General features: G+C 58.3%; 49 protein-coding genes (1 of these 49 running past the window's edge). 16 read left to right on the top strand and 33 right to left on the bottom strand.

The features are described from left to right. Nucleotides 1-172, top strand: partial view of a tryptophan--tRNA ligase gene (gene trpS / locus DXC90_RS08505; RefSeq protein ID WP_117735599.1) — the final stretch only. The gene continues 878 nt to the left of window position 1, outside the view; the window shows 172 of its 1,050 coding nt (coding positions 879-1,050); the start codon falls outside the window, past its left edge; its stop codon occupies nt 170-172. A 346-nt stretch (nt 173-518) separates the two neighbouring features. Here the strand turns inward: trpS and DXC90_RS08500 are convergent, their stop codons facing one another. The 6 genes from DXC90_RS08500 to DXC90_RS08475 all read right to left on the bottom strand — a co-directional run bounded on the left by DXC90_RS08500 (nt 519) and on the right by DXC90_RS08475 (nt 6,984). Then, nucleotides 519-839, bottom strand: coding sequence for an MGMT family protein (locus tag DXC90_RS08500; RefSeq protein ID WP_117735598.1), 321 nt, complete (start codon nt 837-839; stop codon nt 519-521). Between the two features lie 80 nt (nt 840-919). Beyond that, on the bottom strand, nt 920-1,774 hold the full coding sequence (locus DXC90_RS08495; protein ID WP_117735597.1) for a DegV family protein: 855 nt from the start codon (nt 1,772-1,774) through the stop codon (nt 920-922). A gap of 119 nt (nt 1,775-1,893) precedes the next feature. Next, complete coding sequence (locus tag DXC90_RS08490) at nt 1,894-2,343, bottom strand: MarR family winged helix-turn-helix transcriptional regulator (protein WP_117735596.1); 450 nt, start codon at nt 2,341-2,343, stop codon at nt 1,894-1,896. Between the two features lie 173 nt (nt 2,344-2,516). Then, complete coding sequence (locus tag DXC90_RS08485; RefSeq protein WP_117735595.1) at nt 2,517-3,236, bottom strand: B3/4 domain-containing protein; 720 nt, start codon at nt 3,234-3,236, stop codon at nt 2,517-2,519. A gap of 227 nt (nt 3,237-3,463) precedes the next feature. After that, entirely contained in the window at nt 3,464-5,134 is a 1,671-nt protein-coding gene (gene pckA / locus DXC90_RS08480) for a phosphoenolpyruvate carboxykinase (ATP) (RefSeq protein WP_199406661.1), read from the bottom strand. Between the two features lie 278 nt (nt 5,135-5,412). Beyond that, nucleotides 5,413-6,984 carry an L-lactate permease gene (locus DXC90_RS08475; protein ID WP_117735594.1) on the bottom strand — a complete coding sequence of 524 codons (1,572 nt, stop codon included), beginning with the start codon at nt 6,982-6,984 and terminating at the stop codon, nt 5,413-5,415. 177 nt (nt 6,985-7,161) lie between these two features. Between DXC90_RS08475 and DXC90_RS08470 the strand changes: the two genes are divergently transcribed. Next, entirely contained in the window at nt 7,162-8,736 is a 1,575-nt protein-coding gene (locus DXC90_RS08470) for a lipopolysaccharide biosynthesis protein (protein ID WP_233502263.1), read from the top strand. A gap of 277 nt (nt 8,737-9,013) precedes the next feature. Here DXC90_RS08470 and DXC90_RS08465 read toward each other — a convergent pair whose 3' ends face one another. Next, entirely contained in the window at nt 9,014-9,853 is an 840-nt protein-coding gene (locus DXC90_RS08465) for a metallophosphoesterase (RefSeq protein ID WP_117735593.1), read from the bottom strand. Between the two features lie 290 nt (nt 9,854-10,143). Between DXC90_RS08465 and DXC90_RS09625 the strand changes: the two genes are divergently transcribed. Continuing rightward, nucleotides 10,144-11,091, top strand: a complete 948-nt coding sequence (locus DXC90_RS09625) for a potassium/proton antiporter (RefSeq protein WP_199406660.1) — start codon at nt 10,144-10,146, stop codon at nt 11,089-11,091. Between the two features lie 50 nt (nt 11,092-11,141). Beyond that, nucleotides 11,142-11,705 carry a TrkA C-terminal domain-containing protein gene (locus DXC90_RS09620; protein ID WP_199406659.1) on the top strand — a complete coding sequence of 188 codons (564 nt, stop codon included), beginning with the start codon at nt 11,142-11,144 and terminating at the stop codon, nt 11,703-11,705. 115 nt (nt 11,706-11,820) lie between these two features. Here DXC90_RS09620 and DXC90_RS08455 read toward each other — a convergent pair whose 3' ends face one another. The 11 genes from DXC90_RS08455 to DXC90_RS08405 all read right to left on the bottom strand — a co-directional run bounded on the left by DXC90_RS08455 (nt 11,821) and on the right by DXC90_RS08405 (nt 29,009). Beyond that, nucleotides 11,821-12,045 (bottom strand): hypothetical protein, encoded by a 225-nt coding sequence (locus DXC90_RS08455; RefSeq protein ID WP_117735592.1) that lies wholly within the window; start codon nt 12,043-12,045, stop codon nt 11,821-11,823. Between the two features lie 27 nt (nt 12,046-12,072). Beyond that, nucleotides 12,073-14,694: a BREX-1 system phosphatase PglZ type A gene (gene pglZ / locus DXC90_RS08450; protein ID WP_117735591.1), complete on the bottom strand. Its 2,622-nt coding sequence runs from the start codon at nt 14,692-14,694 to the stop codon at nt 12,073-12,075. Nucleotides 14,695-14,709: 15 nt separating this feature from the next. Beyond that, entirely contained in the window at nt 14,710-16,455 is a 1,746-nt protein-coding gene (locus DXC90_RS08445; RefSeq protein ID WP_158550251.1) for a DEAD/DEAH box helicase, read from the bottom strand. 135 nt (nt 16,456-16,590) lie between these two features. Then, complete coding sequence (locus DXC90_RS08440) at nt 16,591-17,814, bottom strand: hypothetical protein (protein ID WP_117735589.1); 1,224 nt, start codon at nt 17,812-17,814, stop codon at nt 16,591-16,593. Nucleotides 17,815-17,818: 4 nt separating this feature from the next. Next, nucleotides 17,819-19,774: a winged helix-turn-helix domain-containing protein gene (locus tag DXC90_RS08435; protein ID WP_117735588.1), complete on the bottom strand. Its 1,956-nt coding sequence runs from the start codon at nt 19,772-19,774 to the stop codon at nt 17,819-17,821. Between the two features lie 32 nt (nt 19,775-19,806). After that, nucleotides 19,807-20,775 carry a hypothetical protein gene (locus DXC90_RS08430; protein WP_117735587.1) on the bottom strand — a complete coding sequence of 323 codons (969 nt, stop codon included), beginning with the start codon at nt 20,773-20,775 and terminating at the stop codon, nt 19,807-19,809. Between the two features lie 149 nt (nt 20,776-20,924). Beyond that, on the bottom strand, nt 20,925-21,578 hold the full coding sequence (locus DXC90_RS08425) for a hypothetical protein (protein ID WP_147326623.1): 654 nt from the start codon (nt 21,576-21,578) through the stop codon (nt 20,925-20,927). A 9-nt stretch (nt 21,579-21,587) separates the two neighbouring features. Next, nucleotides 21,588-24,137: a BREX-1 system adenine-specific DNA-methyltransferase PglX gene (pglX, locus tag DXC90_RS08420; protein WP_117735585.1), complete on the bottom strand. Its 2,550-nt coding sequence runs from the start codon at nt 24,135-24,137 to the stop codon at nt 21,588-21,590. A gap of 9 nt (nt 24,138-24,146) precedes the next feature. Next, nucleotides 24,147-27,737 (bottom strand): BREX system P-loop protein BrxC, encoded by a 3,591-nt coding sequence (gene brxC, locus DXC90_RS08415; protein WP_117735584.1) that lies wholly within the window; start codon nt 27,735-27,737, stop codon nt 24,147-24,149. Between the two features lie 30 nt (nt 27,738-27,767). Beyond that, the gene (locus DXC90_RS08410) at nt 27,768-28,382 is read right to left on the bottom strand and encodes a DUF1788 domain-containing protein (RefSeq protein WP_117735583.1); all 615 of its coding nucleotides are present in this window, start codon (nt 28,380-28,382) and stop codon (nt 27,768-27,770) included. A 9-nt stretch (nt 28,383-28,391) separates the two neighbouring features. Beyond that, on the bottom strand, nt 28,392-29,009 hold the full coding sequence (locus DXC90_RS08405) for a DUF1819 family protein (RefSeq protein WP_233502262.1): 618 nt from the start codon (nt 29,007-29,009) through the stop codon (nt 28,392-28,394). Between the two features lie 400 nt (nt 29,010-29,409). Here DXC90_RS08405 and serC point away from each other — a divergent pair, with 400 nt between their 5' ends. Together serC and DXC90_RS08395 are read left to right on the top strand one after the other, a co-directional pair. Beyond that, nucleotides 29,410-30,534, top strand: coding sequence for a 3-phosphoserine/phosphohydroxythreonine transaminase (gene serC, locus DXC90_RS08400; RefSeq protein ID WP_117735581.1), 1,125 nt, complete (start codon nt 29,410-29,412; stop codon nt 30,532-30,534). 69 nt (nt 30,535-30,603) lie between these two features. Beyond that, complete coding sequence (locus DXC90_RS08395) at nt 30,604-31,767, top strand: phosphoglycerate dehydrogenase (protein ID WP_117735580.1); 1,164 nt, start codon at nt 30,604-30,606, stop codon at nt 31,765-31,767. A gap of 348 nt (nt 31,768-32,115) precedes the next feature. Here the strand turns inward: DXC90_RS08395 and DXC90_RS08390 are convergent, their stop codons facing one another. Further along, a complete protein-coding gene (locus DXC90_RS08390; RefSeq protein WP_147326622.1) occupies nt 32,116-33,165 on the bottom strand; it encodes a hypothetical protein in 1,050 nt (349 codons plus the stop codon). Between the two features lie 152 nt (nt 33,166-33,317). Between DXC90_RS08390 and DXC90_RS08385 the strand changes: the two genes are divergently transcribed. Together DXC90_RS08385 and DXC90_RS08380 are read left to right on the top strand one after the other, a co-directional pair. Next, a complete protein-coding gene (locus tag DXC90_RS08385) occupies nt 33,318-34,538 on the top strand; it encodes a M20 family metallopeptidase (protein WP_117735578.1) in 1,221 nt (406 codons plus the stop codon). A 39-nt stretch (nt 34,539-34,577) separates the two neighbouring features. Continuing rightward, a complete protein-coding gene (locus tag DXC90_RS08380) occupies nt 34,578-35,276 on the top strand; it encodes a DUF1015 family protein (protein ID WP_117735577.1) in 699 nt (232 codons plus the stop codon). 132 nt (nt 35,277-35,408) lie between these two features. On the opposite strand, the gene DXC90_RS08375 is transcribed toward DXC90_RS08380, so the two are convergent. From DXC90_RS08375 to DXC90_RS08365, 3 genes are all read right to left on the bottom strand, one after another. After that, nucleotides 35,409-36,044, bottom strand: a complete 636-nt coding sequence (locus DXC90_RS08375) for a histidine phosphatase family protein (RefSeq protein WP_117735576.1) — start codon at nt 36,042-36,044, stop codon at nt 35,409-35,411. Nucleotides 36,045-36,062: 18 nt separating this feature from the next. Continuing rightward, nucleotides 36,063-36,605, bottom strand: a complete 543-nt coding sequence (locus tag DXC90_RS08370; protein ID WP_117735575.1) for a histidine phosphatase family protein — start codon at nt 36,603-36,605, stop codon at nt 36,063-36,065. A gap of 80 nt (nt 36,606-36,685) precedes the next feature. Next, nucleotides 36,686-37,357 (bottom strand): nitroreductase family protein, encoded by a 672-nt coding sequence (locus tag DXC90_RS08365; RefSeq protein WP_117735574.1) that lies wholly within the window; start codon nt 37,355-37,357, stop codon nt 36,686-36,688. Nucleotides 37,358-37,590: 233 nt separating this feature from the next. Between DXC90_RS08365 and DXC90_RS08360 the strand changes: the two genes are divergently transcribed. Together DXC90_RS08360 and DXC90_RS08355 are read left to right on the top strand one after the other, a co-directional pair. Further along, nucleotides 37,591-38,193: an HdeD family acid-resistance protein gene (locus DXC90_RS08360; protein ID WP_117735573.1), complete on the top strand. Its 603-nt coding sequence runs from the start codon at nt 37,591-37,593 to the stop codon at nt 38,191-38,193. Beyond that, nucleotides 38,194-38,676, top strand: coding sequence for a DUF188 domain-containing protein (locus tag DXC90_RS08355; RefSeq protein ID WP_117735572.1), 483 nt, complete (start codon nt 38,194-38,196; stop codon nt 38,674-38,676). It begins immediately after the preceding gene. A gap of 19 nt (nt 38,677-38,695) precedes the next feature. Here the strand turns inward: DXC90_RS08355 and DXC90_RS08350 are convergent, their stop codons facing one another. After that, nucleotides 38,696-39,784, bottom strand: coding sequence for a putative manganese transporter (locus tag DXC90_RS08350; RefSeq protein WP_117735571.1), 1,089 nt, complete (start codon nt 39,782-39,784; stop codon nt 38,696-38,698). Between the two features lie 171 nt (nt 39,785-39,955). Between DXC90_RS08350 and DXC90_RS08345 the strand changes: the two genes are divergently transcribed. The 5 genes from DXC90_RS08345 (at nt 39,956) to DXC90_RS08325 (ending at nt 45,776) form a co-directional block, all read left to right on the top strand. Continuing rightward, a complete protein-coding gene (locus DXC90_RS08345; protein WP_117735570.1) occupies nt 39,956-40,924 on the top strand; it encodes a 3'-5' exonuclease in 969 nt (322 codons plus the stop codon). Nucleotides 40,925-41,564: 640 nt separating this feature from the next. Then, nucleotides 41,565-42,686 (top strand): hypothetical protein, encoded by a 1,122-nt coding sequence (locus DXC90_RS08340; RefSeq protein ID WP_147326621.1) that lies wholly within the window; start codon nt 41,565-41,567, stop codon nt 42,684-42,686. 389 nt (nt 42,687-43,075) lie between these two features. Continuing rightward, complete coding sequence (locus DXC90_RS08335; protein ID WP_055285819.1) at nt 43,076-43,441, top strand: helix-turn-helix transcriptional regulator; 366 nt, start codon at nt 43,076-43,078, stop codon at nt 43,439-43,441. A gap of 63 nt (nt 43,442-43,504) precedes the next feature. Then, on the top strand, nt 43,505-43,723 hold the full coding sequence (locus DXC90_RS08330) for a cation transporter (protein WP_117735568.1): 219 nt from the start codon (nt 43,505-43,507) through the stop codon (nt 43,721-43,723). Nucleotides 43,724-43,823: 100 nt separating this feature from the next. After that, entirely contained in the window at nt 43,824-45,776 is a 1,953-nt protein-coding gene (locus DXC90_RS08325; protein WP_199406658.1) for a heavy metal translocating P-type ATPase, read from the top strand. A gap of 417 nt (nt 45,777-46,193) precedes the next feature. Here DXC90_RS08325 and DXC90_RS08320 read toward each other — a convergent pair whose 3' ends face one another. From DXC90_RS08320 to DXC90_RS08280, 9 genes are all read right to left on the bottom strand, one after another. After that, nucleotides 46,194-46,583 carry a metal-dependent transcriptional regulator gene (locus DXC90_RS08320; RefSeq protein ID WP_117735567.1) on the bottom strand — a complete coding sequence of 130 codons (390 nt, stop codon included), beginning with the start codon at nt 46,581-46,583 and terminating at the stop codon, nt 46,194-46,196. 206 nt (nt 46,584-46,789) lie between these two features. Then, nucleotides 46,790-47,560, bottom strand: a complete 771-nt coding sequence (locus tag DXC90_RS08315) for a Cof-type HAD-IIB family hydrolase (RefSeq protein ID WP_117735566.1) — start codon at nt 47,558-47,560, stop codon at nt 46,790-46,792. 6 nt (nt 47,561-47,566) lie between these two features. Next, the gene (locus tag DXC90_RS08310) at nt 47,567-49,426 is read right to left on the bottom strand and encodes an ABC-F family ATP-binding cassette domain-containing protein (protein ID WP_117735565.1); all 1,860 of its coding nucleotides are present in this window, start codon (nt 49,424-49,426) and stop codon (nt 47,567-47,569) included. A 255-nt stretch (nt 49,427-49,681) separates the two neighbouring features. Then, a complete protein-coding gene (pstB, locus tag DXC90_RS08305) occupies nt 49,682-50,554 on the bottom strand; it encodes a phosphate ABC transporter ATP-binding protein PstB (protein WP_117735564.1) in 873 nt (290 codons plus the stop codon). Beyond that, entirely contained in the window at nt 50,551-51,477 is a 927-nt protein-coding gene (gene pstA, locus DXC90_RS08300) for a phosphate ABC transporter permease PstA (RefSeq protein WP_199406657.1), read from the bottom strand. Before pstA ends, pstB begins: the two co-directional genes overlap by 4 nt. Then, on the bottom strand, nt 51,470-52,378 hold the full coding sequence (gene pstC / locus DXC90_RS08295; RefSeq protein ID WP_117735562.1) for a phosphate ABC transporter permease subunit PstC: 909 nt from the start codon (nt 52,376-52,378) through the stop codon (nt 51,470-51,472). Before pstC ends, pstA begins: the two co-directional genes overlap by 8 nt. A gap of 25 nt (nt 52,379-52,403) precedes the next feature. Continuing rightward, on the bottom strand, nt 52,404-53,336 hold the full coding sequence (locus DXC90_RS08290) for a phosphate ABC transporter substrate-binding protein (RefSeq protein WP_117735561.1): 933 nt from the start codon (nt 53,334-53,336) through the stop codon (nt 52,404-52,406). A gap of 451 nt (nt 53,337-53,787) precedes the next feature. Continuing rightward, nucleotides 53,788-55,224: a M20 family metallopeptidase gene (locus tag DXC90_RS08285; protein WP_117735560.1), complete on the bottom strand. Its 1,437-nt coding sequence runs from the start codon at nt 55,222-55,224 to the stop codon at nt 53,788-53,790. Nucleotides 55,225-55,278: 54 nt separating this feature from the next. Continuing rightward, the gene (locus DXC90_RS08280; protein ID WP_233502261.1) at nt 55,279-55,941 is read right to left on the bottom strand and encodes an HAD hydrolase-like protein; all 663 of its coding nucleotides are present in this window, start codon (nt 55,939-55,941) and stop codon (nt 55,279-55,281) included. A 157-nt stretch (nt 55,942-56,098) separates the two neighbouring features. Between DXC90_RS08280 and DXC90_RS08275 the strand changes: the two genes are divergently transcribed. Continuing rightward, nucleotides 56,099-56,959 carry a DegV family protein gene (locus DXC90_RS08275; protein WP_158550250.1) on the top strand — a complete coding sequence of 287 codons (861 nt, stop codon included), beginning with the start codon at nt 56,099-56,101 and terminating at the stop codon, nt 56,957-56,959. A 505-nt stretch (nt 56,960-57,464) separates the two neighbouring features. Here the strand turns inward: DXC90_RS08275 and DXC90_RS09775 are convergent. Next, nucleotides 57,465-57,671 (bottom strand): hypothetical protein (locus tag DXC90_RS09775; RefSeq protein ID WP_233502260.1); only part of this gene is annotated, 207 nt, incomplete at its 5' end.

Genomic DNA, 57,671 nt, shown 5'->3' with positions numbered 1-57,671 from the left:
CGTGACCGAGGCGGTCAACGAGTACTTCGCGCCGATCCGCGAGCGTCGCCAGCGCTATGAGAACGACCTGGAATATGTGAAGGACGTGCTGCACGAGGGCAACCGTCGTGCCAACGAGATTGCCGAGCAGACCCTGGCCGAGGTTCAGGACGCCATGGGTATGGTGTACTAGAGACAAGCTCTGCGGCGCTGCCGCCGGGATTTGGACACATACAGACGGTGAGGCTAAATCCTCCCCTAACAGGAACGGGCCCGCTGGCAGTCAGTTGCCAGCGGGCCCGTTCCCGAAGTACACCGTTGAATCGCACAGAGGGGAGGAATGCGAATCAAACTCAACAGGGCAGGCTTTTTCATCGCCTATGGCCTGCTCCGTTGCTGAATACAATATAGTTCACCATGGTTTACTTTGTAGTGTCAATATGCTCCGCCACGCCTTCTCCATAAGTTAGCTCAGGTAAACTAAAACCACCACAAAGGGGACAGGCACCTTTGTGGTGGTTTTAGCCACGGCAGAACCGTTAGAGTCCGGCAGGCCAGCGACAGGCGCCCAGATCGACGTGCATGTCGTCCTTAAACGCCACACCCTCCCCTAGCAAAAGCTCACGTTGAGCATCGGGACCGCCAAAAGCAAAACCCTCGCAAATGTGCCCGTCGGCAAACACCACACGGTGACAGGGAATCTCGCCGGGGCGCGGATTGCTGTGCAGCGCATAGCCCACAAAACGCGCGCTCCGCGGACGACCGGCGAGCAGCGCCACCTGACCGTACGTGGCGACCATCCCTTCGGGGATCTGCTCGACCACCTCGTACACCCGTTCAAAAAAGCCCTCAGACGCCATTGCTCACTCCTTTCCATCCGGAAAAGCATAAACCACCACAAAGGTGCCTGTCCCCTTTGTGGTGGTTTATGGCAGGTCGGTTAGTTGGTAGGCTGGAAGAAGGCTATGGCTACGGCGCCGGGACCTACGTGGGTGCCGATGGTGGCGCCGATGGTATGGACGGGCAGCTCGCCCTCGATGTGGCCAGCCCACAGCGCCACGCTGTCCTCAATATACTTCTTGAGCACCGCATCCGAAAGTCCCGTATAGCCGAGCGCCAACGGCATGGAAAAGTCGACGCCGCCCGCCTTTTCGACTTTCTGGTTGAGCAGGTTACGGCCGTTCTTAGAACCGCGTGCCTTGCCCAGCTGCACGATCAGGCCATCCTCCACAGCCACCACGGGCTTTACGTTGAGCAGCGTACCCACGGCGCCCGCAGCAACAGACAGTCGACCGCCGCGCACCAGATACTCCAGTGTCTCGAGCAGGCCGATAACCACAACTCGGTCGCACACGGCCTCGACAGCCGCCACAATCTGCGCCGCACTGCGGCCCTCGTCCACCAGGCGCAGGGCATACTCAACCAGCACGCGCTCGCCCAAGGTCACGTTATTGCTGTCCACGATAAACACGTCGCCGCCCGGAGCCTCGGCAAGTGCGGTACGGGCGCTCTGATTGGTGCCCGAAAGCTTAGCGCCCACGGTAATAATCACAGCCTCGTCGCCGGCCTCACGTGCTTCGGCAATCGCCTGCGAAAAGGCATACGGGTTGACCTGGCCGGTCATGGGCAGCTCATCGCGCTCCACGAGCATCTCGTAAAAACGCTGGTGGTCGATGTCGACGCCATCCATGTACACATCGGTGCCAAAGGTGACGGACAGCGGCAAAACGGCCAGCGCCGGATGCTCGGCCGGCGACATATCGCTTGCGGAATCGGTAATAATGCGGACAGACATAGTTGATCCTTTCTTGCGCGGGCCTCGCGCAGAGAATTTTGACAGCAATGCCCCGGCACGGCGAACGCGCTCAAACGGGACTCTGCAGTTGTTTATCGGAAGCAAATGCCCCAGCGGCTCTACAGCTCGCGCAGGGTGTTGAGAATCGTGCGCAACGACGCGTACATCTGCTCGCGCTGCTCCACGCCCATGGTCTTGCCGGTGGTGTCGAGCACTTCGCGAATAATGCGATCGGCCTCGTTCATGCTCTCGCCGCCCAACGTGGTCAGGCGAACCGGGGCACGGTATTTAACGGCAGCATCGCCCGAATCTTCGACCTCGACGTAGCCGCCCTCCTCCAGATGCGCCAGCGTGCGCGAGACAGCGGCACGGGTCACGCCTGCCATGCGGGCGAGGTCGGCCCCAGTCAAGCCGTCCTTGCTGCGCTCCAGATAGTACAGGCACATAACATCGGAGCCCTTGAGGCCCAGCCTTGCGCCCTCAGATGCCTTAATGCGCTGGATCTCCTTGTAGAGACCGCTGATCAGTCCGACAAAGTCCTCGAAACGTGTCTCGTCGCTCTGCTGCATGGGAGACAACCGCCTTTCGCTTGCATAATGCTAACGAGTAAACATCTTAGCCGTACTCAGCGACCGGCAGCCCCACGCGCCCCATTTGTTAACCCATCAACATAAAAACCACCACAAAGGGGACAGGCACCTTTGTGGTGGTTGTGACCGTCGAGTTTGATCCGCAGGCGTCGCTACAGTTCCACGCAAGGATTGTCGCGAGTCACAAGCGTCTTGACGACAACCGTCGCTCCCAGATAGCGCTCAAGCAACTCAGCGAGGCGATCAACGGCAGCCTGGCAATCCCCCATCCGCTCGGGCTCCACGCACTCAATCGCCAGGAATGCATCGGCAGAATCGTCGGACAGCGCCGTGCGAACGCCGTCGCGCCAGTTCCAGCAGCGGCACACGGCGCCCGCATCGTCAATATAGGCGAGCTCGCCGGAAAGCGTCGGATCATCTGTCTCCTCGCCAAGCGGCAGGAACGCATCGCCGCCATCGGTCACCGCCAAGCGCAGATTGCCCTCAATCGCGTGCACATCCTCACCGCCAACAGGCAGCGCATAGGTCAGCGACACCGTGTTGTAGATATCCACCGCCGGCGTAATATGACCGACCGGTTTGCCTTTGAGCACGCGCTTAAGCAGGTTCTCAATCGAACAACGCGCGCCCTTCTTAGTCTTGAACAGACGATACGCCTCGCGCCATGCCTTGACCGGCGCATTCTCGCTGATGGTATCGCTCGTCAGGTGACGCTCCGCATCGATATTGGCGCGGTCAAGCAGCGCGGCAATCGCATCCACGTCCTCCTGGGAAATCTGCGCCGCGGGCTTCATGCCCTTTACGACCACAACGCCGATAGCCGCCTGCGGAAACAGTTCCCAAAACGAATCCTCGGCAACGAAACTCTTCATGTACTCTCCCTTCATAGCATGCGCCCGAGCCCGGGTGCCTAAACAAAAAGCGCCCTTACGACGGCCACCTTCAAAGTCCTACGGTGCCGCCACAAGAGCGCTTACGCTGCCCCCATCCGGAGAAGGGGGCGATATGTCAGGCGTATTGTAACCCGAGTCTTCCGCCCGAGCAAAACCACCACAAAGGTGCCTGTCCCCTTTGTGGTGGTTTTGAACTCGCGGCGATGCTAGAGACGAAGTCCCAGCAGGCCGCGGCCGCGATGACGGGCCTCAGCGGGCACCTGGGCGTGCGGGCCGGCGGCCTTGACGGACTCGGGCAGGTGTGAGTACTTCTTCTCGAAGTTCTCCTCGAACATCACCGCCAGGTTGTGCGCGGCCTCGTCGTAGCGCGCGGTGCTCTGCCAGTACTGGCGCGGCACCAGGATGCCGTCGGGCACACCGTGGCACGTGGTGGGAATGTCGACGTTAAAGATATCGTCGTGCACGAACTCGCTGTCCTCGATAGTACCGTCGAGGGCGCGGGCCACCAGGGCGCGCGTGTAGGCGAGCTCGATACGATGGCCAACGCCGTAGCCGCCACCGATCCAGCCGGTATTGACCAGGTACACGCGCGTGCGGCCGTCGGCAATGCGCTCGCCGAGCATCTTGGCGTAGACCATAGGGTCGAGCGGCATAAACGGCTCGCCAAACAGCGAGGAGAACGTGGGCGTGGGCTCGGTGACGCCGACCTCGGTGCCGGGGATCTTGGCCGTAAAGCCTGTCACAAAGTGATACATGGCGGCATCGGCCGTCAGGCGCGAGATGGGCGGCAGCACGCCAAAGGCATCGCAGGTCAAAAACAGCACGACGCTCGGGATGGTGCCCATGCCCTTGGTCCACGCGTTGGGGATATGCTCAACGGGATAGGCCACGCGCGTATTGTGCGTGATCGAGACATCGTTGTAGTTGGGCTTGCGATTCTCATCAAGCACCACGTTTTCGCAGATGGCGCCAAAGCGCACAGCGTTGAAAATCTCGGGCTCGTGGAACGCGTCCAGGCCCTCGCACTTGGCGTAGCAGCCGCCCTCGACGTTAAAGATGCCCATGTCGGACCAGCCGTGCTCGTCATCGCCGATCAGTAGGCGCGTGGGGTTGGCCGAAAGCGTGGTCTTGCCGGTGCCCGAGAGGCCAAAGAACACGGCGGTCTCATGCGTGACGGGATCCATGCTGGCCGAGCAGTGCATGGGCAGCACATCGTCCTCGACGGGCAGCAGATAGTTCATAACGCTGAAGATGGACTTTTTGATCTCACCGGAGTAGCCGGTACCCGCGACCAAAATCACGCGCTCCTGGAAGTTGATGAGCACGGCAGCGCTGGAGTTGAGGCCCTTGATGGCAGGGTCGCACTGGTACCCGGGTGCCGCGAGCACGCAAAAGTCCGGCTCACCGGTGCGCGCAATTTCGCGAGCGAGCGGACGGGCGAGCATTTGCTTAATGAAGAGCGCCTGGCTGGCACGCTCGCAGGCGACGAGCAGGCGACGCGTGTGGTTGCGGTCGGCGCCCGCCATGCCGCGCGTGACGAACACGTCGCGCTCGTTGAGGTAGTCGACGATACCGGCCTTGATGGTCTCGTAGCTCTCAATCGAAAGCGGTCGGTTGACGGCGCCCCAGGCGATCTTGTCGTGCACGTCGGGCGTGTCGACGATAAAGCGATCGTTGGGCGAACGACCGGTGCGCTCCCCCGTCTCGATCACGAGTGCGCCATTGGACGCCATACGGCCCTCTTCGCGGCGGATGGCGTGCTCGACGAGCTCCGCCGCGGGCAAATCGACCAGCAGACGGGGCTGATTCTCGGCGGGATCTTCGACCAGCGTAATGCCAAAGTTGGACAGAACTTCTGCAGGGGTAACACCAGACATGGGGCCTCCTTTAAAAACGCGGCACGTGGACGCGGCGCGCACTTTACTCACATAAAGCCCGTTGTACCCGATATGCAAAAACGTTTTTGCGGCAACCGCGAAGCACCCGCCCAACGGTCAAAAATCGCACGCAAGCGGCCTAGTCATTGGGAACGTTCTTAAACGACTAGCCATTCGGGACATTCTTGAACAGGCAACAAACAAGGAGTGTCCCCAGATGCCGGCACTTAGGGACGTTCCCAAAGTGCCGGCACAAAAGGAACGTCCCCAAGTGCCAACTACAGCGGCAGGTTTTGGCCGAGCATGGCTATGGCGCTCATCAGGACCAGCATGCCGGCAGCGTAGGGCAGCACCGCGCCCAGGAGTTCGGCGTCCTTACCGCGTACATGCACGGCGGCAAGACCGATCGCGAGCGTCTGCGGCGAAATCATCTTACCGGCAGCAACGCCAAGCGCATTCAGCGCGACCATCCAGTAGTCGCTCACACCCAGCGCCATAGCGGCCTGGCTCTGGATGGGGCCAAACAGCATGCCTGAGGACGTGCCCGAACCGGTCACGAACGCACCGACGGCGCCGATCCACGGAGCCAGAATCGGGTACAGGCCGCCGGCGACCGCAATGCAAAACGCGCTGATCGAAGAGATCATGCCCGCATAGCCCATCACCTTGGCGCAACCCAGCACTGAAAGCATGGTAATGACCGTCGGCATCATCTGCTTGACGGTCGCGGCCAGTACCTCGCCCATCAAGCGCGGCGAAGCGCCCTGAATGGCACCGCCGACAAACGCAGCCAGGAAGATCCAAACACCCGGCGTGTTGATCCACGAAAACGTAAGCGTGCCGGGGTTCTCGCCGCAATACACCTGCACGTGACTCGCAAACGGCGCGAGCGCGGCATGCACGACGGGCACCAGGTTGGAGGTACCCAACAGCAGCACAAAAATCAGGATGAAGCACGACCAGGCAGAAAGCGCCGACTTAGCGGTGAGCTGTTCGCCGGCCTCGATATTCATGTGAAAGCGTGCATCCAGATGCCCCGACTTCTCGGCATGCATGGCAAGCGCGGCGGTCAGCGCAAGCGATACGATGGAGCCCACGACCACGGCAAGCTCGGGACCCACGAACATGGCAACGACCAGGGCCGCGCCGACAAAGGACACACCGGAAAGCAGCGCCACGCCGGCAACGCCGTGCAGACGCTCGCTTACGCTCGCAACGTTGCCTTGATCATCGGCGACACGGCCCGCGACCAATACAATGAGCAGCGGCATCACCACAAAGAACGGTGCGAGCTGCACCAGCTGAACGGTCGCCAAATGCAGCGGGTCCAGGCCCACCAGGTCGGCAACGGACACCGTGGGGATGCCGATGGAGCCGTAGGGCGTGGGCACGCCGTTAGCCAGTAGACAGATCAGCACGGCAGGCACGGCCTCAAAACCAAGGCCCGCGAGCATGCCGGCGGGAATGGCAACGGCGGTACCAAAGCCGGCCATGCCCTCCATAAAGCCGCCGAAGCACCACGCCACGAGCAGCGCCAGCAGACGACGGTCGCTGCTGATGGAGGTGATCATGCTGCCGATCACGTCCATGGCACCCGTGCGCACGCACAGGTTATACGTAAAGACGGCGGCGATAATCACGAGCACGATGGGCCACAGGGCCATCAAAAAGCCCTCGAGCGAGGCCGTGGCTATCTGCGCCGCCGGCAAATGCCACCACGCAAGGGCAAGCACGCACGAAAGGACAAACGATCCGATAGCGGCTTTCCAAGCTGGCCATTTAAAGCACAGCAGCATCACGACAAGCCAAATGATCGGCACAAGAGCCAGCAGGAATGCGGCGACGTCCATGGTTCATAGCTCCTTGCTACCGCGCGGGCGGCATAGGGGTGTCACAAAACTTCATCAGGATACCGCACGTTTGCCGACAAATTACAGCCGCCCGCCGAAATTATTGAACAACCGGTTCAAAACACGAGCGGACGCCGTCGCGTCTATACTAGAGCGCAGTAATAGAAAGGACTCGCCTTGAGCATCACGCCCCTCGACAGCATTCGCCGCGCCATCGCCCGCCGTAACGGCGTCACCGACCCCACCGTATCGGGCGGGGCGCACGGGCAGGGCGGACGCATCGAGAACGGTCTATTCCCCGCGTCTCACACCGCCGAGGAGCTCGCACGCATCCAAGAGCTAAGCCAGCGGAACGCCGGCGGTCCCGACAACGGCCAGGCCACACGCCGTCGCCGCGAGCGCGATCGCCAGCCCGGCCCCATCCACCGCATGGTCAATGCCTGGTGGAACCGCCTGCTCGGAGCCGTCTACGGCGGCGGCTTCTCCGCACAAGAAGCCGAGTACGAAGATCACGCCACCCATCGCGACTACCTTTGGAACACCATCGGCACCGCCGTGTGGGGCATGACGTTTCCCCTGCTCACCATCGTGTCTACGCAGCTCGTGGGCGCCGAAGAAGCAGGCAAGTTCTCCATCGCCTTTGTCACCGGCACGCTCATCATGATCGCGTGCAACTACGGCGTGCGCAACTTCCAGGTCTCGGACATCGACGAAAAGACGTCCTTCGCCTCCTACCAGCTCAATCGTTGGATCTGCGGGGCCCTAGCCTTGGGCTGCGGCCTGCTCTATAGCAGCGTCCGCGGCTATGACGCGCATATGGCGACGATCGGCCTGGGCGTCTACCTCTATAAGGTAATCGACGGCGTGGCGGACGCGTACGAAGGCCGCCTGCAGCAGGCCGACAAGCTCTACTTGGCTGGCATGAGTCAAACGCTGCGTTCCGCCGGCGTCATCGCGGTCTTTAGCGTGGCACTGTTCCTCACGCGCAGCATGCCCATCGCCGCCATGGCCATGGGCATCGCCGCGATTGCCTCGCTCGTACTGGTCACCGCGCCGCTCGCCCTGCTCGAGACCGAAAAATCACGCCGCATGAGTCTGCGCGAGGTCGGTCACCTGTTTGTCCAGTGCGCCCCGCTTTTTGGCGCGCTGTTCCTGTTCAACCTTATCGAAAGCATGCCCAAGTTTGTGATGGAAGGCACGCTGGCCTACAAGTATCAGCTGTACTTTAATGCGCTGTTTTTTCCGGCGCAGGCCATTTTGTTGAGCATTGGATTTATCTATAAACCGCAGCTCCTGCGTCTATCGAGCATTTGGGCGAATCCGCGCAAGCGTCGCCGCTTTGACCTGATTATTGTTGCCGTTATGACGCTGATCGTAGTCATCACCGGAGCGTGCGCCGCATTTATGGCAGGCCCCGGCATCCCCATCATGAGCTTTATGTACGGCCTTAACTTTGAGCGCTACCGCACGCTGGCACTGCTGATGGTCGTCGCCGGCGGCGTCACCGCGGCAATCGACTTTATCTACGCCATCATCACGGTGCTGCGCCACGCCGGCGACGTCACCAAGATCTACCTGATCTGCTTCGCCGTGAGCGTGGTGCTGCCGGTGATCCTGATTGAGCTGCTGGGTCTGATGGGCGCTGTGGTGAGCTACCTGGCGGTCATGGCCCTACTGCTGGTGTTGTTGATAATCGAGTACGCCCACATCCGTCAGCGCATCGAGCGAGACCGGAACCCGTACGGAGCCTAATTAGCTGCCCCCGGAACCGGAATTTGCGATGGAATCACCCCGGCTGGGGTCCGGTTGCGGACAATATGCATCACGCAAAACTAAGTGAGTAGACTTTTACCGAATCCCCGACCACACCGACATAATACAAGTCTGTGATCTGCGGTTTTATTGAGGCAAATATGTTGGGTGCTCGGCATTTCCAAAAAAGCCTACTCACTTAGCCAGCGGGCAGCCAAATGATTATTTAATCCCCGTCCCAGAAAAATCATTTCCAAATTAGCTACCCCTTGCGCCATCATTCTCCAGGATTGATATTCGCGTAGAACTCAGCCCCATCATCGAGCCGCAGGATACCTACGCGGCCAAACTCCGACCCAGTGGCGGCGGCGCAGTCGATGTCGATGCGATCGGGCACGCCGGCGGTATCCTCGCCGCCCAGGCGCACGATCTGCCCGCGGCCCGACTCCTCATCGAGCCCCGCCAGGCCGCCGACCTCGCAATAACGCCCGAGCGACACCGTGGGCGTGTGGCCGCTCACCACGACCGGGCCCTTGCCCTCGACAGAAAGCAGCCCCGTCGGCGCATCCCAATAGCCATGGCGAATCCACAGCAGGTCATCGGACGACTGCACCGCAAGCATCTGCTGCAGCAACTCGGCATCGGCATCGACCGCTCCCCTGCCGTTGCCACAATCGACACCGTGCTCAAGCAAAAACGCGCGAGCAGCCTCGGTCTGGATGCCGGCATGCACCAGCAAATACGGGCGCTCGGCAGTCTGGGCCACTGCATAGAGCGGCAGGGCGGCAGCCCAGCGGATCAGCTCCTCGTACGCCTCAAATTCCATGTCGTTGAGCTGCTGACGGGTAGTCCAACCGCCGTTGATATCCCAGGTCTCGGCATCGAGCGGATCCTGGCCAATGATGGCGTCGAGCATGATCTGCTCGTGATTGCCCTTGAGCACGCGAGCGTTGGGCAGCGAGCGCACAAGCTTAATAACGCCGACCGGATCGGGCCCGCGATCGATCATGTCGCCCAGCACATACAGCGTATCGTCGGACGCCAGCGAAATCTTGGACAGGGCCTCGTCAAGCGCACGCACGTGCCCGTGAGCATCGGATGTCACATAGATCGCCATGGAACGCCTTTCCCTGCATTGCGGCCGAAGCCCGATGCCACGACTAAAACTTCAAGTTGAACTTAAACGTTATCCATTGTACTCCGTTGCAATAAAGCTGGAAAGGGTTTCCGAGCAGAGGCAAAGACGGCAGCCGTCTATGACGATATCGCGCACGCCCGCAATCCAGTCCCATAAACCCACCATCTTTGGGTGCAAATACCGCAGACAATTGACCGTGCCACGCCAACCACCCAGGAGCGGACACCGTCCATGAACCAGATCCTTCTCTTTATCTCCTCGTCATCATTTTGTGCCTGACCATCAAACCCGTCGGCAAAAAGCTCCCCTTCCCCACCCTGCTCATCTTTATCGCGCTGGGTATGCTGCTGGGCGTCAACGGGCCGGCGCACATCGACTTTAGCGACTACGCGCTTACCGAGACCGTCTGCAGCACAGCGCTGCTGTTCATCATGTTCTACGGCGGTTTTAACACCAACATCGACCGCGCCAAACCCGTCGCCGCGCCTGCAGTGCTGCTGAGCACACTCGGCGTGGTCATCACCGCCGGCATCACCGGCGTGTTTGCGCACCTGGTTCTGGGCTTCGACTGGATCGGCGGCCTGTTGCTGGGCTCGGTTGTGGCGTCCACCGACGCGGCCAGCGTCTTTAGCGTTCTGCGCGAGCACAACCTGTCGCTAAAGGGCGGCACCGACTCGCTGCTCGAGGTCGAATCGGGCTCCAACGACCCCGTCGCCTACATGCTCACCGCGGTGCTCGCGACCCTCGCGGCCGGCGGCAATATCGACATCCCCATGCTGCTGGCCAAGCAGATTATCCTAGGCGTGGGGCTGGGCCTTGCCATCGGCTGGGCATCCAGCCGCCTGATTGAGCGCGCGCATGCAACAGCCGAGGGCGCGCAGATCATCTTTTTGTTTGCCGTGGCCATCGTGGCCTACGCACTGCCGAGCTACCTGGGTGGCAACGGCTTTTTGGCCGTGTACCTTGCCGGCATTGTGCTGGGGGCCAGCGACATCACCGGCAAGGTCGAGATGGCGCACTTCTTTGATACCCTCACCGAGATGGCCGAGATGACGATCTTCTTCTTGCTCGGCCTGCTCGTGACGCCCGCCCGCCTGCCGCAAATGCTGCTGCCGGGCCTGGCGCTCATGGCGTTTATGCTCTTCGTGAGCCGCCCCATCGCCGTCAGCGTGCTCCTAGCGTCCTTTAAGACGAACCCCGCCAGGTCGCACTCGTAAGCTGGGCGGGCCTGCGCGGAGCAGCTTCGGTCGTCTTTAGTCTCTTTGCCGTGGTTGCCGGCGTTCCCGGTGGGCACGACCTATTTGACCTGGTCTTTGTGATTGCCGTGTCGAGCATTGTGGTACAGGGTTCGCTGCTGCCGGCGGTGGCGAAAAAGCTCAATATGATCGATGCGGCAGGCGATGTGCGCCGCACCTTTAACGATTACCGCGATGAGAACGGCATGTCGTTCGTCAAGCTCAAGGTAGGCGCGGGGCATCCGTTTGCCGGGCGCTCGCTCGCGGATATTGGCAGCGCGACGGACATGCTCGTGGTCCTGGTGCTGCGCGACGGGGCGCACCCGGTGCTGCCCAATGGCAATACCGTGATTGAGGAAGGCGACCTGCTGGTGATGGCCGCGCCGACGTTTGAAGAGCGTGCCGAGGTTACACTGCGCGAGGTCACCGTAACGCCCCACGGTCGGCTGGCCGGTCAGCGCCTGCGTGACGTGCCGCAGGGCAAGCACCCATTTATCGTGGTGATGCTCAAACGCGAAGGCCAAACGATCATCCCCGACGGCAACACCCTTATATACGCCGGCGACGAAGCCGTCATCGCCACGCTGGCGTCGTAGCCATCCACACCCATAAGTTGCGGTGAAATAGGGATTGAATAGGCCTTCTACCGGCCCAAACGGTCCCTATTTCACCGCAACTTATTTAGGGGATGGGGTTGAAGTTCAATCGCGGCTACCAGCCTTCGTCCGCACCGTAGTCATCGTCCGCGTCATCGTCGACGGCAAAGTCGCGGAGGTCGAGGCCTTCGCGTTCGGCTCGGGCTAGGAGCTCTTGAGGTGACTCGTCCTCGATATCCATCACGTCGAGCATGGCGGCCGGAAAGACCACGCCCGCCGCGCTCCCAGCGCAGTCGAGCAGGCTCTCGCGCAGCTGATCTACGTCGACTTCGATCTTCATGGTGCAACCTCCCCATTCAGCCCCCGCTTACCATTCACGACCCAGATAAACATGGAAGTGCAGCGTCTGAAGAATACGCTCTTCGCCGCTATCCGCGTTTTTCAGGCAAAGTGCATACTCCGCGCGTTCATCAAGTTCAACAGTTGGACGCACCGTCAGCATTACCTTAAAGCGGCGCGCCCTCGCATCGACTTCAGTCAAATCGGCTACGATTCTTGCAATGTCGGTAACGGGGTTTCCGCTGCGATCGGCAACAAACACTTCATAGTTCGCAGGAAGGATCTTGCCGGCCACCGCCTCATCTTGCAGGAACTCCAGGAAGAAGGACGCATTCGAGATGGATTCAAGTTGCGTAACGAGGGACAAGCCAACGGGGCTCGATGCGACGAAGCCACGCGTTCCGGCGCGCTTATTGCTAAAGGTCAAAACCGGCACGCACATCTCCTGCAATGAGATACCGCCATGGACAAAGTTCTCGCCTCCGCCGGGACGTCGCAAACGCACGCATTCACGTGGCGAAAAGCCCACAAGGCTACCAGCAGAAGCGGGTAGAGCAACCTTAAGCAGCGTATCGGACTCAGAATCGCTCGAGGCAACAACCCAGCGGCGTCCAGCCTCAATAACGTCGCCCGCCACGTCCGCAACACTCGTATGATCATATTCGGCAAGCGGCTCTGCGGTGTACAGAAACCCATGATCTGCCGTAATGACGATTCGAGACGACATAAACTCACGCACGATGAGCTTGACCAGCACCGATAACTCGTCAATTGTTTCATCGCAGGCATGAAACGCCCTGCGCTCGGTTGCGGCCTTGTCTCCAATGGCATCAATGAGATCGTGATAGATGTAGACGACATTCGCGTCTCCTACGGCTTTCTTGCGTTCGGCACGGTCCATCTCGCCGACAAAACGGTCATAGCGAACCGCAACAGCACCCTCATAATGCTCGCCAATCACCTTTTGGCGAGATTCGATAGTATCGACGCGCCCCCCATCAACAAGCACGCCAAAGCCCGATCCTGCCTCTCCGCATGCCTCGTAACGCATCGTTCCATGAGGCAACAAGGCGGCCATACCGCATCTGGTTATCGAAGGAAACACGCCTTGCACGGCGCCAAGCTCGCACCGACCCTTTGTCTCGCGCTCAAGCCGCTCGGCGAGCTCTGCAGCAACCTCATAGCGCAAAGCATCAGATACGATGACCCAAATACGCTTTCCGCGGCGATTCGCGGGCTCAACGTAGCTCAGATCAAAATCAACCTGACGCGGAATACCTTTCACATATCCCTGCAAGCCCAATGCGTCGCCCGATGCGCTTGCCCAACGGCGAGAGAGCTCCTTAAGAAACCAGCCTTTATACAAAGCTTCCATCGACTCAAAGCAGGCCCGGAAGTCTTCATCGAGTTCGTACTCCCCCGCTCTAAAGGCACCGGCGAACTCCGTCACCAGCTCACGGTACCAAGCGTCCATGCGATAGAAATCGCTGGCATAAGAACCCCAAAGGACCAAAGCCCCCATGCCCGCAAAACCTTCTACATGGTCGCGATAAAAACGCTGCATATGAGCTGCAGCCGAAACGCCGCGATAATAGCAGGCAAGTTCCTCATACCAGAGCGATCCGCGACGAGAGGCGACGACCGACAAAACCTCATCAGCAGCATCCACAGACAGACGCACCCGCTCAAACAGCATGCGCAGAATGGTGGCATCGATGCAGGGAAAGACGTCGGCTCCTGCAATACAGTCAAGACCAACGTCAGCAAGTATCTTTCCAAGCTCAAGCTCACGCTCAACCGCCGTTGTCATACTCAACAGCAATAGACGATTACCGCCACGAACCCAATAATCAACGCATGCGCGGCAGAACGCGGCATGAACAGCCTGGGAAGAGAAACGTCCCGACAGCGCGTCCAGACATCCACCCGTCATTGACCGCGAGCAGGCGGTGAGCAACACGTGGACCAACAACTCGGGAACACGAGATAGCTCGAGCGCGTTCCCCTCAAAACCACACCAATGACGAATGAGCTCGCAGAAATAGCCATTCATCTCATATTCAGCAAGTAGGACAACCACCTGATCAGCATTGCCCTCGTGCAGGAGTGCCAAATAGCCCGATACGATTGCCGCGGGATCGAGCTCGCTGGCACCCAAGCAGGCAGCCAAAATGCCAAGCTCAAGCTCATCGACGGTCTCAACAGCGACTTCCCTCGATGAATGTAGCAACTTATTGAGCTTTATAACGTTGCGGCGCTTGGCAAAAAAGGCTTTATGGGACTCAAGCGCCGCGCGCATCTCATACGAATCAACCGCGCCGATCTCGCGTAGCTGCACAGAAACATAGTCAGCAGCAAACGGGACACAACGCGCTTCAACATCCGCCAGCCAATCGCCAGACGGCTCCCCTGCGCAGCGACGATATATGAGCACCTTACGTCCGCTCAAGTCACCATTGAGCTTACGCTTGATAGCAAACCGACCACCCTCGCGATCAACGAGAACGCTGACGCCCGGCAGCTCCAAATCTGCAAGCACATCCTCAAATTCACCGGACGGATCATGCCACACAACAATGGCGCCCCCGCAATCGGCGTCCTGACCTGCAAACAAATGCAGCAGTTCGGATGTAATATCTGCAAGCTTCATGGCAAACTCTCAAAACTAGTCATCAAACAAACCGGCGAAAATAGCATCCAAATCCTCTTGAGAGGTGGGCTGCGTCTCGAGTATTTCGGAATCAATACACCTGAGCATGGTGTTCTCTTTTTCGCGCAGGCGAGTATATATTTCCTCGTCAAGCGACCATGGATCGGGCCTTCCAAGGTCATAATCTTCCGAAAGGTAGTAGTACCTTGTCTGCTGATCTTGCGGCAGGCCCAAACGGTGGATTCGATCGCGGGACTGCAGCAAATGGACCAGGTTAAAGCTGTACTCGTAGTACACGGCATCGTGACAAATCGAATGCAGCGAGACGGACTCGGCAAGCGTATGAGGATTGGTAATGAGTACGGGAAACTTGCCAGCCCTAAAGTCATCCAGGTCTGCCGAACGACAGACAAGGTCATCCTGACCGTTAATCGTACGCGCCTCAATCCCCATATCAGCCAGACCGCGCTGAAGATCGGACATGCTCTTGATGAAAATGCACCAAACGATAACCGAGCGTCCCTGTGCCACCAAGTCGCCAATCAGAGAGCAGCAACGAGCACGTTTGCTCGATGCGCCGGCAGATCGAATCATGCCCACAATCTTATCGGAGTAGTCGACGGCATCGACCTCGCCGGTCTCCTCGTCTTCTTCGATAATCCAACGATAGTCTTCGGGATTAAGCGTTTCGAGCAGGTCAATCGGATCGTTTTCCATCTGCAGCACACGCAGCATCAAGGTCAGTTTGTTGCGACGGTAACGGTTTTTAATAACGCCGAGCAGTAGATTCGTACGCTCGCCAGACGATACCTTGATAAGCTCGTCGGGCTCAGCCCTCGGGACGCCTAGGTCATCCTTGGTCGTACGGCAATAAAATGGCTGCAACTTGTTGTTCACGAGCTCAATGTCCGAGTCCTCGGCATTTTTGAGCTCGCTTTTCTCAAAACCAAAAAAGTTGTCATACTCCCGCGGATACAGAATGTGCAACATATTGTAAATATCGATATATCCGTTAGGAATTGGCGTGCCCGTCAGGGCAAACGTATAGGGAGCGCTCTTGGAAACCACGAGAGCCGCGTTAGCTTGCTTTCCGCCAACGCGCTTAACGCGATGGATTTCGTCGAACACCAGAAGCGTACGCTCTCCAGCGACCTTACTGAGTTCCTCGGCAACGCCAATAGCCGCCTCGTAATTCACAAGCAGCAAATTGCAACCGCCCACACGAGCGCGAATATACCTCCGACGGTCAGACTTACCAAGCTTTCGGTAAGCATCGTCTTGCGTTGTAAACAAGTTGAGTGGCCACTTATCGCCAAAACAGAGCCTCCACTCCGTCGCCCAGGAATCAAATGCGTTTTTTGGGCACACAACCATAATGCGATCGACCATGCCGCGCTGCGCCAAAAAGGCAAACGCCCCAAGAACGGTCGCCGTTTTACCCGACCCCGGCACCGAGAAGTTGCCTGCACGTCCCATCGTTGCCAAGAAAAACGCGTCGCGCATCTGGCGATCCTTAAGTGGGCGCGCCATGGCGGCATCGACGACCTCCGAGAACTCTGCGAGATGGGCATCGTGTTTGTGGTCGCCGCGCTTGATCTCGTTTCCCAAACGCGAACGTTGCTCGGCAAGTTCGCGAATCTGCGTAAAGCCGTCCTGAAGATCGTCATCGACCGATAGCGCCACACCAAGACGGCTGGCAACCTTCGATAGCTTGCCAACAATCTTTTCGAACTCTGTATAGTTGCCGATCTCTTCGAGCAAAATATGACCCTTAACGACACACCTGACGTATGCCCTACAGCTCATCTTAAAGCGAGCATTGCGACGCAGAGAGTCGGCATCGAGAGGCTCGGGATCAAGATAGATTTGTCCGCCTCGCTGATATAAACGCATTGCTTAGCCTTCTAGATTTTTTTGGACGGCATCGAGAACTTCCTGGGCCTTCTCAAGAAGAGACTGCAGCCCATCCTGCATATCAGCAAGTTGCTCGGGCTCCAGTTTGTGCAGTATTTCCACGTCAACTTCGCCAACATTCGAGAGCGCGTTGCGGACGGCGCGCACTTGTCCGTTTTTGATGTTACGATTGCCGGCCTTCGTGCGGGCAACGGTTCTAGACGCCTTCATCCCCTCTTTCAAACGTGTGTCAGAGCCAAACGTATCGCGAAGATATTCCGTAGTGACAACCACGCCGTCAGGCTTTTCCTCAAGCCTTTCCAAAACCTCAACGGTATAATCCAGCTGCTCTTCGCGCAGCTTGTCGTCATCAATCAAATTATCGATAAACTCGCGCACCTCACGCGTGCGGTCACCGAGCGTCTGACACAACAAATTTGCAAACACGGCATTTTTAATCTCTTCTCGATCGTCCTTGTTCTTGACCTTGCCAAGCCTGGTCGTAAGCGACTCGATAGGGCCTTGCAGCTTAAGGTCCTGGGCAATATGAAATGCGCCGGGAGCCTCGCAGAACTCAAGAAAATCTTTCAACATATCGATTTGAGCGAGACTGTTCTTCATTTCGCTCGTCTTCATATTGGCGTGTTTGGCATACTCCTCTGCCGTCATACGCCCTTCATTGACCCACCTATCGATATCGACCAGACGAGAGATGGCATCATATTCCTGTTTGGTGTCCTCGCCCAGCTGAATCTCGAGCTCAAGGCCCTTAATAGCATTTTCGTCATAGGTATCGGGGAACACACAGCAGCGCAGCATGCGAAGGGTGTTCTCGGCAGCAGACAACTTACGCAAGCAGGTAAAACGACGGTTACCGTCAATGACAACGCCGTTGGTCAAAATGATCGCAGATTGTTGTTGGCCCTTGTTTTTAATATCCAACATAGTCGTCTTAAGATGCTTGGGGTTATCCGCCTCGACCATACCCGCAATGAGGTTATCGAGCTCCGTTTGATCCTGAGGCAGGCCCTCGGGATGCTCTGCCTGATAGCGCGAAATGAAGGTAGCAATTCGTCCATTCTGCACATTGAAATGCAGCTTATCGACGCGCACCTCGTAAATTGGACAATCCTGGTTCTGGCCGTTAATAAACTTGCGCTCGCTATTGCCGGTTTTGCGAACCCAGCCCTCGGCAATACCCGTGTTAATGAACTTTTCCATTTCCATTGTCTTACTCCACTTCTAGTACAAACTGGTCATGGCTAACAAATACGCGCTCGCTGGCGCTTGAATAAAACAAGTCCGACTTACGAATTATCTGGATGAGCTGCGCGCGCGGAACCACTACGCCATACTCTTCCGAAAGCAAGTCGACAAGATCGCCTATATCAATCGATATCTCACGACCCACCACCGCTTGGATAAAATCACGACCCTTCATGGGGTGGCCGCGCGGCGCAAAGAGCTTAATGCCTACAAGGTTTCCGTGACCCAACAAGTCCTCCTGCGATAAGAGGACGCTTTCGTAAAATGCATCGGATAGACCGTACTCAAGTAGGGGCAATTCGGATGCGCAGCGCCTGAGCCACGGCACGGTAAAGTACGGCGTGTCGTCATCAGCGCCACGCTCGATGGCATCCAAAGCAAAGCTGCGCAAATCGGCATCCCTAATATCAAGCTCATCAAGGCCATCGCGCGTAATCCAGCTCGACTCATCGTAGTCAAGCAAGTCGCCCGACCTAATGGCTCGATAGACCATGTTTTTAAAGGACATGCAGTTCAACATGGATTGAGGCAGGCTATCGTGCTCGACGATGGCTCCGCGCATCAAAGACAGGTAGAAATCTGTCTGGCTTACACCCCTACCTCTGCAGGCGCAGTCAGCGTAAAGCGTGAACCCCGTTTGATAGGCAAACAATTCCAGCTTGAGCGTTTCGTCGGGCGAGCATCCCGCCAGCTCCGCAAACTGGGAAAGCAGGTACCAATCCTCATCAAGCTTGGGAAGAGTTGGCTCACTGGCCATGACGCCTTCAGATCCGGTATCAACACGCTCGCCGTGGAACGGCCGAGGATGTACGTCTTCAGCCACAGCAACGCGCGGAGCTGCCGCGGCCGGCCCGCATTCATCATCTTCAATAACGTTTTCTCGGGCTTCGACCGGATCACTTTGCGTCTCGGGGACAAAGCTCTCGGCACTTGCTTCAACGTCTGCAAACCAGTCATTTGCATCGACAACGCACGGTGATGACCGATAGAACAGCGCTCGTTCATCGAAGCCGAGTTCGTTAACAGCTCGAATCGTATCGAATTTGCCGGCCACATCCTCGCGAATCAACACAACATCGTCGGGCAAAAATAGCCGCTCAACAACATCCGCGTATGCACCGCCAACGTCATGCCATAAAAGAATGGAACCGGACGTTGTATCAAATGCCATTTGCAGCTGTTCGGAGAGCTCGACTATGGAGTCATCTAGTATTTGCTCTTCATGCGGCTCGGGGGTTTCATCGACACCCAAGAACCGATAGCCAAAACCATGCACCGTTTTAATCCAAAGGGGATTCTTTACCTTATCTCCCAGTTTCTTACGGAGGTTTTTAACATGAGAGGCAAGGGCTCTGTTCGACTCAGCAAAGCCAACGCCTATCGAAATCTGAGACAACTCCTCGTTTGAAATCTCGACACCTGGCTTATTCGCAAGTGCATTCAAGACGCCATATTCAATTGGCGTAAGTGCAAGCTCCTCGCCGTCGAGTTGAACAATACGGTTCTCAGGATCAACGGCAAGAACGCGATCTCCGTGAGCAGAGCGAAATACTCGTCCACCCTCACCAACGCACACCTCAGGCTCAAATCCTGAAGCAAAATCGAGACGATAACCATAGCCATGCACACCCTTAAGCCAACGAGCGTTGCGAGCGTCTTCTTTCAGTTTCTTGCGAATGTTCTTGATATGGCTATCGAGCACTCGATGCGACTTAGAATCATCGTGGCCAAATGCCGCAACAAACAGCTCTTGGCGTGAAAACGCATGACCCGGTTTTTGAGCCATACAAAACAAGATGTTGAACTCATTGGGGGTCAAGCATAAGTAGGAACCGTCCATGTACGCATCGCACATGGTTGGATCGAGCAGAAGATTGCTATCGATTCGAATGATCTGATTGTTGTTTACCAATGCTCCCATAGCGGCTCTTTCGACTTCTAGCGCGCAGACGACTATTTGATTTTGGCGAGAACGTCCTGGAACTTGGCGTAATTGACCTTAACGCCGTCATCCAAATCAATCTCAATCATTTGGTCTGCAAGGTGATGGACCTTCTCCTCGTAGCTCACGAGCTCGGCAGCTTGGTCGCTTATGCGCTTTTGCTCCTTAGCAAGACGAGCACGATCACGACTGTCGCTTACCTCTATCTGGTCGGCAATCCACGTCAGCCGATTGCGGTAACGTTCTTGCTGAGGGTGGATATAACCCGTACGAATCAGCGCCAACAAATCAGGGCGATAGCGATGCATGTAGACCAACGCCCTAAAGCCGCCCTTCTTGCCCGAATCGAACAGCCAGTAGATAGGACGTTTCTTGTAGGTCTGGCAGTGGTCCTTAAAGAAGTCCTTCAAAAAGTAGGTACGGATGACCTCGCGCGAGGTGCCCTTGCCGCCGAGTGCCTCGGCAATAAAGGACAGGTTCTGCTCGAGCGTCTCCTCGCCATACACGGTGCGCACAAAGTCGATAAAGTAACGCACGATGTCGTCGTCAAAGTACTCGTCGTCGGTAATGGGCAGCACGTTGTCGCCATCGGGCATAAACGTCACGTGCGCGGGATCGGGCATCTTGGCCAGATAATCGGCCACGGTGGCGCCTTGATCCGCCAGCACCAGACCATCGACTTCGAGCGAATAGCGGCCAAACATGCAGCCCACGGCATAGCTTATGAGCGAGGTGATCTCGTCGCGCTTGGTGCGCACGTACTTGTTGCCCTTGTAGCTCTCCGGAATCTCTTCTGCCGTATCGAAGATGCGCGCCACCGAGACGTACTTGTCCTCGACCTCGATAGGCACCTCTCCCTCCATGTTGTAGATCTTGGCAAAGATCCGGTTGAGTTCCTCCTCGTTGGCGCGAAGCTGCTCAAAGCGAGCATTGACCTCGGCCTCGCGAGCCTCGTATTTATCGGAAAGTAAGATTGACATGAATTTCCCCAAACCATCAAAATCGTTGATAAGCCATTTCACAAGATGCTATTCGCCGCAGAAATTAATATCGGATGAAGAAATCCGATTTGAAACTTGTGGAAATCCAAAAGCGATGCAAAAACGGCTCAATGAATCTCGGATGCAATCTACTCATGTTTTTTGGGCTTTGATCGCACTACCAAGGTTCGGTAGTCACCTCTAGCGATATTTGGGAAATAATACTTGCCATCGATATCGATGATTTTTATCCAATCGAGAAAAGAGGATTGCGGTAGCAATATCATTGCTGTCGTTTTTCCGCTCGAACCGGCAGCCCTGTCTTCTAGCAGCATATTTCCATTGTCAAAAAAATATGTACACCCATGGGCAAGCGAATTCCTCATATGGGTCAGCAAGGTCACACCCTTGCCTCCGCCCTTTGCAACGGGTTTATTTCTATCGGTTATTGAATACGGCTGCATGCACACCAGGCGTGGGCTATCGATTTCAATAGGAATTTCGACGACCTCTTTAGTATTGGGATCCTTGCCCATATAAACAAATCCATATTCTTTTAGGACGCCATCAATTCTGTCAGCCATCAACATTTCCCGCTTCTCCGCCAAAACGCCGGAATAGTCGAGAAGAGTATCAAACGGCATTTCTTTTAATCCGAAATCCTTAGCAGCTCTTTGCTGGGATGCAGAAGTAGCGACCGATTTGGTAACGTAAAAATCCCAAATAATAGATACTTCTTCAGACGACCAGATTGCTGAATCCCTAATTGATTTTTTATATTTAGAAATAAGGGCAGTAGACACAGCAAACACCTACACCAGCGGATGGCGCTTGAAATCCCAAGAGGTTTCAAACGAGTCCCAGTCGGCTTTTGATAATTCGCGGCACGAGTCAACCATATTGTTGACCAACGGCTTCTGCTCTTCGTTCTGAATAATCGGGTAGGTTGCGATTTGGCCTACCTCGAAATTGAGCGTCGCCGAAAGCATGCTCGCGACGCGCATAATCACAGAACTGTTACAAGCTCCCTGAAGATACTTGAGTGATTTCTGATCGCTAAAAACGCTTGTACCCGCCACATCAAACACATGGCCAGCAGGCTTAAAGCGAAATGCAATAGACCCACTCGAAATCTTCGACCAGGTAATCGATGGACTAAAGAAGCAGTTTGTATTCTGTGGCCTGGAAAGCAATTTACCATTCTGGTCTTTGTAATTACGAATCTCCCATCCGTCATTCTCCCAGTTAACAACTGCGCTATTATTTCCGTACCATTTACGGAAATCGCCACCCTTGTTGTAGGGGAACCATTTACAAGCGCTTTCAATCGACTCTTGAATAGACCCACAGGAGTAGGCGCTCTTACAACCATCGACTTCCCACCACTCGCGAACGAAACGAGCGTTTTCACCAGTAGCAAGCCCTTGACGCGGTTTTCCGTACTCACTGAGTTGCTTTGCGTTTTCAAACGCATCCAGAAGCGCGTCGCTAGCCCAGTAGGCTATGGGGATGCCGGGGATCTGCTTGAAGGTCTCGGCGTCGCGGCGGTAGAACCAGCCGCAGTCAGGGTTGCCGATCGCCTCGAGGGCCTTGGGGGCCTGGACGGCCGCGCCAACAAAGTCAGAAAGGCGCACATAGCCGCCCTTGCAGCCCTTGATGAATGAGTTATGGAACGTGTAGGTGCAAATGGGCACAGTCGCGCCAGCGAAGCCCGAGTACTCAAGTTGGATGAGAGAAGTTAGCGTTCTGTTGTCGATAATCTCGTTACGAAGCTTCTCGTAGCTTCCGATAAACATCCAAACGAAAGGCGACATGACGCCGCACTCGCCGTGGTCCTTGGCGAGATTGAACATGCGAACGACAAAACTGGAGAACAGGTCGCTCTTGACGTCGGGATAGTTCTTCTTGACCCACTTGGACATGAAGGGGCCGAAGCTGGAGCTGCCCATGTAGGGCGGGTTGGCCACCACACAGTCGTGGCGGCGAGCGAGGATCTCGCAGGTCTTAAGAGCACATTCCAGTTTATTTTTAGAACTACCGTCAAACAGACCATCGGTGCCGATGAGTTCGATCGCCTCACGCAGTGCGGCAAGGTCGCCCTCACTTGGAGCGAGCAGCGAGCCGACCTCGTCCAGATGCGATAGGGCATCGATGAGATCCTTCTTCTTGGCAAGCGCGACGCCGTGCGGAATATCATCCTCCTCAAGCATAACCGGCTCGAGCACGGCAACATCCGCCTGAACCCCACGGCCAAAGAAACGCCTATCCATCTCTCGGGCACACATGGCCAACGCAAGCCCTGCAATCTGGGCAGCGCGAGGGTCAATTTCCATACCATGGAGGTTCTTGGATAGAATGAGTCCGGGAATGTCGCGCATACGGTATTCGCGCTCTAAATACATCTTTGCCAAAAGTTCAAAGGCGTAAACGAGAATATGGCCCGATCCACAAGCCGGGTCGCACAGCGAAATATCCTCGGGACCCTCGATTTTAATGAAGTCCTCGTGCTCCGCATCGGGCTCGATGTAGTAATCCATTTCATCACGCAGAGGACTTCTCGGGTTGTTCAACATCCACAAACGCCCCAAGGAGTTCTGCACCATGTAGCGCACGATCCAGTTGGGCGTAAACAGTTGCGTGGCAGGACCGATGGTGTCCGGCGTCTCCTTGGCCTTAGATTTAAAGAATGCGTCTTTGACCTCGGAATTGTAGAACTGATACATCCAGCCCAGGGACTCGACGTTTTCCCACGTGCTGCGCTTAACCCGTTCGACTAGAGCGTACAGCACGCCTTCTTCACCGCGGTCCAAAAGCCTTGTCGGAAGCAGCAACGCATCCGCCGTGCCCACGCGGCCAAAGATGGCGGGCAAGCACTCGGCGAGCTCGTTCATCTGGGCTACCAAAATAAGGCGAAACAGTGCCTCATCATCTGCTGCAGCGGCAAGGTCAAACACGCGATCGCGCTCTAAGCCCGGCAGATCAAGCTCCGTCGGCATACGCAAGCAGTCTGGCGAAAAACTATCGTACTCTGAGGTTTCACAATATGAACTTAGCATGCGCACGCCACAGGGCAGATAGCCTCGTACTTCCATATAGCGTATTGCAGCGAAGCGATTGAACCAGGTGTAGGCCATTTCCTCGCAAAAGTGCGCATAGCCGTCATGCTCTATGCGGCGATATAGCTCCGAACGTTGCGAACGCTCGAGCGCAGAGAGCACCGTGCCCTTAACGATGGATGCATCGCGATCGAATTCTACACGCCCCGCATCGTCGAGCCCGTAGGCATAGCAACGTTGACGTACCTCATCAATTAAGCGGATGCGTGCCCAAGGGCAAAACTTTTCGAGCTCTTTCGTATCCATGTTTCTCCCTTAGCCCAAACGGATGGCGTCATTACCCTCAAGGCTTCGCAGCAGCTCTTTGCGCGCGGCCTCCAAATAGTCATCGATCTGCTGTTGCGAGCTCAGCTCCAGCGGCCTAAAGACCATGCTGCGGCTCACCGATTTGACGCGTCGCCTAGGTACCGGCACAGATTGGGGCTTATTCGGCAGGCCTGGCGCAGTGACCCCCGAATGATCGGTCGTTACCGTCACACTCGTATTTGCCGGTTTGGGACGATTCGTCTCTTCATAGGCTTCATCGATCATTCTGTACAGTGCCGTCTGAGCACGATCGAGCTTGGCCGGCACCGCATCCAGGGCGGTCAGCGTTGTCGCATTATGCACCTCATCTTTTCGAGCACTGTGGGTCTCCCCGATGCGCGCCAGAGCGACGCCCCTATTTTGGGCATACGCTTCGATATCCCCATAGCGCTCCTCGACAGAATTGAGCATGGCGATACGCTTTTGGTCTAACAGCTCCTTGTAGGCAGTCCTAACCTTTAAGTTTGCCTCTGATAGCTTTTGGAACTGCAGACTCAGGCTCGGTTGCTTAACCGCTCCTCCAATAACGGAAAGCGCATCAAGCGTCTCAGAATCACCCTCAAAGTAATCGCGCTCGCTCTCCATTCGCTTGAATATCTCGCAGGCACTGTCGAATACAGCTGCCTTGCTACCGAAAAACTCGTCAATATCTTCGAGATCTTCAGCCGCATCTCCCAGCTCCCCCTCTTTTCCGGCGATCGCCATAATTAGATCGACGGCATCGCGGCCGCTCTGCAATAAGCCTTCGATAAGGTTCTTTGCATGCACGACCTCCTTATAGCCCGGGTAACCTGGGTTACGCTGGTACTCGACCGAAAGAAGGCTCGCCAAGCTATCGTGGCGCTTTTCAAGCTCCCCGCGACATGCCTCGGCAAGGCTGTCCTCTTCGAGCGGCAAAGTATGATTGCCGCTCAACTCTTCTACAGCCTGTCGCGCCTTAGATATGGCCGCCCGAGAAAGCTGCTGGCGCGCCTCAACAACAGCCTGTCGTGCCTTAGCAGCCTTTCGCAGATAATCGAGGATCTTGGAATCCCTAAGGTCAATCGCTTGTCCCGCGCAAAGCAGGCGAGCGCGCTTTTGTGCCAGCAGCGTTGCAACCACAGCGGCAATGTCAATCTCCGCCCAACCGTAAGGTTTCGCATGATACGTCTCGAGCAGTTCTGCCATCGTTACCTGCATATGTTGGGCAGCGCGAGCTTCCAGCAGGCGCATAACCGCTTCGATGGCTCCGGCGTTAGGCTCTTGCCCATTCATTGCCGGAGTGTAAGCGGTTAGAATTTGCTTGATTTGCACATCACTGTCGTAGTTTTTATCAATAAGCGACAGCTTGTTGTACGTAACGGAAACAAGCTGGCGTACGCAGTCCTCGATCATATTCTTGGCAGACGCCGATTTGACTGGCGAATACTCACTGCCGTAGACATAAAACGTTCCATGCAGCACCGCCTGGCGCATAAGGTCCTCTGCACGCTTATCCAGAGCAACGCGCTCTTCCTGCTTGCCGCGCAAGATCGAAGCCACCACTTCGCTGCGATTGTCTGCCTGACGGCTATTGAGGTATTGCTCAATACATGCCGACTGATACAGACAGTCGTAATAATCCTGCTGGGAATCGAGTACCACAATGGCCTCTCCCCTGCTAGAGTTAAGGAGCAGGTCCTCGCGCGAAGGGATCGGGGTGCCATCCACACCAGAAATAACGCGCAGTGCCAGCCCCGACGCGCTGTTAAAACGGGTGTCGTCCAGATATTCCTCAACGTCAAAAACGTTTTTGCCGACCGTCACCTTGGCGTTTTCGAAGACCTGCCTAAACATGATCTGTGCAGCCTTGGACGTAATCTTCGCAGCATCCGGCTGCACGCGCGAAATCTGCTGGGCGATCTCCTGCTCTTCGTCGGTCAGGTACTTATACGTTTCGCCATTGCGAGCCACATAGTTTTGGCGCACCAAACGCTCCAGGGACTGCGAAATCTGCTCGCGAACGTTAATGCGGTCGGTGCGGACATCGTCAGTCATAAGGGTAATTAGGTTTTCAACGTTTGCCGGCATGTCCTTATCGACATACAGAATCAAGAAAAGCAGCTTGAGTACCGGAATGTCGCATTCCTCAAGACCCTGCCCCTTTTGGGCGGCATCCGCTGCTCGAAGAACTACACGACGATGATAGTCCTCGAGCGACGTCGAGATCGTATTGTAGAAACGCCAAAGCGGAACCAGCGCGTTCTGGTCCTTGTCCTCTATGCATCGAGCGGAGTCTTGAAAGCCGCTCAGCATGGAACGTTCGGCACTTGAGCTGTTTTTTCCGGACGCGCCATGATTGCGCAGCTCGTCCATGATTTTTTGAATGAGCTTAAACTGGTAATCAGCAAACGGATACGTGCTGGCGAAGTCTTCGGCGCCCTCGTAGCCAATTAGATCGGCCGCCGCATCCTTAAAGCTATACAAGTTGTTGAGGACCGCCGAGCGCTCCTGATACTCAGCTTTCAGCAAGTCGTTCGCATCCTGATTTTTCGCCAAAATGCGGCGACGAATAACTTCATCGGCGCACGAGCTGCTCAACGACAAGCGTGTATTAAAGCGATCCTGAATCTTGGAGAAGTCGCTGCCCTTAACCTTGGTAATTTGATCAATCGCCTGCTGTCCGGTGACCATAACCCATACACGGCCGCCACATTTGGTGCCTAGCGCCTCGACAATGCTCTGCAAGTTCAGCATTAGCTCGGTATCGCTCGCGATAAACTGGCTCATCTCGTCGGCCATAAAGATCATGCGATATAAGCCGCCGCATTCTTGCTCTCGACGCTTTGTGTATTTAGCAATATCGTCGGTAAGCTGGTCGATTGAAAAATCATTGCTTTCCGATTTTTCATACCAGCGTTCTGCCTCGTCCTTGCTCATGACGCCCGTGCGACTGAGTGCCTCGATAACGTCGTCGGAGTTAAAGTCGTAGTCCTCGCGGCCATCGACCCAGGAGCTATGATTAATCTCTTCAAATGCGGCACGGAATTCCTGAGTTTTACCGGCGTCGTCAATACGACGCTCCAGGCGAGCGAGCTTAAAATCTGCACCGTAGAACCCACGGCTCTCGTAATACATCTTGGCAAAAATGCGCGCAACCGCGCTGCCATCCTTATTGAGCGGGCTTTTGATGCCCATATTAAAAAGGATAGCGTCGGTCGTCACGCCCGCCGCGCGCTTTGCTTTGTCGGCAAGTTCGTCATCTTCAAAACGCGGAGCAATATACTCAATCGCAGTTTTACCTGCCGCCTCACGGTTCGTGAACAGGTAGCTAAGCATCTTGAGAAAGTGGGATTTACCCGAGCCAAACGAACCGCTAATCCACACGCCAACTTTGTCCGTCGGAACATCGAGAGCCCGATCATACGCATCGAAAAGCGTCTTGAAATGGCGGCGAAGCTCGTCGGTCACAACGTATTCGTTCAGCTCTTGCCTGACACTGCCGTCATCCTCCTGATCGACCTTAATAACACCGTTAATGTTTCGGTCGATATCGTGCTCAAACATATCTTTGATCTTCATGGGAATGCCTTTCGATGACCGGAAACGTTTTTAGAGTTGGTTAAACGCGCGATAGTAGTTGCCATCGGCAATCGTGCCAAACAGCTTTAACTGCTGCCCGTCATAGGTGCCGGGGTAAAACAAAACGACGGGGATATCGGAAAATACCGGCTGAATAGACTCGAGAATGATGTGGGCACGCATGAACGGGTAAATCTTGCCAACGCCCGTTATAATCAGGACGTCGCGTCCGCGCTTCGGCTCGCCATATCTCTCGATAAAGCTGTCGTGAATGAACTCGAGGTACTTCTCGGGTTCCACTCGGCTCTGCATGCGTTGTAAGAAGTGATCGCTGCCTCGTTTTTCCTCAAGGGCGCTCATCTTTTCTAAGATGCCGCGTTTTTCGCAAATGCCGATAAACACGTTCCACAGATCAAACGAGACGATGTTAGGGGCGTCAGTTTTTGTCTGGCGCTCGCGCACGCTATCATCCACCAATTGCTGAGTCAAAGCGCGTACCTGGTCCTCTTGCCTAGCTGCATACGGATAGATATAGAGTGGGACCTCGCCACCCAGCCCGCGACAATTCAAAAAATCGGGGTCGCGGAATTTGGAACGAATGAGCTCAAAGCTCATGTCGACAGAAGGCAATTCAGCTGCTGCCATCTCACACCCCTATTCCGTTATGCCAAAGGCAGGTAGAACCGCAGTATCGTCGTTTGCCCGAACGCAACGCTCGAGCTCAAAATCGAGCAACGGCGGACGAAGGGCTTCGGTTTTGCGACTATACAATCCAGCGCCCTCAATACAGTTGACGAGGACTTGGCGCACTTTATTACATGTAGCATCCGACCACGTAGCAACGCGATCGTCCTGCGCGCGAAGACCCTCGATAAACGTAACGATTTCCGATTTGCGAAGCGAGAGATCAAAAAGATTGAACTTAGGGGCAATCACACACGTCATAAAGTCCCAAACAACCCGGTTGTCGCACATCATTGCATACAGGTTGACCTGCGCAAGCTGCTCGAGCGATCCATGCGCAGCAAGATCAATCAGGCTCGCGCGCACGTCTTTGTCTTCACTAAGAGCCAACAACCGGCGGCAGCAAGCACGGGTGATAGATTTTTGCTCGCGCTCAGTAGGATATTGAAAGAGATTTTGGGCGGTGACCTTTTCAATTATCTCTTTCGTATCAGAAAAGTTCTCGTCCACCATGAGGCGCGCAACGACACGCGTCTCATTAACAAGCCACTGTTCACGTGTCATAGAACCACGATAGGTGGTGGGCATGCTCATGTCGTTCAGCCTCTCGACGAATCAAATAGGTACATTTGATTCATACGACAAAACGCTTCACATCCATTGAGCAACATTTTGTTGCACAACATTTTAGCTGCGAAAACTCCCTGAACGGTAAAAATATTCTGTGAACGGCAAAAAGAGGATCTGGTTTATTGCGGTTCCCGAACGGCATAAGCCGTAGGCAAACAATATGCTCCAAGAGGACTTGATGTCATCCCGTGAAGCTGGGGGCGACAGCGAATACGAGCCTCGAGATAATCCCTCCCCCATGTAACCATCCTGTAAATCATAGCGACGCACTCGAGTTTTGCTGTGATGCGGTCGCGTCCGGCGCTCCACTGTGCTAAAGTATCCCGAACGTTCAAACGACTACGAGGGGAACTAGAAGATGGCACGTGTGCACAACTTCTCAGCTGGCCCGGCCGCACTGCCTACATGCGTGCTCGCCGAGATCGCCGACGAGATGATGGACTACCGCGGTTGCGGCATGTCTGTGCTCGAAATGAGTCATCGATCTAGTATGTACCAGCAGATTATCGACGACGCCGAGGCAACCCTGCGCCGCCTGCTGAGTATCCCCGACAACTACCGTGTCCTGTTTTTGCAGGGCGGCGCCACGCTGCAGTTTGCGGGCATCCCCATGAACCTCATGCGCCGCGGCCGCGCCGGCTACGTCGTCACCGGCAACTTTGCCAACAAGGCGTACAAGGAGGCCGCCAAATATGGCGAGGCCGTGCTGCTCGCGAGCTCCGAGGACACCAATTTCGACCGCATTCCCACCATGGCCGACATCAGCGCGCGCATTGCCGCCGAGGCCACGGGCGACGGGCTCGACTACGTCTACATCTGCCAGAACAACACTATCTTTGGCACCATGTACCACGAGCTGCCCAACTGCGGCGATGTGCCGCTGGTCGCCGATGTCTCGAGCTGCTTCCTGTCGCAGCCGCTCGACGTTGAGCGCTACGGGCTCATTTACGCCGGCGCACAGAAAAACGCCGGCGCTGCGGGCGTGACCGTGGTCATCGTGCGCGACGACCTTATCGCCAAAGGCCCCGCCTTTACGCAGACGCCGCAGTACCTGGACCTTAAGACCCAGGCCGCCAAGGGTTCCATGCTCAACACGCCTAACACCTTTGGCATCTACGTATGCGGCAAGGTATTCCGCTGGGTCGAGGAGACCGGCGGACTTACCGCCATGGCCGAGCGCAACTGGGCCAAGGCCAACCTGCTCTACGACCTGCTCGAGCACAGCGAGCTGTTCCATGGCACCACGCAGGCCGGCAGCCGCTCCATCGCCAACGTCACCTTCCGCACCGGCGATGCCGAGCTCGATGCCGCCTTTGTTGCGGGCGCAGCAGAGCACCAGATCCAAAACGTCAAGGGCCATCGCCTGGTGGGCGGCATGCGCGCCAGCGTCTACAACGCCGCGACCATGGAAGATGTTCAGGCACTGGCCTCGTACATGAATGACTTCGAAGCGCAGCATAGTTTGAGTCCGCGATCTAACTAGCCCGCAACGCGCGGGCCGACCAGCCACTTCAAACCACTTGTTTTAGACAAACCTGCTAAGGAGTTTTCCATGCGCAAGATTAAGACCATCGACGACATTACCAAAGACGGCAAGGTCGAGTTTGGCGAGGGCTACGAGTTTGTGGGCACCGCCGAGGAGGCCGACGCTATCCTGATGCGCTCCACCGACCTGCACGGCTATGAGCTGCCCGGGAGCATCCGCGCCATCGCCCGCTGCGGTGCCGGCGTCAACAACATCCCCGTCGAGGAGTACGCCAAGAAGGGCGTCGTCGTCTTTAACTCCCCCGGCGCCAACAGCAACGCCGTCAAGGAGCTCGTCCTGGGCATGCTGGTGCTTTCGAGCCGCGGCGTGGTGCAGTCGATGAACTGGGTGCGCGACAACGCCGACGATCCCGAGATTCAGGTCGATGCCGAGAAGGCCAAGAAGGCCTTTGTGGGCCGCGAGCTCAAGGGCAAGCGCATCGGCGTCATCGGCCTGGGCAACGTGGGCTCCAAGGTCGCCAACGCCTGCGTCGACCTGGGTATGGACGTCTACGGCTACGATCCGTTCATTTCCGTCGAGCACGCGTGGGTGCTGAGCCGCGAGGTGCAGCGCGTGGGCACGCTCGAGGATCTGTGCCGCGGCTGCGACTACCTCACCGTGCACGTGCCCAGCAAGGCAGACACCATCGGCATGATCAGCACCCAGCAGATTAACCTGCTGGCACCCGACGCCGTGCTCATCAACTACGCGCGCGAAACCATCATTGACGAGGACGCCGTCGACGCCGCCCTGCGCGAGGGCAAGCTGAGCTGGTTTAGCTGCGACTTTGCCACGCCCAAGACCGTCAAGATGCCCAACACGTTTATCACCACGCACTCGGGCGCCGGCACTGGCGAGGCCGAGGCCAACTGCGCCGATATGGCCATCAGCGAGCTCAAGGATTACCTGGAAAACGGCAACATCGCACACAGCGTCAACTACCCCGCCTGCAGCATGGGCAAGGCGCGCGCCGCGAGCCGCATCGCCTGCCTGCACGCCAACGTGCCCAACATGATCGGCCAGATCACGGCAATCCTCGCCAAGGACAACGCCAACGTGCAGCGCATGACCAACGAGTCCGCCGGCGAGAACGCCTACACCATGTTCGACACCGACGAGCACCTGGACAGCAGCACCATCGAGGCACTCAAGCAGATTCCGTCGATGTATCGCGTGCGCGTGATCAAATAGCGCCGGCGGCAAGCCTGCCAGGCAGGCCATGAAGCCCCATTCGGCCCCCGTTTTCGCGAAACGGGGGCCGATTTCGTTGCTCCGGACGACTTTAAAAAGATACCCAGAACAAGTTTTTTCGGATAATCGACAGTAAGACCCAAATCACCAAGCACACCCGCTTTGATAAACAGCTTTATCAGGGACTTTAGTAGGTAAAAATCAATCTCTATATACCACATTCAAGTTGACTGTCGATTTTCCGAAACAACTTTTTATGGATAGCATTTTTAAAGCCCTTCCAAGGCAAAATTGAAGCCTTTTTGCGACCAAAACTCTAGCTCGCGCGAGCGTTTTCTGCCTGCGCGACTATATTCCCGCCCAATCGATAAAAATTTCCTCACGAAGCCGCCGTTCGAGCTCCTGCTGCCGCGGCGTCTTGTCTTTCAGCGGCACATCGAGATAGGACATGATGAGTTCCATCACTACGCGGAAGGCATCGGAGTCAACCAGCTGGCCATAGGTCATCAGAACGACGGGATATCCCATCGCTTGCAAGGCCGTCGTTCGATCGGAGTCCGAGATCTTGGATTCTATGGATCCATGAATGGCTTTACCTTGACATTCAACCAGGCACTCTCGGCTGCCGTCCTTATTTGCCAGCAGGATATCGGCATAGCGCCTATCAAGCCCCGAAATCAGACGGGCACTGCGCGTCATACGAATCTCAACGTTATTGGTAAGGCGCAGCCCTTCACCGCCGCGCAACCTCGAAAGACCAAACAGCATCGAAGCCTGGACCTCGAGCGGCGATGCCGCCACCCCCGTAACGCATTTTGCGGCACGTGTGAACGATTTAGCACCGCGAAGCCCCCGGATCTTATCGACGTACTCTGCAAGTTCAGAGAGCTCAATCAAGGGAGGTCGTTTCCACAAGTCCGTTGGATTCCCCGAGGCATCCTTTACGTTTTCCCAGCCCAGCCGGGCATCGCCCCACCGGTCCCCGTATGCCTGTTCAAGCGCCGACTTTACCTGAGACGCAATCTTGCACACGGCAAAGGTGCCGCACATCTCATACATGCACATGATCAGTCGCTCGTTTGAGACCGAGGAGGCCAGTGTCAGCAAGGTAAAGAGCGGGGACGCGATATCGAGACCAAACTCTGTCTGCCGCACGGAGCCAAACGGCCTCTCCCCGTTCCAAACATGCCTGACGATGCGATCGCCCTTACGTCCGCAGCTGCCCTGTGCCAACACATGTAACGGGGTGGCCAGGAAATGCGTGACGAGCGGATGCTCGCATAGGTGCTCCCTGCGCGGATCGTCCGCAGAATCGGGCAGGTCTGGCATTATTGCCAAGACCTGTGGAGGTATCCGGTGATACCGAAAGGCAGATATGTCGCACAGCATGTCGTCCATGAAGGGTACGTACCCACTACGTCGTTTGTGAGCCCGCTCGGACGGCAAACGCGATGGCTCCGCCTGCGAACGGTAAATACCGCCACGCGCGCCGCGGATCTCTCAGGAGGCTTACGATCAGTTTGGAAAGCAGACTAATTGTGAGGATGCATATGGTTGATGAGGACTTTGCCTGGCGGCTTGCGCAGGACCTTGTGAAGGTTGACAGCTCAGACCCGGGCGCATATGAGGACGAGATTGAGCGCTTCATTAAGAGGCTCATTGAGCAGCAGCTGGCACAACTTGATAGTTCTACGCTCGAGGCCGTGCAGATTGAGGAGCTCGAAGTGCTCCCCGGACGCCGCAACCTCATGGTCACCGCGCCCGGTTTGAGCGACGAGCCGCGGCTGGTCTATATCTGCCATATGGATACCCTTACGCTGGGCTATGGCTGGGACGCGGACATTCCGCCGCTCGGAGCGATCGTGCGGGACGATAAGCTCTGTGGCCGCGGTGCCTGCGACATGAAGGGTGGCTTGGCCTGCGCCATTGCCGCGATTGTCCACGTACTCGAGCGCATAGCGACAAGCGGCGAGCTGCCCCGCCGTGGCTTCTCACTCATCTGCTCGGTCGACGAGGAGGACTTTATGCGCGGCTCCGAGGCCGCCATCGATTCCGGCTGGATCGGCTCGCGCGAATGGGTGCTGGACACCGAGTCCACCGACGGGCAGATTCAGGTGGCGCACAAGGGGCGCACGTGGTTCGAAATTGAGATGGCCGGCGGCACGGCGCATGCGAGTCAGCCTTGGAAGGGTGCAGACGCCGTCGCCGCCATGGCCGAGGTCGTGTGTTCGCTTCGCCATGCGTTCGCGGCGCTGCCCGTGCATGATGAGCTGGGGCCTTCGACCATTACGTTTGGACAAATCGAGGTCGGCTATCGCCCCTACGTCGTGCCCGACCACGCCAAGGTCTGGGTCGACATGCGCCTGACGCCGCCGACCGATACGGCCGCCGCGACACGCATGGTGGAGCAGGCCATCACCGCTGCCGAGGCCGCGGTTCCCGGCCGCCATGGCAGCTACGCTGTGACGGGCGATCGCCCCGCCATTGAGCGCGACCCGAGCTCTCCCCTTCTAGCTGCACTCAAGCGTGCCGCCGATGACGTGACGGACGTGGACACGACCGTCGGCTTCTTTACCGGCTACACCGACACCGCCGTCATTGCCGGCAAGACGGGCAACCGCAATTGCATGAGCTACGGCCCCGGCTCATTGGCACTCGCGCACAAGCCCAACGAATATGTTCCCCACGCCGATATCGTTCGCTGCCAGAACGTGCTGATCGCGCTTGTCGATAACACGCTCTGGGACGCGAGCAACCAAGTTGGGGCATAATAAGCCGCGAACAAACCGACTCGCGCGTTAGGACCGCCCATGAAAGCACTTCCGTTTCCCTGCATCCGCCCAGCCCAGGATCGCGTGCTCGAAGCGCTGCCGCAGATGGGCGGCATCCTGAGTGGCAACGACGCCCTGCGCGACGCCATTGCCGACGGGCTCATGCTCAAAGATCCGGGCTCGGCATATTACGTGTACGAATGCTCCGGAGAGCCAGGGCGCGTGACGGGCGTTGTGGCGATTTGCCCGGTCAGCGTGCTGGCGGGCGACGACGCGGCCTGTGACGGCGACGCGGCCTCCGCAGATGTAGCAGCGGCCGCCCGTGCAATCACCGAGCTTAAGGTGCAGCCTCACCCTGTTACGCTCACCTACAAAGCCTCGCCCGTCATGGATATCATCCTCGGTGCCGCCAAAGAGGGTGCGTCACTCTATGCCGTCACCGACCCCGCCGGCATTACGCATCGCGTGTGGGAGGTCAAACGCAATGACGCCGTTGCCGCCATCCACGCTATGCTCGACCAGGCACCGGAGCCTGCCCCCGCAGACGATCCGGCCTATGTCGCCGCGCTGGCAGGGGCGGCACAGCTCTTGGCAGACGAGGCCCGCGCGGCCGGCACCTACACGGGCAAGGAGCCGTTCAACTTTGTCATTTCCGCGCTGTTCCCTGCCGCGCAGGTCGCAGGCGGCGCGCCGCAGGTTCCAACGGGTCTGCTCACTCACCAGATTGCACGATACTAGCAGGACTTAAACGCTTAGCGCAAAGACTCGGCAGTCCAACAAACGAAGGGCGGAGATGCAATGCCAGCGCATGCATCTCCGCCCCTTTTGCATCGAGCAAGTATGTCGGCGACCCGTATCGTCACGCCTGCGTTACCCGCGCTGTGGACCCGCTGCCGCCGTCAACGGCTCAAGACCCAGCTCACGCGCATAATCTTCCTGCGTAAAGACTTCAACCAGCTCAAACGTTTCGGTCGCATCGTCAAACGCAAAGTGCAGCACCGAACAGTTGCCCGGCACGCGCTCGCGCTCGTCGGCCGCCGCTCCCCTCACATGATCCAAAAACTCCTTGATGGCCGAGGCGTGGCTCACCGCGAGCACGCACGAATGGTCCGGGCGTCGCATCAGATCGGTCAACGTCGCCACCATGCGCTCACGCACCCGCATCTGCCCCTCGCCGCCAAACTGGCGATAGAAGTCACGCCACGGACGCTCGGGCATGAGCATCACGCGTTCGGCCTCAAAGTCGCCAAAGAACCACTCGCGCAGGCCATCCAGGCGCTCGTAGGCAAGGCCCGGCCACAGGCTGGCGATGGTCTGCTCCGTGCGATGCAGCGTCGAGGTGTAGGCATGATCGGGCTCAATGCCGCGCGCTCGCAAGAACATGCCGGCGCGCGCCGCCTGGTCGCAGCCCAACTGCGTAAGCGGCGAATCGCTCCACCCCTGAATGATACGCTTAAGGTTAAATATTGTCTGTCCATGACGGACCAGATACAAGTCTTTATTCATAGGGGGTCCTTCCGTTCGTTACCAATCAAGGAGCGAAAACGCCCCGTCGCAATAGCCAAAATGGAGCACGGCACCGTTGTCGGGCTGCTCTCCCCCGCCGGCCACGTACTCAAGAAACTCCTGGCAGGCAGACCCATGGGAGACAGCCAGCACGCAGTTGTGCTGCGGTCGGGCCATAATGCGGGACAGCGCCGCGACCATACGCGCCCGGAATTGCGCTTCCGACTCGCCGCCAAAGGCCACCGGATAATCGCCCCAGGGCTGCGGCGGCATCTTGCGATTTGATGTACCTTCCAGCGAGCCCAGGCGCCACTCGCGCAAATCATCGACCGGCTCTATGGGAAGATCCTCGCCAACGATCAGCTCGGCCGTGTGGCGCGCCCGACCCAACGGAGACGAATACGCGTGGTCAAAGGAGATGCCGCGCGCCTCAAACGCCGCGCGCGTCGCCAGTGCCTGCTCGCGCCCGCACTCCGTGAGCGGCGAGTCTTGCCAGCCCTGCAAAATGTTCCGCACGTTAAGCTCGGTCTGCCCATGCCGAACCAAATACAGATCGGACACACGCCCTCCTCTCGCACCACCACAAAGGGGACAGGCACCTTTGCGGTGGCTTGCCGCCGAATCGCGCCGCAACGACGCAACTACACCAGCACGTCGGCAAGCGGACGCTTGGGCACGTGATGCACCTGCGCCTCGTCGCGCCAGTAATTAATAGAACCGTCGGGGTTGGAATCGATCGCGTCGATAACCTGGGTCTCGGCCGGTACGCCAAAAGCCATGATCAGCTTGAGCTCATACTTGTCGCCGTCGAGCCCCATCGCATCGATCGCGCGGGGCGTAAAGGCCTTGAACATGCAAGCCGCCACCTCAGGCGTTGCGCTGCGCGCGGCGAGCATCATCGTCTGAGCCGCGATGCCCGTGTCGACCTCGGTGATAGGCGCGGCGGGTTTGCCGGGAACGGTGCGCTCGGCAAGAACTGCAATGTAGCCGGTCGGGCGCTCGCCCTCGGCAGGACCCGGCCAGTCCTTGAGCGCCCCGGCCCATGCGAGCTCGTCAAACACGCGAGCGCAGTCCTCGGCACCGCTCACCACATGAAAACGCAAGCGCTGAGCATTGGCGCCACAGGGAGCCAGGTGCGCCAGCTCTGCCAGCTCGAGCAAAAACTCGCGCGGCACGCGCATGGACTCGTCAAAACGGCGGCATGTGCGGGCGCGACGGATCAGCGCATCAAACGCATCCAGGCCAAGCTTTTCGCAACCCTGCTTTGCCATCGACTCGGCGCTCAACGGCACCACGGGAACTGCTTCGTTCATAGGGACCCCCAAAAAGCCAATTGTTCTTAGGAAAATCTAACCTAAAACGCAGGCAATAACGAACAGAGCTGCAATGTTCTACACCTGTTGAATAGAAAATCGCAACGTGGGGAACAACGGAAACAAATCGGGGCCTTTGGGTTGCGTTTCGCCCTCCCCGGCCCATACGCCAGCGCCTTTAGGCGATACTGGTTGTAACGATCGCGGCTTACGCCGCACGGAAAGGAGGCCTCATGGGCATCTTTAAGAATGACGACCAACAATCGAGTCTGTTTGGATTTGACGAGAAGAGCATGGCAGGCAAGGCGATTAAAGCCGTGCGCTGGATCTACGCCGCCACGGGTGTCATCGCGCTCATCGCCGGCATCGCGCTGCTGTTTGCACCCGCTAAGACCCTCGTCTTTTTGACGACCGTACTGGGCTTCTACTTTGTGATCACGGCTGGCGTCAGGCTGTTCACCGCCATTTTTGAGCCGCTGCTGCCCACCGGATGGCGCGTTACGAGCATCATCTCCAACCTGCTCATCATTCTGGGTGGCGTCATAATCCTGCGCAATCAGGCCTTCTCGACCGCGACGCTCACCACGCTTGTAGTGGTCGTCGCCGGCTTTGGCTGGATCGTCGAGGGCGTCATGTCGATTCTGGAATCCGAACTTTCCGCCAACCGCGCCCTCGCCATCCTGAGCGGCGCACTCTCCATCATTGCGAGCATGTTCGTGTTTATCTATCCGCTGTGGTCGGCCAAGATGCTCGTCATCTTTAGCGGCGCCGCGCTGCTGGTGTTTGGCGTGACACTGATTGTTCGCGCTATTCAATTTGGCAAACTGGTGCGCTAGATGCCAAAGACGCTTTTTATTGATGCCGACGCCTGCCCGGTCACGCGCGAGTCGATCGACTGCGCGCGGAGGGCGGGCGTTGCCGTCGTTATCGCCGGCAACAGCACGCAAAACCTGGAACGCCACATTCGCCGCGACGATCCGCGCGACGCCGAGCATGCGCGTCGGGGCTTTTGGGTCACGACGCTCGATGTGAGTGTGGGAGCCGATAGCGCCGACTTTGCCATTATTGAGCGCCTGCAGACTGGCGACGTGGTCGTGACGCAGGACATAGGTCTGGCGAGCATGGTGCTCGGACGCGATGCCGGCGCCATCGGCGTGCGCGGGCGCGTCTACGACAAAGCGACCATCGATATGCAGCTGTTTATTCGTCACGAAGAAAAGAAGGTGCGCCGCGCTGGCGGTCGCACCCGCGGGCCGGCAGCCTTCACCAGCGAAGATCGCGCCCGCTTTAAGCGCAACCTCACCGAGCTGCTACGCTGACCAAGGTAGAATTTTGGGCTTAGAGACCAAAGGCGGAGAGAACGAGTCCCCAGCCGGCACCGATAACGTACATCATGATCAGGAACAGGACGTTTTCGCGGGCGCTGCGATTGGTGCGGAACAGCACCAGGTAGCCCACGCCGGCAGAGATGAGCGTGCCGGCGAGCATCGGGGCCAGCTGCAGCGCGCCTTCCAGGTACAGTTGCGTGATGACCACACTCGCAGAACAGTTGGGGATCAGGCCGACAAGCGCCGAACCCAGGACGGCGAGCGTCTCGTTGCCGCGCAGGAACTGCTCGATTGCGGACTCGCCGAAGGTCTCGAGCACGGCGACCAGAATCAGCGTCACCAGGAAAATGAATACCGATACCTGCACGGTATGCGAGATGGCGCTGCGGATAATCGACACGGCGGGCGCACCTTCGTGTGAGTGGGAGCGACCGTGGCCATCATGATGTTCATGCTCGCCCTCATGACCGTGATCGTGGCCATGTCCGTGTTCGTGCTCGTCCTCGTCTTCATCACAGCCGCAATGGTCGCGCTCGCACAACTCGTGGATGTGGTCGGCGCTCACGCCCGCCTCGGCCACCTCGTCGATGATGTCACCGCCAGTGTGGTCATCGTGCGCGCAGTTCACGTGGGCCGGGTTGGCCGCGGTTCCCAGCACGGTACGGCGAATCGCCGCATGCGCGCGAGCGTTACGACGCAGGCCGCAAATGGCGGCATCCACGATAAAGCCCGTGACCAGCGCGATCAGCGCCTTCGAAGCCAAAAGCATCGCCATGGTCTGCACGGGAACTTGCTCGGCTAGCAACAGCGGCAGCATCTCGTCTGAGGTCGAGAGGAACACCGCAACCAGCGTGCCCAGCGTCACGACGCGACCGGCGTACAGCGTGGCCGCCATGGCCGAAAAGCCGCACTGCGGCACCATGCCCAACAACGAGCCAACCACGGGGCCCGCAGCGCCAGCGCGCTTGATGGCGCCGTTAACGCGGTCGCCCGCAACATGCTCGAGCGTCTCGAGCGCAAGGTACGTCACCAACAAAAACGGCACCAGCGAGAGCGTGTCTTTGCCGGCATCGAGCAGAATATCTATCAGTAAATCCATGACGGATGGAACCTTTCGTGTCTTTCGGCAGCATTGTAAAAGTCCTAGCGGTCAACTAGGGTATTGTAGTAGTCCCGGGCGCGGTGCCAATAGTTGCCCATGGTAAACTATCATCTCGCCACAACTCAGTAACCCCGAGCCGCGCGACGCGGCCCGTCCAAGGAGCAGCCTATGAACGTTTCGCAAGCACTCGAATACGAGCGCCAGCCGTTTATTCCCATGTTTATCTATGGCGATCACGGCGCCATGGAGTCCGAGCGCCAGAAGGGCGAGGAGGCCCTTAAGGCGCTCGAAACCGAGTACTTTACCGCCGAGGGCGACCCCGGTTTCGACTTTGCCACCGTGCGCGACCTGGCCGACCGCAACCGCGACCTGTGCGATCAGATCGGCGAGGCGCGCCTGCGCAACGTGACGCCCGCGACGCTTTCGCGCGGCCTGTCCGATGCCGACACCTGCGCCGCCATCGGCAAGATGCAAAAGCGCACCGCCGCGTCCGTTATGCGCGAGATCCGCGGCGACCGCGACGCGCTCGGCGTGGCCTACGCCCGTAAGCCCATCCAGGGCACCGTGCTCGGTATCGACATCGAGACCACCGGCCGTGCACCCGAACGCGGTTATATCATCAACGTCGGCTGGGAGATTATGGAACTCACTAGCGACGCCGTCCCGCATGACGCCGAGGCGCACTACTGTGGCCTGCCCGACATCTACCGCGGCGAAGATGTGCCGCTGTCGAATATCCACCACATCACCTGGGACGACATCGACGGCAAAAAGCCGTTCCGCGAGAACAAGGAACTGCAGAATCAGCTGCTCAAGCTTATGAAGAAGTACCCGTACATGGCGCATAACGCCGCGTTCGAGGACAGCTGGTTCAAAATTCACCTGGACGGTTACGCCGAGGCGCGCCGTGCCGGCAAGATTATCGTCATCGATTCGCGCCAGATCTGCCGCAGCCTGGATGCCGACGTCCGCTCGCTCCCCCGCGAGTCCGCCCCCGCCGCGCTCGAGAACTGGGCGCGCCGCCGCGGAACCCTCGCCGCCGATGCCAACGAGCAGCATCTGGGTCTGGACGACACCGACCTCATGCTCCGCACCGTCCAAGCCGAGTTCAACCTCAAGAACCTATTCGCGAAATAACCGATCCATCTGCGGGAGCGCCTGCCAGGCACAGCGCAATCCGTCTGGGCGCACCGGCACGCAATAAACTAGGGCGCAGCCTTATGGCTGCACCCTAGTTTTCATCAAAACAAGCAAATACGCGTGCTTCACACAGTCGACAGGTTGGCCCACCTACATTTTTCGAGTTGTTCGGCCAGCTGAACCACTAGTCAAGGCCCCTTGAACCGCAATCGAGCGCTGTAGTCGCCTTAATTTCGCAACCAAGCCCCATTAATCTACCTGAATCAATTCAAATAGGACATTGTAATCGCACCATTCGTATAGGAAAAGGCCGAATAACTCAAATTATGTTGGTGAGGCATCTGGGCGGTCGGCAAAAACGCTTAGAAGCTACGAACCCGCAACTAAAGTTCACCAAAAAAGGCGCAGCTGGCAGAAACCTCCCCGGCCGAAGCTGCCCCCCTCAATACGACAGCTCAAAAACCCACCGTTCGCAGAAGATAAGCCGCACCCCAATACCATTGCCCGAAGTTTCGGGCGTATGTGGCGTCCGCTATGCCATCATGCGCGTATGGGAATCGTTCTGTCACATACCACGGCACGCGCTGTATACCAAACAGCCAACTCGCTCGCAAGCTACGCGACCGATCCCATACCTATGGAAAAGATCAGGGCGTCTGCGCCGACCACATCCGACCTGGAAGCGGCACGAGCATGGCTCAACAGAAAGAATGTCGATTCTGAAAGCATCCATGTGCTGACGTTTTCCAATAATGCCAAAAGGCACTGCAAGGGCTGCATCTGCCACTGCACGCGCTATACGTTTAATGCAGAAAGCTACCTAGAACTCGAGCCGAACGTCTACATCGTCGATATCAAGCTGTGCGCGTTAGAAGCAACAGCCGACCTCAACCTTTCGGAGCTCGTTGAGTATTACTTAGAAATCTGCGGCTCCTACGCGCTTGAAACGTCCAACGAAACTCAATATCGCGAGCGCCCGGCCCTAACCAGCGTTGAAGAGCTCAGAGCCTTCTTTTCAGAGGCGTCGGGGTATCGTGGATCTAATAAAGCCCTTAAGGCACTTTCTTATGTACGCGAAGGCTGTCGCTCCCCACTCGAAACGGCGTTTGTCATGATGCTGACGATGCCCAAGTCAATGGGTGGCTTAGCCATACGCGCTATCAAAACGGATTATCCGATTCCAGTCCCCAAAAGATACGCCGCCCTAACGCGACGGACGGTTTTCTACCTCGACGCGCTACTCGAGAATTCGATGACCGATATCGAATACAACGGCTTTTACCACGACGAGCCCGAGCAGCAATCAATTGACGAGGAACGCCGCAACACGCTGCGAAACATGGGATATGCCGTTATCACAGTTAGTCGTCATTCGTTTTTCAAGCAGTCCGCTTTTAGACGGGTCATGGAAGCGATTCGCATTCGCGAGAAGATCTGGCCTGGTCGACTCCCGGATAACTTCGCCATCCTACAAGAAACTCTTCGTCAATTTGTCTTGCGGCGCTACTTCGAATACGGTCGCCGCGTCCTGGAGGCTCTCAAAGAAGAAGAGTCCGCCAAGCGCGAAATTGCAAGCCAATATCCGCAAGCTGATGACCCGAGCATCAACGATGTGCCCGAACCCGACGACATGCAGCACGTCGGGGCCCTTGCTGAAGAAATCAATGGGCCTTGGGAATGCGACATGTCCGCAAAAATCGATGAAAACCGCACGGAAGACGACACGATTATTAATCTGATTGAGAATTCACTCTTCTAAAGTCGATCTCTGCGGATGTCCACCTACATTTTTCGACTTATTCGGCCGCCGATGTGCCGGATTTGCCGCAGCAATGCTCAATATAACTTTAGATAAAACTGATTCTGCAGGAACTCCCGTAGAGGAAGAACTGATTCTCGCGGTATTTAACACGATAAAGTACAAATATGAACAGTTCTAATGCTTCTCAAGGTGGCTTTCTTAGCATGCTAGCCGAACATCTCGAAATATGTTGGCGAGCATTGCGTCGATGTCTCCCAACCCACAGAAAATCGCAGAGGCGGAAAGCAGTCATCGAAATTATCGCAAATTGTATTGACATATGAACATACACTCATATAATCGGAAGCAAGTTATATGAGCGCATGTTCATATGAAGGGATATTGCAATGAGCATCCGCGTTGATGAAACGAAACCTGACATCGAGGCCACCGAACCCGCGATCCCCACCACCTGCTCGCCCGAGGACCTTCCCGACGAGGAGCTTCTCTACGACCTCGCCGACCTGTTCAAGGTCTTCAGCGACACCACGCGCATCAAGATCCTCTATGCCCTCATGGGCCGCGAGCTCTGCGTGGCAGACATCGCCGAAGCGACCGAAACCTCGCAGTCCGCGGTGTCGCATCAGCTGCGTACACTCAAGCAGTCGCACCTGGTTAAATTCCGGCGCGACGGGCGCAATATCCTATACTCGCTCGCCGACGACCACGTCTACACCATGCTCAACCAGGGCATGAGCCACATCTGCGAATAGCGACTAACCACGGTACCAGCGCGGCCTGCACCCAAGCCGCAAATACAGGGAAAGGAACCCACCATGAAAAAGCAGTTTAAGCTCGATGAGATCGACTGCGCCAACTGCGCGCGTAAGCTTCAGGACGAGCTGGCCAAGCTCGAGGGCGTCAAGTCCGTTTCGGTCAACTTTATGACCCAGAAGCTAACGCTCGAGGCCGATGAAGCCGAGTTCGACGAGGTCCTCGACCGCGTTGTGGAGTTCACCGCCGACGCCGAGCCGGACTGCGAGATCATTCTCTAGCCCAGGTTTACGCCAACACGCAAGGCCGCGCTTGCCGCGGCCTTTGCTCGCGAAATTGTATGAGCGAGTGTTCATACATTCAAATGGGAGGATACGAGTCATGGCCACCGCCGACCCCAAGAAGAAAAAGAAGAAGCGCAAGAAAAAAGAGTCACTCGAGCATAAGCGCAACCGCATCCTGGTAGCGCTGGGCATTTTTGCCGTGGTGTACGCCCTCGATGAGCTCGGCACCCTCACTGCCGCATTCGGCACCCCGGGCGACATCTACGCCAGCTTTGTGCTGTTCCTCGTGCCGTTTTTGATTGCCGGCTACGACGTACTGCAAAAGGCATTCAATAACATCCGCCGCGGCAAGGCCTTCGACGAGAGCTTCCTCATGGCCGTCGCGACCATCGGCGCGTTTGCCATGGTGCTCTTCCCCGACACCGATCCGCACATGGCCGAAGGCGCCGCCGTCATGCTGTTCTACCAGGTCGGCGAGCTGTTCCAGGCATACGCCGTGGGTAAGAGCCGTAAATCGATCAGCGCCATGATGGACATCGCACCCGACTACGCCAACGTCGAACAACCCGACGGCACACTCGAACAGGTCTTCCCCGATGACATCGCCGTCGGCACCGTCATCGTGGTCAAGCCCGGCGAGCGCGTGCCCATCGACGGCGTCATCGTCGAAGGCGAAACCCAGCTCGACACCGCCGCCCTTACCGGTGAGTCGGTCCCCCGCCCGGCCAAAACCGGAGACGATATCATCAGCGGCTGCATCAACATGACGGGGCTCATCCACGTGCGCACCACCAAGCCCTTTGGCGAGTCCACCGTCGCGCGCGTCCTGGAGCTCGTAGAAAACGCCAGCGAAAAGAAGGCGCGCACCGAGAACTTCATCACGCGCTTTGCCCGCATCTACACGCCCGCCGTCACCGGCGCTGCCGCGGTACTCGCGCTCGGCGGCGGCTTGGTCACCGGCGCCTGGTCCGACTGGATCCTGCGCGGCCTGACCTTCCTGGTCGTCAGCTGCCCGTGCGCGCTCGTGATCAGCGTGCCGCTGAGCTTCTTTGGCGGCATCGGCGGCGCGTCCAAGCTGGGCGTTCTCATCAAGGGTTCTAATTACCTCGAGACGCTCGCCGACGTGGACACCGTCGTCTTTGACAAGACGGGCACCCTCACCAACGGCACGTTCTCGGTGGTCGCGGTACACCCCGAGGCCGGCTATACCGAGCAGTCGTTGCTCGAAGTCGCAGCCCTTGCTGAGTCGTTCTCCGATCACCCCATCGCGCAGTCCGTACGTGTCGCCTACCAGGGCGAGGTCGACCCCAAGCGCGTAAGCGACTCCACCAACGACGCGGGCCATGGCGTGACGGCAACCATCGACGGCAAGCACGTCGTCGTTGGCAACGCAAAGATGCTCGCCGCGGCCGGAGTCGAAGCGCCCGATTGCGAGGTCGTCGGCACGATTCTGCATGTGCTCGTTGACGGCGTGTACGCCGGCCACATCGTGATTGCAGACACCGTCAAGGCCGATGCCGAGCAGACGATCAGCGACCTGCACGCCGCCGGCGTCAAGCGCACCGTCATGCTCACGGGCGACCGCGAGGAAGTGGCTGCTGCGGTGGCCAAGCAGCTCTGCCTCGACGAGTTCCACGCGCAGCTGCTGCCGGGCGACAAGGTCGAGCGCGTTGAAGCGCTGATCGCGGCCGAAAGCGGCAAGGGCAAGCTCGCCTTTGTCGGCGACGGTATCAACGACGCGCCTGTGCTTACGCGAGCCGACGTCGGAATAGCCATGGGCGCCATGGGCTCCGACGCTGCGATCGAGGCGGCGGATGTCGTGCTGATGGATGACAAGCCGTCCAACATCGCCCGCGCGATCCGCGTGGCTCGCAAGACCATGTCGATTGTTTGGCAGAACATCATCTTTGCGCTGGGTATTAAGCTGCTGATCCTTGTGCTCGCGGCGCTCGGCATCGCCAACATGTGGCTCGCTGTCTTTGGCGACGTGGGCGTGGCGATCATCGCTATCCTGAACACCATGCGCGCGATGGGTGTCAAGAACCTGTAGCGTTCGTGGGCTGTCCGGCCGGGACCGGGCTTGGTTTTGAAAACGTCCTCGCGCATGAGGCCCGTCTTTCCTGCTCCTACGGAGCAACGGAAAGACGGGCCTCGCGCTGCGGAGTGTTTTCAAAACCAAGCCCGGTCCCGGCCTGCATTGACACAGCTGGCGGTTCTTGGGCATCGCTTGCTGGCGAGGTTCCTTGTCTGAGTTGAATTTGGTTGGCGGGACCTTTCGTCCCGGCCGCTGTCCCGCGCCTTCGGCGCGGGAGACGCGTCTCTTTGGGATGGAAGGGCGGCGCTGCTGAAAGGATGCTACATCCCGACAGGTTTACTGTGGACTCGGAGAAAGTCCCTTCTGCTAGAAGTCTCTATCCCCTTTTCGCTGGTTCGCGCTTTGCGCGAACTCCGCGCTACTGAGGACCTGTTAGGATTCCGTTGTTGAGTTCGACGTCTCTTCCCTGGCGAGCATAGCCCTCAGCTTCTCGAAGCTTTCCTCACTCAGGCAGTGCTCCATGTAGCAGCCCTCTTGCGACGCGACCTCAGCCGAAACACCCGCATCCTCCAGCAGCCCCACGAAAAAGCAGTGACGCTCCCACATTTGGCGAGCGACCTCCAGACCACGCTCCGTCAGATGAACGTCGCGCTTGCCCATTTCGACATAGCCGTTGCTTTCCAGCGTCGCCATGGCCTTGGAAACGCTCGCCTTGGTTACGCCGAGGTACTCCGCGACGTCGATCGAGCGCACGATGCCCTGACGTTCCGACAGAACGTAGATCGATTCGAGATAGTCTTCTCCGGATTCACGTAGGGCCATGGGCCGCCTTTCGCGATGATTGCTAGTTAGCCGTTGGATACTTTCCACGGCTTACTTTACCGCAAAAGTTGCCCATGTCTTACTACTTTACCTAAAAGTTAGCCGTGTTTCACAAAACGTGCGGGATGAAACAAAATGGGAACGCCCCGCAAGGAGTGTCCCCAGCTGCCGGCAGAAAAGGACCGTCCCCAAGTGCCGAGCCGCAGCTATAGCAGCCCAAAGTGCTTTGCGGCGTTGTAAATTCCGTCGTCGTCCACGGCGGTCGTCACGTAGGTCGCCGCGGCCTTCACGGTGTCCTGCGCGTTGCCCATGGCCACACTCGTGCCCACGGCGGCAAACATCGACAGGTCGTTCTCGCCGTCGCCAAAGGCAATCGCCTCGCTCGCGTCGATACCAAGCCGCTCGAGCGTCGCCGCCACGCCCAGGTCCTTGCCGCCGTTAGCGGGAATAATGTCGCAGAACAGGTCGCACCAGCGCGTGGTGAGCGAATGCGACACGGCGTCGGTCACGATATGTTCGTCGGCCGGGTCCACAAAGGCGCAGAACTGGTAGACCGGTGCGTCAAAGGCGTGCTCAAACGGCTCCTCGTGGTAGACGATTCCCGCGTTGCTGCCAGCCGTCACCACGCGCTCGGACAGGCGGTTCACAAACGAGTTCTCGCCCTGCATGCACAGCGAGTCGTAGCGCCCCTGCGCCACCTGGTCCACAATCACCGCGACGTCGTCCGGATCGATCGGGCAGCTGCGGTAAACTCCCTCGGCATCAAAGCAGTGCTGGCCCGAAAGCGTAATGTACGCATCCCAGCCCAGGTCGAACAGCCAGTCCGGCATCTGGTAGGTCGGACGGCCCGTGGCGATCACGCACGCAATCCCCTGCTCGCGAAAGCTGTCGAGCACCTGCTGCGCCGACGCCGGAATCCGGTGGGTCTTAAAGCTCAGCAGCGTACCGTCGATATCGAAAAACGCGGCTTTGATCATTCTCGCTTACTCCTCGCCCTCGAGCTTTTCGCTCGCCTCGAGCCACGCCATCTCCAGCTCGTCCATGGCGGCGTGAGCCTCGTCGATCTTTGCCTGCTGCTCGCCGAGCGCCGTGTAGTTGGTGGGATCGACCTGGGCCATCGCGGCCTCGGCCTCCTCAACGCGAGCGCGCTGCGTCTCCATCTTGCGCTCGAGCGAGCTCACCTCGCGGCGGAGCTTCTGACGTTCGGCGTTGGAAAGGCCATTGGGCTGCCCGCTCGTCTTGGGCTTTTCGGCCGCAGCTGCCGCGGCACCGGTGTCAAACGTGCCGGTCTTGGCGCTCGGCGCGCCCACGGGCTCGCCCTCGGCGGTAGCGTTGCACAGGCGCAGGTACTGGTCCACGCCACCGGGCATATGCGTCAGGTGGCCGTCGAGCAGCGCCCACTGTTGGTCGGTCACGCGCTCCATCAAAAAGCGGTCGTGCGTCACCAGGATCAACGTGCCGGGCCAGCCGTCGAGCAGGTCCTCGACAATCGCGAGCATGTCGGTATCCAGGTCGTTGCCGGGCTCGTCCAGGATGAGCACGTTGGGTTCGTCCAGGATTGTCAGCAGCAGCGACAGGCGACGGCGCTGGCCGCCCGAAAGATCGCCGATGCGGCTCCAGAGCTGCTGCGTCGTAAAGCCCAGACGCTCGCAGAGCTTCTCGGGCGAAGTCTCCTTGCCGTCGATGACGTAGTACTTCTTATAGTTGCTGAGCACCTCGCGAATCGTGTCGCCCATGAAGGGCTCGAGCTCCTCGAGCTGCTGCGACAGCACGCCAAAGCGCACTGTCTGGCCAATCTTCACGCGGCCGCGCGTGGGCGCAATTTTGCCCTGGATCACATCAAGCAGCGTCGACTTGCCAGCGCCATTCTCGCCCAAAAGACCATAGCGGTCGCCCGCACCAATGAACCAGGTCACGTCGGAGAGTACCTGCTTGGGCGCGCCATCGACATCCGCATAGCCGGCGTCCACGTCGACCACATCGATAACCTGCTTGCCTAGGCGGCTCACGGCGAGGCGCTTGAGCTCCAGCTCGTCACGCACGGGCGGCACGTCGGCGATCAGCTCGCGAGCGGCATCCACGCGAAACTTGGGCTTGGTGGAACGAGCCTGGGCACCGCGGCTCAGCCACGCGAGCTCCTTGCGCGCCATGTTGCGACGGCGCTCCTCGGTAACGGCGGCCATGCGGTCGCGCTCCACGCGCTGCAGGATGTATGCCGAATAGCCGCCCTCGAAGGGATCGACCTGGCCGTCGTGGACCTCCCACATGCTGGTGCAGACCTCGTCCAAGAACCAGCGGTCGTGCGTGACCACGAGCATGGCACCCTGGCCGCGCTGCCAGCGGGCCTTTAAGTGACGCGCGAGCCAGTTGATGGTGCGCATATCCAGGTGGTTGGTGGGCTCGTCGAGCATGAGCACGTCGTAATCGCCGATCAGCAAGCGCGCGAGGTCCACGCGACGGCGCTGACCGCCCGAGAGCTCGCCCACCGTGCCCTCCCAGGGCACATCGCTGATGAGGCCGGCGAGGATCTGGCGCGTGCGGGGGCTCGACGCCCACTCGTACTCGGGGGCGTCGCCCACAACGGCATGATGCACGGTATCAGTATCGACCAGGTCGTCCTTTTGGCCGAGCAGGCCGATCGTGGTGCCGCGGCGATGCGTCACGCGGCCGTCGTCGGGCTCCAGCGTGCCGGCGAGCACGCTCAGCAGCGTCGACTTGCCGTCGCCGTTTTTGCCGACGATACCAATGCGGTCGCCCTCGCCCACGCCGAGCGTCACGCTATCGAAAATATGCTTGGTGGGAAACTCTAGGCTGACGGAATCGCATCCCAAAAGAATCGCCATATGCCCTGCTCCTTCGTAGAAATTCAACGTTGTCCATGATAGCGAAAACCACCACAAAGGGGACAGGCACCTTCGTGGTGGTTTTGGGCAGGCACCTCGTTATTCGAAAAACCACCACGAAGGTGCCTGTCCCCTTTGTGGTGGTCGATTCGGTCGCAGAGCAAAAAGGCGGGCCATCTCGCAAAAGAGATGACCCGCCTCTCCAATCAGTCCCACGGCAACCATGGCCGCCGCGGGCCTCAAGCATGTCCCGGACTAGGAGAACATGCCGGTGAGGTAATCATTCAGCCGCTTATCCTTGGGCCGTTGGAAAATCTCGTCGGTCTCGTCGTACTCAACCATATCGCCCATGAAGAAGAACGCCGTGCGATTGGACACGCGCGACGCCTGCTCCATGTTGTGCGTCACGATGACGATGGCGCGGTCGGCAACGATCGACGACATCAGGTCCTCGATCGCCAGCGTCGAGATGGGGTCGAGTGCCGAACAGGGCTCATCAAACAGAATCACGTCGGGGTTGAGCGCCAGCGTGCGCGCGATGCACAGACGCTGCTGCTGGCCGCCCGAAAGCGCGTAGGCACTCTTGTCGAGCTTGTCCTTGACCTCGTCCCACAGTGCCGCGCCGCGCAGACTTTCCTCGATCATGCGATCGAGCTCGTCGCGGTCGGTGATGCCGTGGCGCTTGGGCGCAAACGTGATGTTGTCGCGAATGGACTTGCGAAAGGGGTTGGGCTGCTGAAACACCATGCCGATGGAGCGACGCAGCTCGTACGTATTCTCACGGCGCGTGTTGATGTTGCGCCCGCGGTAGTTGATCTCGCCCTCCACACGACAACCGCGAATCTCGCGATTCATAAGGTTGAGGCTGCGCAAAAAGGTCGACTTACCACAGCCCGAAGGCCCAATGAGCGCCGTAATCTCGCCCTTGTGGAAGTCGAGCGACGTATCGTGCAGCGCATGGTGGTCGCCATAGTACACGTTGACGTCCTTGGTAGAGAGCACGACCTCGTCGCTCACGGCCTTGCCGCTCACGCGCACGCGCTTCTCGCTCTCCCCAACACTCGACAGGAAGTCCCGGGTCTCGGACGATGCTGCTTCGGTTGCGGGCGTTGTGCTCATCTCGCTCATTCGGCCGTCATCCTCCTTGCCAGTTGCTTGCCCACGATACGGGCGACTACGTTAAACAGCAGCACGCAAATCATCAGCAGCGCCGCGGTGCCCCAGACGATCTGCTGGGCCTCGGGGCTGCCCTCGCCATAGATCTTGTAGATATGCACGGCGAGCGACTCGCCAGGGCGGAACACGTTCCAGGCACAGGTGGGGCTCGACAGGTTAAAGCTCAAGAAGTTCAGGCGAACCGGCGAGCTCATACCCGAGGTAAAGAGCAGTGCTGCGGCCTCGCCAAACACACGGCCGGCCGAAAGCACGATGCCGGTCACGATGGCGGGCATGGCCTCGGGAATCAGGATGTGCAGCGTGGCCTCCCAGCGGGTAAGGCCCATGGCCAGGCATGCATCGCGCTGGGCCTGTGGCACGTCCTCGAGCGCCTGCTGGATCACGCGCACCAGGATGGGGATATTGAACATGGTGAGCGCGACAGCGCCGGAGATGATGGAGTACTTCCAGCCCAGCTGCACCGAGAACACCAGAAAGCCGAACATGCCGACGACGATGGAAGGCAGCGAGGACAGCGTCTCGATGGCGGTAGAGGCGATGTCGCGGATAGGGCCGTTCGGCGCGTACTCAACCAGGAAGACCGCTCCGCCTAGGCTGATGGGCACCGAGATGATCAGAGTGATCAGCAGCAGGTAGAACGAGTCGAACAGCTGGTAGAGCACGCCGCCCTGCGTTCCGTTGGCGCGCGACGGCTCTGTGAGAAAGCCCGGCTGGAACAGCGTCGAGATGCCCTCGAACAGGATATAGGCCACCATGGAGATGACGATGAGCATGACGATGGCGACGATCGCCGTCAGCACGCCCGTGGCGATGCGATCCTGTTTTTGGACACGCCCGAGCCTCGCCTCGTCGATGTGGATGCGCGTGCTAGCCACGAGCCTTCGCCCCCTTGCGGCCAATGAGATGGATGATCAGGATGAAGATGAGGCTCATGCCCATCAGCAGCAGACCGAGTGCCCACAGGACGTCGTCCTGGGCCGAGCCCTCGGCGTAGACCGCCATGGACGTGGTGAGCGTGGTGGTGATGGTGGACGCCGGCGACAGCAGCGACGTCGGCATGGCCTCGATGCCGCCGATGACCATGCGCACGGCGAGCGTCTCGCCAAAGGCACGCGTCATGCCAAGGATGACCGCAGTCATGAGCGACGGCATGGCGGACTTGAGCACCACGTGCCAGATGGTCTGCCAGCGGGTGTAGCCCAGCGCGAGCGAGCCCTGACGGTAGCTATCGGGCACAGCGCGCAGGCCATCGACCGAAAGCGTGGTCATCGTCGGCAGGATCATGACGGCCAGCACGATGGCGCCGGGCAAGATGCCCAAGCCCGTGCTTACGTGGAAAACGCTCTTCATAAGGCCGACGACCACGTGAAAGCCGATCAGGCCAAAGACAACCGAGGGAATACCGGTCAAAAGCTCAATAAGCGGCTGAAAGACCTTGGAACCAAACTTAGGCTGGATCTCGACCGCAAAGATGGCAGAGCCGATAGCGATGGGCAGTGCGATGAGCGTGGAGAGTACCATGACCGCAAACGAGGTGACGATCAGGGGCAGGGCGCCGGTGTAAGGCAGACCGTTTTCGGCTGTGTTAGCCAGGTCCCACTTGGTACCAGTGAAGAACTCGACGACCGAAACGCCATCCTTAACAAAAGCCGAGAGGCCCTTTTGGGCGACCATGAAGATAAGCGCGGCAACAACAAGCGTCACGAGCGCTACGCACGCGCCCGTGACGCCCAGGCCCACGTTCTCAAGGTCGCGCTTTGGCAGCTGTTTTGCCATTGCAAACCTTTCCGGGGGCGATTACCTATTTAGCGGAGACCTTACCGCTGGCGTCCTTGACGACCTTCATGGCAGAGACGGGGATAAAGCCCTGCTCCTCGACAAGCTTGCCCTGGACGTCGTCGGAAAGCATGAACTCCAGGAAGGCCTTGGTGGCATCGTCTGCGTCCTTGGCGCAGTACATGTGCTCGGTAGCCCAGATCTTGAAGGAGTCGTCGGTGACGTTCTTGCTCTTGGGCTCGACGCCCTCGACCTTGACGGCGTTGAACTTGGAGTCGTCGAAGTGCGAGAAGTCCAGGTAGGAGATGGCGTTGTCGGTACTGGCCATCTGGGTCTGGACGTCGCCGGACTTGTCGAGCTCGGCGTCGCCCTTAAAGTCGACGGCCTCGTCGCCAAAGACGGCGGCCTCGAAGGTGGCGCGGGTACCGGAGCCGGCCTTGCGGTTGAGGACGACGATGGTGGCGTCGTCGCCGCCGACCTCCTTCCAGTTGGTGATCTGGCCGGAGAAGATGCCCTTGAGCTGCTCGAGGGACAGATCGTCGACCGTCACGTTCTTGGAGACGACGGGGCCCATGCCCACGACGGCGACCTCGTGATCGACGAGGTTCTTGACCTGGTCGGCCTCGAGCTTGGTCTCGGCGAAGACGTCGGAGTTACCGATGGTGACGGTGCCGGCGGCGACAGCGGTCAGGCCCTTGCCCGAACCGTTGCCCGAACCGGAGATGGAAACGTCGGGGTTGGCATCCATGAACTTCTCAGCAGCAGCCTCGACGAGAGCCTGGAACGAAGAGGCGCCGTCGTAGGTCACCTCGCCGGAGACGGACTCGGCGGCGACGCTGCCCTTGGCGGTGTCAGCGGCATTGGAACCGCCACAACCAACGAGACCGAGACCGACGATGCTGGCAAGACCACCAGCGAGGCCGAGGAACTGACGACGAGAATAAGCCTGATCGAGCATGATCTTCCTTTCATACATGCGACTCGCGGGCACCCTGCCCGCTTTGCTGTATGGAAAGATACGTTCCCGACCAGGCAACGCCCGCGCCAACTGCGCTTTCTTACGGGCATTTGATAGACCCTTACCGCAAGCGCGGTTCAGCTTTACAAACAAATAACAAACCCGCCGACAAGCATGGTCCACCTTTTACAAGGTAGTCATTGGGGACGTTCTTAAACGACTAGTCATCGGGGACGTTCTTGTTTGACTAGCCATTTAAGAACACCCAACGACTACCTTGGAAACCCCGCAGGTTGAGCATAAGTCAGCGAAAACGCCCCTAAGCGAGCAAGGTGACGTGAAAGAGGAGGAAAGCGTACTTTGGTACGCGACCGACGATTGAACGTCAGATTGCCGCTTAGGGGCGTTTGCAGCGTCGACCCGTTACGCGGTTTGGTAAAACCGCGTAACCTTAAAGTTCGAGTTCGTTGAGACGCAGGATCGCCACGATGTAGATCTTGAGCGCCTGCTTGAGCTGTTCTTCGTTGGCGCACTCGTTGGGGCCGTGCATCTGGCCACCCCATGCGGGCAGCTCCAGGCCGGTCTCCTCGGGGCCAAACGACACGGCGCGGGCAAAGTTGCGTGCGTACGTGCCACCGCCCATGGCAAAGGATTCGGCATGCTTGCCGGTGAACTCGTTATAGGTATCGATAAGCGCCTTCACGGCCGGATCATCGGCAGAGACCGAGAACGGTACCTTGGCGCGGCCGACGCGATACGTCACGCCAAAGCGGCCCACGAGCGGCTCGAGCTGCCCACGGATGGTATCGGCGCTCGTGCTATCGGGGAAGCGCACGTCGATGACCTGCTCAATGTGGCCATCCGCCACGCGGATGACGCCGGGGTTGCACGTGAGCGGGCCAAACGCGGGGCTCGTCGCGTCGATACCCAGGCCGCGGCCATAGGCATCCGCATGTACAAAGGCCAGAAACTTGACAAACTCATGCTCGGCAGGCGTCAGCAAGCGCTCGTCGCGTGCGGCAAACGCGTCCTCGACCTCGCGCAGGTACGTCACGATCAGGCCAACGGCGTTGATCGTCCCCTCGGGCATCGAAGCATGGCCACCGATACCGTGCGCGAAAATCTGGGCATGGCCGTTCTCGAGCGCCGTGATCTCCAGGCGGTCGGCGTTCTCAACGGGCGCCGGCAGCTCATCGGCGGCAATCGCAAGCTCGCAGATAGACTGCGACGGAATAGCGTTGCTCGCCTCGGCACCGCCCCAGGACACAATGCGCCCGCCGTCAATCTTGGAGCTCACGAACGTCGCCCCAAACTGGCCCTTCTCGGCATTGCAGACCGGGAACTCGGCATCGGGCGTAAACAAAAAGTCGGGGTCTGCGTGGTTCTCCAGATAATGGTGAACATCGGACATGCCCACTTCCTCATCGCAGCCCAGCAGGGCGCGGAAGGTATAGCGCGGGGTAATGCCGTGCTTGAGCAGATAGGCGCCGGCGTAGAGCGACAGTACCGCCGGACCCTTGTCGTCGATCACGCCGCGGCCGAGCAGCCAGCCCTCGCGACGCTCCATCGCAAACGGGTCGGTGTTCCAGCCCGGGCCGGCGGGCACCACGTCCACGTGGCAGATGGTCGCGAGCTGCTTGTCGCCGCGACCGGGGATATCGGCAATGCCCACATAGCCCTCGTCGTCGCTCGTCTGGTAGCCGAGGTTCTGTGCGATGCCGAGCGCGCAATCGAGCGCGTCACGGACCGGGCGGCCAAACGGCGCACCGGGCTCCGCATCGGCAGCAACGGCAACAGACGGGTAGCTCACCAGCTGCTCGATATCGGCGACGACGTCCTCCCAGACCTCGTCGACGTACTCGGCAACACTCTGCTCCACCTGATTCATGGACGACCTCCTTACCAATGAGCGGCGAGCACGCCCGCCCCTCACATTAAGTCCCTAGATAGCGAAAAGTTTAGCAAGCTCGGCCACCGAGTGCACCACCGCGTCTGCACCCGCCGCCTCGTGCTCGCCCGGCGCCGCCGCGCCCGAATAGATGCCGATGCACGGCACGCCCATTGCGTGCGCGCCCTCCACATCGTTAAAGCGATCGCCGATCATCACGGCATCGCCCGCCGTCGCGCCGAGCGCCGCCAGGGCATCGCGAACCGAATCGGCCTTGGTCTCGCGCCCCTGCGACGGATTCATGCCGACCACCGCCTCAAACTGCGAAAGCCCCAGCTCGCCCACCATGTCAATGCACTTTGCCTCCATGCGCGACGTCGCCACGGCCAAGCGCTTGCCCTGGGCGACCAACCCATCCAGCAGCTCGGGGATCCCGTCGAACACGGGATACTCCTCCGGTCCCAGCTCGTCAAAAAAGGCGCGGTACTCGTCGGCCACCACAAGCGACTCCTCGCGCGTAAAGCCGTAAAAGTCATGAAAGCTCTTCCACAGGGGCGGCCCGATCATGCGTCGCAGGTCGCCCATCTGCGCCTCCGAAAACCCGCGCACAGCAAGCGTTTTGCGCGTCGAGGTCATCACCGCCCGGCCCGTATCGGCCACCGTACCGTCAAAATCGAACAGCACGACCGAGCGCTTACCTATCTCCAGTGCCTCCACCGGCACCCCCTCTTCCCCAATTGATGATTTCCACACCAACATTAAGAACTGTTGACTATTCAACAATTAAACCTAGCAATGTGGAATGACTCCACTATACTTGTCGCACTTTGCTCTCAGAAGGCGGCGCACAAGCGCCCCGACGAAAGGTGCAATTATGTCTTTTGCCATCATAACCGACTCCACGTCGGACATCTCCCCCGCCTGCGCCCAAGAACTCGGCATTTACGTGATTCCATTGCATGTGGTTATCGAAGGCGAGGACCTGCTCGACCAGGTGCAGATTACCGCCGAGGAGTACGTCGCCCGCATGGCCGGCTCCAAGCAGCTGCCGCACACGTCGCAGCCGAGCGCTGGCGAGTTCAAGGCGCTCTTTGACCGCGTGCTCGCCGACGGCCACGACAGTGCCATCTTCATTTCGCTGTGCAGCGAGTGGTCCGCCTGCTACGCCAACGCATGTCTGGTGGCTGACACCCATGAGCTCGACGTGCGCTGCGTCGACTCGCGCACCGGCTCGGGCGCTGAGGGCTTGCTGGTGGAATACGCGCTCGCCATGCGCGATGACGGCCGCAGCTTGGACGAGACCGAGGCGCAGATCCGCGCGACGCTGCCCGACGCCCACCTGCTAGTGATTCCCCGCACACTCGAGAACCTCGTCAAGAACGGCCGCGCGCCCAAGCTTGCCGGCCACCTCACGCAGATGCTCAACATTCGCCTGGCCGTTTCGCCGGAGCGGAAATCGGGCGAGATCAAAGTCATCAAAAAGGGCCGCGGCGCCAAGCGCATCGTTGCCAACACCATGGCAGATTGCCTCGACTTTTTGGCCGAGCATCCGGGCGCGAGCGTACGCGTGCTCACAACCGGCGCCGTCGAAGAGCAAGAGCTCGTCAACCAGGCGCTCGCGGGCCAGGACTGCGTCGATGCGGGCACCGGTCCCATCGGCTGCACCATCGCCACCCACGTAGGCGTCGATGCCATCGCCATCAGCTACTGCCCCCGCTACCAACCTGCCAATTAGGGACAGGTTTATTTTGGCAGGTTTTATCTGGGCAAACGTTAAACGCTAAGAAAGGTCTGCCTAGCTAGACAGGACAAGCTGGGACAGTCGAACAGCCGAGGTACACCCAGCCACAGCAAAGCCATCACGCCGGCACGCCCCAACTTAAGGCGCGCCGGCATCTCTTTAGGAATGGCGGCGGTAAAGGGACCGTTTTAGTCGAAAGGCTGCGAATAGCTTCCCATTACGCCGCAACTCAATTGCCGCACAACTGCCCAATTGAGCCATTGCAGGCGATCGATGCTTTATCCAACCCCCTTGCGATACCCCTTGGTCAAAAAATGGCAAATATGAGTACTGCTACAAATTTAGTAGCACCGAAATCTGGCTGAATTTGCATCTCACCGCCAATTTCGAGCGCCATAATGCCCCAAATCGTCATGTTTAGAGGGTTGGTTATATTCGATTTCACTCGATTGGTCTTAAATACTTTACAGATGATATGATGCTGTCGCAACAACAGTACTCATATTTGCCATTTTTTGCCCACCGGTCCTATTCGAAGGCAGTTCCCAGGATCTCCAGCTCGCCCCGCAGCCGCTAAAACCCACTCAATAACAGCTGCCACATATTTTAGCACCAGCCAAACACCACTCACGGAGCCGCACTCCACTATCACCGAACCAAAATCAGAACCTTGATTATCAACTTTATCCGAACACCTCCCACATTC

This window comes from Collinsella sp. TF09-1AT, assembly GCF_003436895.1.
In the GTDB taxonomy this organism is placed as follows: domain Bacteria; phylum Actinomycetota; class Coriobacteriia; order Coriobacteriales; family Coriobacteriaceae; genus Collinsella.
Note: the sequence above shows the minus strand (reverse complement) of the source record. Positions and strands in the feature narration are given on the sequence as shown.

What these genes read in the sequence shown, in the direction of transcription:
- DXC90_RS08500 (WP_117735598.1), bottom strand. Translation starts at nt 839, where the DNA reads ATGGCGTCTGAGGGCTTTTTTGAACGGGTGTACGAGGTGGTCGAGCAG.
- DXC90_RS08495 (WP_117735597.1), bottom strand. Translation starts at nt 1,774, where the DNA reads ATGTCTGTCCGCATTATTACCGATTCCGCAAGCGATATGTCGCCGGCC.
- DXC90_RS08490 (WP_117735596.1), bottom strand. Translation starts at nt 2,343, where the DNA reads ATGCAGCAGAGCGACGAGACACGTTTCGAGGACTTTGTCGGACTGATC.
- DXC90_RS08485 (WP_117735595.1), bottom strand. Translation starts at nt 3,236, where the DNA reads ATGAAGAGTTTCGTTGCCGAGGATTCGTTTTGGGAACTGTTTCCGCAG.
- pckA (WP_199406661.1), bottom strand. Translation starts at nt 5,134, where the DNA reads ATGTCTGGTGTTACCCCTGCAGAAGTTCTGTCCAACTTTGGCATTACG.
- DXC90_RS08475 (WP_117735594.1), bottom strand. Translation starts at nt 6,984, where the DNA reads ATGGACGTCGCCGCATTCCTGCTGGCTCTTGTGCCGATCATTTGGCTT.
- DXC90_RS08465 (WP_117735593.1), bottom strand. Translation starts at nt 9,853, where the DNA reads ATGGCGATCTATGTGACATCCGATGCTCACGGGCACGTGCGTGCGCTT.
- DXC90_RS08455 (WP_117735592.1), bottom strand. Translation starts at nt 12,045, where the DNA reads ATGAAGATCGAAGTCGACGTAGATCAGCTGCGCGAGAGCCTGCTCGAC.
- pglZ (WP_117735591.1), bottom strand. Translation starts at nt 14,694, where the DNA reads ATGAAGCTTGCAGATATTACATCCGAACTGCTGCATTTGTTTGCAGGT.
- DXC90_RS08440 (WP_117735589.1), bottom strand. Translation starts at nt 17,814, where the DNA reads ATGGAAATGGAAAAGTTCATTAACACGGGTATTGCCGAGGGCTGGGTT.
- DXC90_RS08435 (WP_117735588.1), bottom strand. Translation starts at nt 19,774, where the DNA reads ATGGGAGCATTGGTAAACAACAATCAGATCATTCGAATCGATAGCAAT.
- DXC90_RS08430 (WP_117735587.1), bottom strand. Translation starts at nt 20,775, where the DNA reads ATGTCAATCTTACTTTCCGATAAATACGAGGCTCGCGAGGCCGAGGTC.
- pglX (WP_117735585.1), bottom strand. Translation starts at nt 24,137, where the DNA reads ATGGATACGAAAGAGCTCGAAAAGTTTTGCCCTTGGGCACGCATCCGC.
- brxC (WP_117735584.1), bottom strand. Translation starts at nt 27,737, where the DNA reads ATGAAGATCAAAGATATGTTTGAGCACGATATCGACCGAAACATTAAC.
- DXC90_RS08410 (WP_117735583.1), bottom strand. Translation starts at nt 28,382, where the DNA reads ATGGCAGCAGCTGAATTGCCTTCTGTCGACATGAGCTTTGAGCTCATT.
- DXC90_RS08405 (WP_233502262.1), bottom strand. Translation starts at nt 29,009, where the DNA reads ATGCCCACCACCTATCGTGGTTCTATGACACGTGAACAGTGGCTTGTT.
- serC (WP_117735581.1), top strand. Translation starts at nt 29,410, where the DNA reads ATGGCACGTGTGCACAACTTCTCAGCTGGCCCGGCCGCACTGCCTACA.
- DXC90_RS08395 (WP_117735580.1), top strand. Translation starts at nt 30,604, where the DNA reads ATGCGCAAGATTAAGACCATCGACGACATTACCAAAGACGGCAAGGTC.
- DXC90_RS08390 (WP_147326622.1), bottom strand. Translation starts at nt 33,165, where the DNA reads ATGGACGACATGCTGTGCGACATATCTGCCTTTCGGTATCACCGGATA.
- DXC90_RS08385 (WP_117735578.1), top strand. Translation starts at nt 33,318, where the DNA reads ATGGTTGATGAGGACTTTGCCTGGCGGCTTGCGCAGGACCTTGTGAAG.
- DXC90_RS08380 (WP_117735577.1), top strand. Translation starts at nt 34,578, where the DNA reads ATGAAAGCACTTCCGTTTCCCTGCATCCGCCCAGCCCAGGATCGCGTG.
- DXC90_RS08375 (WP_117735576.1), bottom strand. Translation starts at nt 36,044, where the DNA reads ATGAATAAAGACTTGTATCTGGTCCGTCATGGACAGACAATATTTAAC.
- DXC90_RS08365 (WP_117735574.1), bottom strand. Translation starts at nt 37,357, where the DNA reads ATGAACGAAGCAGTTCCCGTGGTGCCGTTGAGCGCCGAGTCGATGGCA.
- DXC90_RS08360 (WP_117735573.1), top strand. Translation starts at nt 37,591, where the DNA reads ATGGGCATCTTTAAGAATGACGACCAACAATCGAGTCTGTTTGGATTT.
- DXC90_RS08355 (WP_117735572.1), top strand. Translation starts at nt 38,194, where the DNA reads ATGCCAAAGACGCTTTTTATTGATGCCGACGCCTGCCCGGTCACGCGC.
- DXC90_RS08350 (WP_117735571.1), bottom strand. Translation starts at nt 39,784, where the DNA reads ATGGATTTACTGATAGATATTCTGCTCGATGCCGGCAAAGACACGCTC.
- DXC90_RS08345 (WP_117735570.1), top strand. Translation starts at nt 39,956, where the DNA reads ATGAACGTTTCGCAAGCACTCGAATACGAGCGCCAGCCGTTTATTCCC.
- DXC90_RS08340 (WP_147326621.1), top strand. Translation starts at nt 41,565, where the DNA reads ATGGAAAAGATCAGGGCGTCTGCGCCGACCACATCCGACCTGGAAGCG.
- DXC90_RS08335 (WP_055285819.1), top strand. Translation starts at nt 43,076, where the DNA reads ATGAGCATCCGCGTTGATGAAACGAAACCTGACATCGAGGCCACCGAA.
- DXC90_RS08330 (WP_117735568.1), top strand. Translation starts at nt 43,505, where the DNA reads ATGAAAAAGCAGTTTAAGCTCGATGAGATCGACTGCGCCAACTGCGCG.
- DXC90_RS08325 (WP_199406658.1), top strand. Translation starts at nt 43,824, where the DNA reads ATGGCCACCGCCGACCCCAAGAAGAAAAAGAAGAAGCGCAAGAAAAAA.
- DXC90_RS08320 (WP_117735567.1), bottom strand. Translation starts at nt 46,583, where the DNA reads ATGGCCCTACGTGAATCCGGAGAAGACTATCTCGAATCGATCTACGTT.
- DXC90_RS08315 (WP_117735566.1), bottom strand. Translation starts at nt 47,560, where the DNA reads ATGATCAAAGCCGCGTTTTTCGATATCGACGGTACGCTGCTGAGCTTT.
- DXC90_RS08310 (WP_117735565.1), bottom strand. Translation starts at nt 49,426, where the DNA reads ATGGCGATTCTTTTGGGATGCGATTCCGTCAGCCTAGAGTTTCCCACC.
- pstB (WP_117735564.1), bottom strand. Translation starts at nt 50,554, where the DNA reads ATGAGCGAGATGAGCACAACGCCCGCAACCGAAGCAGCATCGTCCGAG.
- pstC (WP_117735562.1), bottom strand. Translation starts at nt 52,378, where the DNA reads ATGGCAAAACAGCTGCCAAAGCGCGACCTTGAGAACGTGGGCCTGGGC.
- DXC90_RS08290 (WP_117735561.1), bottom strand. Translation starts at nt 53,336, where the DNA reads ATGCTCGATCAGGCTTATTCTCGTCGTCAGTTCCTCGGCCTCGCTGGT.
- DXC90_RS08285 (WP_117735560.1), bottom strand. Translation starts at nt 55,224, where the DNA reads ATGAATCAGGTGGAGCAGAGTGTTGCCGAGTACGTCGACGAGGTCTGG.
- DXC90_RS08275 (WP_158550250.1), top strand. Translation starts at nt 56,099, where the DNA reads ATGTCTTTTGCCATCATAACCGACTCCACGTCGGACATCTCCCCCGCC.